Raw genomic sequence first — 57,671 nt, 5'->3', positions numbered from 1 at the left:
GCCGGCAAAGATCCAAATTGCGATAGCGATAACAGCAATCACACCAAAACCTAGTGCGCTACCGCCACCCATCGGCGACCCTTTACCACCTTTGCCACCAAACTTTCCACCCAGTTTCTGACTCAGTTTATTAAACACTTCGTCTAAGTCTGGCGGTCCTTGATCACGGCCACCCTTGTTACCACGATTATTACTGCCCCAAGGGTCATTATCGCGGCCATTGTTGCCGTTGTTATTACCAGGCTCATTCCACGCCATTAGAAAGCTCCATCATTTGATATGACGTTATACTGTAGCAGTCATTTAAGTAACTATAAAGTCACGTAAAACTGCCCCTTCTCTTTTTTCAAGTCTAGACCAATCTACCTGCTGCATTCGAACTTCGATCAACAGGTTACCGTCTTGGTCATATTCTTCACGTTGAATACATTTCATTTGGAAGAATGTACTACGAATCCGACCTTGATGTTGTGGCGGAATTCGCAATTGGTATTGAACCATCTGGCTAGCGAGACGCTCTGTCAGCGCATCAAACAGCAGGTCCATACCTAAACCTTCCATCGCAGACACCCAAACGCGTCGAGGTACACCTTCCTCATCGCGCTCAATACGTGGTGTTTGCCCTTCTAGGTTGTCAATTTTGTTCATTATGAGGAGATACGGCACCTCATGGGCATCGATCTCTTCAAGAACTTCATCAACAGCTCGGATATTCTCACGAAAACGCTCGTCACTGGCATCGACAACATGTAACAAAATGTCAGCTTCTTGCGTTTCTTGTAGCGTCGCTTTAAACGCAGCAACCAGATCATGGGGTAAGTGGCGTATAAAGCCCACTGTGTCCGCCAATATTGCCGGACCGACATCCGCTAACTCTATCTTACGTAGGGTCGGGTCCAAAGTAGCAAATAATTGATCCGCGGCGTAAACGCCGGCTTGAGTAATACGGTTAAACAGGGTAGATTTCCCTGCGTTGGTGTAACCAACCAAGGAGACGGTTGGGATCTCCGCTCGATGTCTAGCTCGGCGACCTTGTTCACGCTGCTTAGCGACTTTCTCTAGGCGGCGAAGTATGGCTTTAATTCGATCACGCAATAAACGTCGGTCAGTCTCTAACTGAGTTTCACCTGGACCACGTAAACCAATACCACCCTTTTGTCTTTCTAGGTGGGTCCAACCACGGATCAGTCGGGTAGAGATATGGCGTAGTTGAGCAAGCTCAACTTGCAGTTTACCTTCATGAGTGCGGGCTCGCTGAGCGAAAATATCGAGGATCAAACCAGTACGATCTAATACTCGGCACTGACACAGCTTTTCGAGGTTACGTTCTTGGGCAGGAGAGAGGGCGTGATTAAAAATCACAATATCGGCGTCCGTTAACTGCACCGCTTGGGCAATTTCTTGAGCCTTACCCTCTCCGACATAGTATTTGGGGTGTGGTGCTTGGCGGCTACCAGTTACAACCTGTAACGCAGTAACACCTGCTGAAGAGACCAGCATTTCAAACTCGCTGAGATCTTCCCACTCCCCTTCTTGCGTGAAGTTGATATGAACAAGTACGGCTCGCTCACCGGCTTCGTAACGGTCAAACAAGCAATCAACTCCTTAATATTTTTCTTGAGGTTTCAGACTGATTAATCTTCTGACTTCTCTTGCTGACGCTCACCTTGAGGACGATCACCACTGTGGTGGCTCACTGGACGAGCAGGTACCACTGTCGAGATTGCGTGCTTGTACACCATTTGGTTAACGGTGTTTTTCAGCAAGATAACAAACTGATCAAATGATTCGATCTGACCTTGCAGTTTAATTCCGTTTACAAGGTAGATAGACACAGGAATACGTTCACGACGTAATGCGTTTAAGAATGGGTCTTGTAGAGATTGCCCCTTAGCCATTTTATTTTCCTTATTTTGTAATTTTGTTTTAGTTATTTAGCTAGTGGTGCGCTGCACGAAAAAATGCGGCCTTTGCTCTGAGCTAAACGAATAAAATAACACCCTGTCGTTACCTGTTATGACGGTAAAGCACCGAAATATCAAGTAACAGATCCTTTACAGGATGGATTCACGCAAAAGCGATCACATTATACACAGCTAAAACCTTCCGATGCTATGGCATTTGAGACAGTTTCTAGTGCTTGTTCAATGTTTTCGCTATCTAACCAAGTTAAATTATCCCAGCTGCGTAACCAGGTAATTTGTCGCTTGGCCAATTGGCGGGTTGCACATATGCCTTTAAAAATCGCTTCATCTAGCGTGCAGTTCCCATCCAAATAGTCCCACATCTGCCTGTAGCCAACGCAACGAATCGATGGAAGATCGGGATGAAGATCTTTGCGTGCGTACAAGGTACGCATTTCTTGCTCAAATCCCGCTTCAATCATTTTTTCGTAACGCAGCTCAATACGACGATGGAGCTCTGCCCTTTCCTTGGGAGCTATTGCAAATTGTTTGACTCGAAACGGTAGGCTTTCGCCTTTCGTTTGAGTCAACTCAGTAAGAGTTTTACCCGAAATTCGATAAACTTCCAATGCCCGAGACAATCTTTGTGGATCATTAGGATGAATTCGCTCTGCTGAGACAGGATCAATCTGCTTGAGTTGATCGTGCAACTTATCCCATCCACTCGTCAATGCTTCTTGTTCAATTTGCTGACGAATTTCGGGGTTGGCCGCAGGAAGTGGCGATAAACCTTCAAGTAGGGCCTTGTAGTAAAGCATGGTCCCGCCGACAAGCAAGGGGATTTTTCCTTGAGCGACGATTTGCTCCATTTCACGCAGCGCATCACGTCGAAAATCGGCCGCAGAGTAGGCCTCACTCGGGTCTAAAATATCAATCAATCGATGCGGTGCTTGAGCTTGCTCATTGGCGTCAGGCTTAGCGGTACCAATATCCATCCCTTTGTAGATAAGTGCAGAGTCTACCGAGATGATCTCAACCGGAAATTTTTTACGCAGACGGATAGCTAACTCTGTCTTTCCCGATGCGGTGGGCCCCATCAAAAACAGCGCCAAGGGTAGTTGTTCGTTATTCATAACTCTAAAGCTGCAATGGTTGCAGAAAAATCAATCGGCCTAACAAGTTGAGTGTCGCTCAGAGGTAATTGGCCTTGCCACAAGTGCTCAATATCAGAAACGATTTGTATCGCTTCCGACATAGTGTAGTCGCTTTTCACTTGAGTAATACAATCACTTAGCCAGTTTGCTAGCTGTGCACGACTCAATGAAGACGCCGGCTCCGAGCGCGAAGCGACGTAAGATAACAGATCTGGCAACAGTTGTTGCAGGTTTTGTTGTCTGAGAGGCTGTGGGACCCCCATCACCATCAACGAGGCGCGGTTGCGTACTTTGAGTTCAATACCCAGTTGGTGCAATACCTGTGTCGCCTGCTCTGCCGCTTCGAGCTGCGCACTGTCTAGTTTCAGTGCTAAAGGCACAAGCAAAGGCTGACTGGTTAACGCCTCTTGGCTCAGCGACAACTGTCCGTTGACTCTCAACCATTCTGCACGTGCCAAACTGACCAAACGCACTCCGGTTTTGTCGCCCATCACTAGATAGCGCCCCTGCACTACAGCGATCGCTTTGCCCAGTACTTCGACCTGTTGATTGAGGTAAGACTCTGTGTGTATTTCTGGCTTAGGCGCATTCTCAGCGGTATCGATATCAGGTGTGGAAAGCAGGGCTTGATAGGCTAGCACCTCCTGCTTACGCGGCGCAGGTTCACCATAACCCTCACTCTGCTTACTGCGAGGCTCAGGACGTGATTGCTGCCATTCATGGCGTGGCTTGCTTTCTCGCACTTGCTCTTGGCTGGCTTGGTAGTCATTTCGCCCGGGGTAAGCAGGCACAGAGTCCATCGCGTCTTGTTCTTGAGCAAACTTAGACGGCTCAGGCTCTTTCGCCTCCTCGTGCTCAAGGTGAGCAGGCTTAGTTTCAGTATGGAACGCCGAAGCGGTTTGCTGAGTTTGGCTGATGTGCTCACTTTGCGCCAAGGCGTCGCTTAACGCCTGATAGATAAAATCATGCACCAAACGCGCTTGATGAAAGCGCACCTCGTGTTTGGCAGGATGGACATTCACATCAACCTGATGAGGATCAAGCTCAATGAACAGCACATAAGTAGCAAACTGGTCTGGGCGTAAACTGTTTTCGTAGCTCTGGCGAATCGCGTGGTTGATCAACTTATCGCGCATCATACGTCCGTTAACGTAGCAGTATTGCAAGTCGCTTTGCTGACGCGCGCCTTCTGGCGTCGTGATCCAGCCATGCAACTTCAAGCCTTGATGCTCTAACTCTATTTTGAGCATATGACGTACGAATGCACTACCACATACGGCTGCAATACGTTTTTCAGCCTGAGATTCGGTTTTTGCCGCTCGATACTGCTTAACCAGCTTTCCGTTGTGCTTTAAGTTGATCGTGACATCAAAACGGCTCAATGCGATGCGCTTTAACAGCTCATCGATATGGGTAAACTCGGTTTTCTCAGTTCGCAGAAACTTACGGCGCGCTGGGGTGTTGAAAAAAAGATCCAACACCTCGACTGTGGTACCAATTGGGTGGGCGGCAGGTTGAAGTTGAACCTGCATCTCTCGTCCTTCGCTGTATGCCGACCATGCTTGCTCTTGCGTCGCCGGGCGTGAGGTCATGGTAAGTCGAGATACGGAACTGATACTGGCTAACGCCTCGCCGCGAAAGCCTAAACTCATGATGGCTTCTAGATCATCTAAAGTGTGAATCTTCGACGTCGCATGTCGACTCAACGCTAGTCCGAGCTCGTCTTTGACAATCCCTTTGCCGTTATCACGCACTCGGATCAGCTTAGCGCCGCCTTTTTCAATATCGATATCAATACGAGTCGCGCCAGAGTCTAAGCTGTTTTCTACCAACTCCTTTACCACAGAAGCCGGCCGTTCGACCACTTCACCCGCTGCTATTTGGTTGGCAAGGCGGGCAGGAAGGATCTTGATCGTCATCGGGTTCACTCCAGAATTAGTTGTGTGGAATGATCAACACTTGGCCAACCGCCAGTTGATCCGAACGCAGTTTATTGGCTTTGCGAATGCCATCAACGCTGACCCCATACTTAGACGCAATTTTGCCAAGAAACTCACCGCGCTGTACTTTGTGCTTGCGCAGCGGCTGATCTTTCAAGCTCACGGTGATCTTAAGCTTTTGCCCCAATTTCAATGTATCGGACTTCAAATTGTTCTCGCGTTTGATCGCGGCCACCGACACTTTGTATTTGCTGGCAATCTTACCTAAGTACTCACCACGTTGAACGACATGGGTTAAGGTTTTCGTCTCTACAGGATTGCTGATTTCAGGTACCTTGATCGGATTGCTGGCACCTGGAATAGTCAAGATCTGTCCAATCGCCAAGCTGCTGCTTTTGAGCTTATTGGCCTGCATTAATGCTTGGGTACTTGTTCCGTACTTACTCGCGATCACAGACAGCGACTCACCGCGTGCGACCTTATGCTTTATGCTCTTACCACGATTAGCGAACAGAGTGCCTTCTGGTGGGTTGTCTTCGAAATATTGAACAATCGCCTTGGTCAACGAGCGTGCGAGCTTGTCTTGGTGACTACGCTGGAACAGCAGACGCTCTTCACTCGGATTAGAAATAAATCCGGTTTCGACCAAAACAGAAGGAATATCAGGTGACTTCAGTACCGCCAAACTGGCGTTTACTGGTTCTTTTTTATGGAGGTGGATACCAGCGCGCCCCATTTCACGCAAAATGTTAGTCGCGACTTTGTAGCCCTCTTTTTGTGAGTGGCTAAACTGCAAATCGAGTAAGGTTTGACTGATATTGCGATCGCTGTTGTTTTTCGCCAACACTTCACCCGCACCGCCAAGAAGCTGCGATTGCTCCTCGTGATTCTCTACCCAGCGGGCAATTTCAGAGTTAGCTCGCCGAGTGTTGAGCACAAACACAGACCCACCGCGGGGTTTGGGCGAATGAAACGCATCGGCATGCACAGAAACGAGCAAATGCGCTTTATTTTTACGAGCGATTTCCGAACGTTTGTTGAGATTGACATAATAATCGCCGCGCCTTGTCAGTACCGCTTTCATTCCCGGTACCGCATTGATTTGATCGGCAATTTTTTTCGATACAGCCAGAGTGGCATGCTTTTCGTATTTACGCGTCGGACCAATTGAGCCTGGGTCTTCACCGCCATGTCCTGCATCAATCGCCACTACGATATCGGCCGTGCCCAATAGCTGCGAAGCATCGCGGCTGACCGTAGCGGGTTTGGTACTGCTCGATGTCTCAGAGCTTGACTGACTCGCGTTATTATCGTGTGCTAAATCAATAACTAAGCGGTGACCATATTGGCCACCGGGAGTCGGGGCCAGTTTAAACAGTTGAGCATTGGACTTGCGCTTAAGCTCAAATACCAAGCGATAGGTACTTTTCTCTGGCGGAGAGCTTTTGCGAATTTTTTTCAGAACCGGGCTATCGGAAATATTCAGGGGTAAGCGGGTATTGAGCGAGGTCTGCTTTAAATCCACCACCAATCGCTCAGGACTAGAGAGCGAGAAATAGCTGTAGTTGGCCTCAGATTTGAGATCAATGACGACGCGAGTTTCATCAGGCGACGGCCAAACACGAATTCCCTCAAGGGCATTGGCCAACACCAAACTCGGAAACAAGCTTAGGGCGAGAAACAATGGAAAGAAAACAGCCCTTAGTACAGTAAGCTTCAACATAACTCCAACGGTTCCAATAACTGACATCCATATTGACTGTTTGCCTTGAGCTCAACAACACGTTCTTCACCTTGGTAACGAAGCTCAATATCAAGGTCTGCCTCTGGCAGCAACCCTTGGCCCTTTTCTGGCCACTCAACCAAACAGATAGCATCTGCGGTGAAGTAGTCACGGATACCCATAAATTCAAGCTCTTCTGGGTCTGCCAAGCGATAGAGATCGAAGTGATAAACTTGCCAGTCCGCCAGTTGATAGGGTTCGACTAAGGTATACGTAGGGCTTTTGACGTTGCCTGAATGACCCAACGCGCGAATAAAACCTCGGCTGAACGTGGTTTTTCCTGCCCCTAGATCGCCATGCAGATAGATGGTGGTCTGCTGCGAACACAATTGCGCTAAAGCGGTTCCGAGTTGAATCGTGGCTTGTTCATCTTTAAGGGCAAATTGTTTGGTGGTCATGAAGATCGATCTCTAGGCTGTGATTATATAAAAATCAAAAGAACTGGAATAGTAAACTGGGTTGGAATTGAGAGACAAGCGATCTTGTGTAAGTAAAAGGAAAAATGATCAATTTGAGGAGATTTTCCGGTTTTAACTGGCTAGATCCTAGGTATAAGATCCGTTAAGATCCCGCCCCCTTAATCAGGAGCATATCGCATGAACTACCAACAGCTTGCCGACAAGATCAAAATTTGGGGTCAAGAACTCGGCTTTCAGAAAGTAGGGATTTGCGATATCGACCTATCCGAACATGAAGCGCAGCTACAAAAATGGCTCGATGATGGTTTTCATGGCGAAATGGATTGGATGGCGCGTCATGGCATGATGCGCGCGCGCCCCGCTGAGTTGTTGCCCGGCACAGTGCGGGTGATCAGTGTGCGTATGGACTACCTGCCACCGCAAGCCCAATTTGCCTCGAATCTCGCCGATCCTACCCAAGCCTATATCAGTCGCTATGCCTTAGGGCGTGACTATCACAAGTTAGTGCGTAATCAGCTCAAAAAGTTAGGGCAAAAAATTGAACAAGAAGTGTCACAGCTTGGCTATCGCCCATTCGTAGACTCTGCGCCGATACTAGAGAGACCTTTGGCTGAAAAAGCGGGACTCGGCTGGTCTGGAAAGCATTCATTGATACTCGATAAAGACGCCGGATCATGGTTTTTCCTTGGTGAGCTATTGGTAGATATACCTCTTCCGGTCGATGAACCCAGCTCCAACGAGTGTGGAAAGTGCAAAGCCTGTATCACCTCCTGCCCCACCAATGCGATTGTTGCAGACGGCGTCGTAGACGCAAGACGATGCATCTCATACTTGACGATTGAATATGATGGCGTCATCCCTGAGGAATTTCGTCGAGCCATGGGCAATCGCATTTATGGCTGTGATGATTGTCAGTTAGTATGCCCTTGGAATCGTTTCGCTGCGGTTACTCAGCAACCAGACTTTCATCGTCGAGAGACATTAGGCAATGCTGATCTGGTCGAGCTGTTTGAGTGGGATGAAGCCACCTTCCTGCACAATATGCAGGGTTCAGCAATTCGTCGAATTGGCCACATTCAGTGGCTGAGAAACCTTGCTATTGCGATGGGGAATGCGCCTTACTCACCACGCATTGTTCAAGCGCTAACCGATCGTTTGGGGCTCAATGAGATGCTTGACCAGCATATTGTTTGGGCATTGGCAGAGCAACAGCAGCAGATACCTCATACCTCAACTCAAACTGAGCGACTGATCCGAATCGTGCAGAAAGGACTGCCAAGAGATGCATAATACTTGCCGAGTTTGCGTTAGCAGAACTTGATTTAGCTCCAAAAATCAGAATGTGGAAAAAAGTAGACCACTTGGGCAAATTGGTTGCAGAAGAAAAAGTTAACCACATCACTAATAAATGACTAGGATCAAAAAACAGCAACTTAATGATCGATGGCTTGACTTTTCCCCGACAAGGAAATCAAAGCAAAACCAATATAAAACAACAACTTAGGCAACAAACCTTACTCTCAGAAACTCAGCGATTACGTCAAAGATCGTTTTAGTCCCGTGTTATACAGAGAGAAATTTCAGCTTACCCACCAAGTTATCCACATACAGCATTCTGTGGATAAGTCTGTTGACGGTTGTGGCAGACCCTAGCTCGCGCCTTGCTTGCCATCATATAAGATTGAACACATCACGTGTTGAGAGACTGGGTTTAGACATAAAAATGCCCACCTAATTATTAGGAGGACTTTTTAATTTTTTGGTTGATGCTTCTCAGCATTACAAAAGAGCGGTGGTCATAGGACCGGTTCAGAGAGTCTATCGTCTGAAGGAGATTTGGAGCGACACACGAGGTTCGAACTCGTGACCTCAACCTTGGCAAGGTTGCGCTCTACCAACTGAGCTAGTGTCGCATATCAACAGCATTGCTATTGATTGAATTTGGTTGCGGGGCCGGACTTGAAACAACGACCTTCGCTAGGTTTAATGAATGGCTGAGCCCGACGAGCTAGCGAATCACAACACCTGTAAATTTGGTTGCGGGGGCCGGATTTGAACCGACGACCTTCGGGTTATGAGCCCGACGAGCTACCAAGCTGCTCCACCCCGCGTCCGTATTATGTCACCGTTAGGTACGATGAAGACCATCAAACTGGAGCGACACACGAGGTTCGAACTCGTGACCTCAACCTTGGCAAGGTTGCGCTCTACCAACTGAGCTAGTGTCGCATATCAACAGCATTGCTATTGATTGAATTTGCTTGCGGGGGCCGGATTTGAAACAACGACCTTCGCTAGGTTTTATGAATGGCTGAGCCCGACGAGCTAGCGAATCACAACACCTGTAAATTTGGTTGCGGGGGCCGGATTTGAACCGACGACCTTCGGGTTATGAGCCCGACGAGCTACCAAGCTGCTCCACCCCGCGTCCGTATTGTGTCATCGTTAGGTACGATGAAGACCATCAAACTGGAGCGACACACGAGGTTCCCTATTCATAAACAGAAAGGCGTGACCTCAACCTTGGCAAGGTTGTGCTCGATAAACTGAGCTAGTGCCGCATTCTTCACCGTTAGGTACGATGAAAACCATAAACTGGAGCGACACACGAGGTTCGAACTCGTGACCTCAACCTTGGCAAGGTTGCGCTCTACCAACTGAGCTAGTGTCGCATATTCCCTTGAAGAGAAATTTGGTTGCGGGGGCCGGATTTGAACCAACGACCTTCGCTAGGTTTTATGAATGGCTGAGCCCGACGAGCTAGCGAATCACAACACCTGTAAATTTGGTTGCGGGGGCCGGATTTGAACCGACGACCTTCGGGTTATGAGCCCGACGAGCTACCAAGCTGCTCCACCCCGCGTCCGTATTGTGTCACCGTTAGGTACGATGAAGACCGTCAAACTGGAGCGACACACGAGGTTCGAACTCGTGACCTCAACCTTGGCAAGGTTGCGCTCTACCAACTGAGCTAGTGTCGCAATGTCACCGTTAGGTACGATGAAGACCATCAAACTGGAGCGACACACGAGGTTCGAACTCGTGACCTCAACCTTGGCAAGGTTGCGCTCTACCAACTGAGCTAGTGTCGCATCAACAACGTTTACGTCGTTTAGGGCTGCGAATTATAAGAGCATTTTTTTGTGATGCAAGTCCTTCATGCAAAAAAAACCATTTTTTTTTGCGTTTGAGCAAAAAGCGCACAAACCTGCACGAAAGGGCTTGAAAATCAATCAAAACACCGTGTTAGCGAGCCTATCATTTGTCTAACAAGTGTAAAGTGGGAGATCGACCTGCCTTTTGCAAGCACTTCATCGCCGGGGGCAAAAAAAATCTATATAACAGGACAAAGAAGACTCTTTTCTCTGATTCAATTAAACGGACTTAATCTTGTATGCACCTTCGTCGTTGCCGTGCACCACTGATCGCATCGCTGATGCTGATATTCTTGTTGACTGGATGCGGTTCACTGCCCAAGCCGGTAAGAAACTTAGGTAAAAGCGACGTTGACTTCGTTATGGACGTACATGCCCGCCAACTCAAAGCTCAAATAGCCCAGCTAACGCGTAAGCTCTACGTCCGTAACCCGATTCAATTAAGCAAGAACCCTGATGCGACGATTGAGAGTCGCATTGAGCAAATATTGGGCTCTGAGGATGACGTCGAGCTTCCATCGCTGCTGTTTGATGAGCTCAATCAAATCACCGGTATCGATGCGATTTTACTGAGCTTCAAGCACGACTACCAGGGTGATCGCGTCTTCGCGGCAATGGTTGGCCTAACCGAAATGCTCAGACGCTCTTACAACCACAAGCAAGAGTTCTTTATGCTTGACTCACTCGATGAACAAGCGCTGTACAACAGTGCGAGAAACATTGAGATATTTGTTTGGCGCCTTTATCACCGCAAAGACAGCGCTGGAAACCCACTGATCTACACCAACGACACCAATGAATATGGTGGCGACATGAGCTTCGACCGAATCTTTACCAAGATGATCACCATTCAAGATATGATGGCGCTGATTGTCGCGGATAAAACCAATCGCAGTATCACCAAAGTCGCCCATGGCGTTGCTCAATTTGTGTTTATCCCCATCCCCTAACCCGAAAGCAAAAGAGCCGCACTTTCGGTGCGGCTCTTGGCTTAAATACTGAATATGGTTTGGCGATAATACTGCAACTCCGCAATGGACTCACGGATATCATCCAGTGCCAAGTGGCTGCCTTGCTTGCTAAAACCGTCTAGCACTTCTGGTTTCCATCGACGAGTGAGCTCTTTCAGCGTACTGACATCGATATAACGGTAATGGAAATACTGCTCTAGCTCTGGCATGTGCTTGTAGAGAAAACGGCGATCTTGGCCGATGCTGTTACCACAGATTGGCGATTTACCCTTTGGCACCCATTTTTGTAAGAACTCGATGGTTTGTCGAATCGCTTGCTCTTCGTCGATCTCACTCGCTCGGACGCGATCCACTAGACCACTACTTGTATGAGTCGTCGTACACCACTCATCCATTTTTAGCAGTTCCTGCTCTGGTTGATGAATGGCAAGTACAGGTCCTTCAGCTAAGATATTAAGTTCACTGTCCGTCACTATGGTGGCGATTTCGATAATTTTATGTGTTTCTGGGTCAAGCCCAGTCATCTCAAGATCAATCCAAATCAGATTTTGATCGCTAAAGGACATAAATCGTTGCCTATTGGTTTTGTGCTAAAAGAGGTACTATACCCAAATTCCGATCCCCAAGATAGTTTGAGATATCCTCCTTCTTGTTGGTATCAGTCAATACATTAATCAATTGAAGTAGAGAAACGTGGCTAAAAAGAAAAAGCTAACCAAAGGTCAGGTAAGACGGGTACGTCACAACCAAAAGCGCAAACTCAAGCAAGAGGAATCCGTGCAGTGGGATGAATCTATGTTGGGGGGCAGCAAATCCGGCCTGGTTATCACTCGTTTTGGACAACACGCCGACATCGAAGACTTAGAGACCGGCGAGATTCAACGCTGCAACCTTCGTCGAGGTATCGAAAGCCTTGTGTCTGGCGATAAAGTGATTTGGCGCCCGGGGCTTGAATCAATGGAAGGCATCTCAGGCGTGGTCGAAGCGGTTGAGCCTCGCCGCTCGGTACTGACTCGTCCGGACTATTACGACGGCCTTAAGCCGGTGGCTGCCAATGTCGACCAAATGGTGATTGTTTCTTCGGTGTTGCCTGAGTTGTCACTCAATATTATCGATCGCTACCTTGTCGCCTCTGAAACGCTCGAAATTGCGCCGCTACTGGTGTTGAACAAAATCGATTTGCTCGAGCCCGAGCAACTCACGGAGTATCAATCTTGGTTAAATGAATACCAGCGAATCGGCTATAAGGTGTTGTTTGTTAGTAAGCAAACCGGCGAAGGTATTAAAGAGCTAGAAGCAGAGCTGAAAGATCGGATTAATATTTTTGTCGGTCAGTCAGGTGTAGGGAAATCAAGCTTGGTCAACGCGTTAATGCCACAGTTTAACGTCGAAGAGGGCGAGATCTCTGAAAACTCCGGTCTTGGCCAGCACACCACGACAGCATCACGTTTGTACCATATTCCAAGTGGCGGTGATTTAATTGATTCTCCGGGGGTGCGCGAGTTTGGCTTATGGCACCTTGAGGCGGACGAAATCACCAAAGCTTTCATCGAATTCCGCCCTTATTTGGGTAGCTGCAAGTTCCGAGATTGTAAGCATAATGATGATCCTGACTGTGCGCTGCGCCAAGCGGTGGAAAGGAGTGAAATCAACCCAGTTCGCTTTGAAAACTATCATCGTATTTTGGAAAGCATGGCTGAAAACAAAGCGAACCGTCAGTATTCACGCAACAAAAAAGCAGACCTGTAACGGTAATTTTGTAAGCAAACACGCGCAATTGCTGACATCAAGACGCATTTTAAGTAACATCTCGCGCCCAGAAACTCGTCAATCGTAAAAATAACATTGGAATTGAACACAATGGATAAGATTAAAGTTGGACTGCAATACTGGATTCCACAGCACGGTTTAACTCGACTCATGGGTAAGCTAGCCTCAGCCCAAGCAGGCGGTCTAACAACAGCAGTCATTCGCTGGTTCATCAAGCAGTACAAAGTCAATATGGACGAAGCGCTGCATTCAGATCCTAAACACTTCAAAACGTTTAACGATTTTTTTGTTCGTGAGCTGAAACCAGGGATGCGCCCAATTGCCGAGGGGGACACGGTTGTCACTCACCCAGCAGACGCTTGTGTTAGCCAATTTGGACCGATTACGGACGGGAAGCTTATCCAAGCGAAAGGCCATGACTTTAGTGCGCAGGAGCTATTAGGCGGCGATGCAAACCTAGCGGCAGAGTTTGCCGACGGCGCTTTTGCCACCCTTTATCTCTCGCCGCGTGACTACCACCGCGTACATATGCCGTGTGATGGTACGTTGCGCCAGATGATTTATGTGCCAGGCGATCTATTCTCGGTCAACCCACTGACAGCAGAGAATGTACCAAACCTATTTGCGCGTAACGAACGCGTGGTGTGTATCTTCGACACCGAGTTTGGGCCTATGGCGCAAGTCTTAGTCGGTGCGACGATTGTTGGAAGCATCGAGCAAGTTTGGGCGGGAACCATCACCCCACCTCGCGGCAATACTGTTTACAAATGGGATTACCCTGCCGAAGGCGATAAAGCGGTGATTCTGAACAAAGGTGAAGAGATGGGTCGCTTCAAACTTGGCTCAACGGTCATCAACCTATTTGCCAAAGATGCCATCACCTTTGATGAGTCAATGCAAAATGGTCAGGCTACGGTTATGGGCACGCCTTACGCTCACGTCAACGCGCCTCAACCAGATTAATCGACAACAAACTATCCAGCCCTGCTCTGTTGCAGGGCTTTTTTGACCCAAAACAAAACTAACCATACAAATTCAACTGTTTATCAAAAGTCTAGACTCGGTCGAAGACGCTGCCCTGTTTGTAAATTAATCTATAGCCTGATTTTTGTTTGCCACAAGGTTGCTCTCACTATGCCCAAGATTGACTCTGGCGTTCTGATAAAACTATTGATCAGTTTCGGCCTGCCGATTGGTGTGCTGCTGATGCCCATTGATTGGATTCCAATCGATGACCTCACCCTCATTCAACATCGTTTGTTGGCGATATTTCTACTGGCGGCGCTGCTTTGGGTGCTCGAGCCAGTCCCGGTGTTTGCCACTTCGATTCTGATTATTGCCCTAGAGCTGGTGATGATCTCCAACAAAGGCTTGCATCTGTTTAGAACTCCGCCTGCGGGTCACGATTTGGGGGAGTTGATGAATTACACCGATATTTTCAGTGCGTTTTCATCTCCGATCATCATTCTGTTTATGGGGGGCTTTGCCCTCGCCATTGCCGCCTCCAAATACGAACTCGATAACAACCTCGCCCGAGTGTTACTTCGCCCCTTTGGCCATCAGCCCAAGTTTATAATGCTGGGCTTAATGCTGATCACTGCGGTGTTCTCGATGTTTATGTCGAATACGGCCACCACAGTTATGATGCTGGCACTGCTAGGACCGATTGTCGCATCAGCGCCGAAGGGAGATTTAGGCATAAAAGCCTTGGTGCTTTGTATTCCAATTGCGGCCAACACCGGGGGCATCGCTACCCCTATCGGCACGCCACCGAACGCGATTGCCTTGCAGTACCTAACCGGAGCAAACAGTATCGACTTTTTAACCTGGATGATGATGGGCCTGCCGTTTGTTATTGTTCAGCTCACTATCGCTTGGTTCTTACTGCAAAAACTTTTCCCTGCCTCACAACAAACCATGACCTTAAAACTGGATGGTCAGTTCCAGAAAAACTGGCGTGCCATCGTTGTTTACGTGACTTTTGCAGCCACGATTTTGTTGTGGATGACCACCAAAGTGCATGGGATGAACACCTACGTGGTCTCGATCATTCCACTCGCGGTGTTTACGCTCACTGGGATTATGGGCAAATCTGAACTCAAGCTAATCAACTGGGATGTGCTGTGGTTAGTGGCAGGCGGTATCGCGATAGGGATCGGGCTCGATAAAACCGGACTCGCGTCAGCGCTTGCCCACGCTATCGATTATGAGTCGCTATCACCCATTGCGGTGGTTCTGACTATGTCGTTGGTGTGTTGGGTGATGGCGAACTTTATGTCCAATACCGCCACGGCTAACTTGCTGATGCCGATTGCCGCTGCCATTGGCGCCTCAATGGAGAGCTTATCCAGCGTGGGTGGCTTGCAAGGTCTATTGGTGGTTGTAGCGTTCTCAGCCTCTCTAGGGATTATCTTACCCGTCTCGACGCCACCAAACTCTTTGGCTTACTCCACTGGCCTAATCGAAAGTAAAGATATGGCCAAAACCGGCATCATCATCGGCGTCATCGGCTTAACGCTCGTCTATGTTGGCGCGCTGATCCTGACTTAACTCACTGTGTGACCTCAAGTTTTGGACTTGAGGTCACAATTTGCTCAATAACTTGATGCTCCGCTCAAGACAAATTCCAATCCCCAACCTAGATCAAGCATTTCAAAAGCCCGAACATATAAAATTAGTTCAATAATAACAATAACATCCGATTCACTTTTCATGTGAACACCAACACTCAGCGGCCCGGATTATTTGTCTCTCCTCTTTGCAAGCAAAAGAGACAGACTCTCCTCGCGACCGCTTTCTCAATCTATTGTCTCGTAACTGAAGGAAAGGCAATGAGAAATACCATCAAACTCAAAATGCAGATTGCAATTGCGATCGTGATTGCCATCGTAAGTGGTGTCCAAGCTTGGATATCAGTAAGCCAACTCAAAAATGAAACCTCTGCTGCACTGAATAGCGAAATGGCGAATGTCAGCCATGCGACCGCCCGCTACATCAGCGACTGGTTAGCGATCCGCAGCGATATGATGCTGGCCAATGAAAAGGTCATCAGTGAGGCGAGTGACCCACAGCGTGAAATGCTGATCACCAAACGAGCGGGCGACTTTCTCTCTGTTTATGCAGGCTTTGAAGACGGATCCATCGCCTATGGTGACCCGAGCGAAGATTGGCCTGCCGATTACGATCCGAGAACGCGCCCTTGGTATCAAGATGCGATGAAAGCCTCAGGGCTTATCCTTACCGAACCCTACCAAGACTTTGATGGTAGTATTGTCGTCAGCTTTGCTAAGGCCTTTAGCGGACAAAAACCCGGCGTCCTGGCTGCCGATTTAACCGTCACCAACATTATTGATGAAGTGCTTAATGTCACGCTCGATAATGATGGTTTTACCTTCTTAGTCGATGGCAACAACAATATTGTCGCCTATCAAGATGAAAAGCTGAGTCAAAAACCGGTGACCGACCTTAACCCAGTGCTGACCGCGAACAAGATCCAAGCCTTAGTCACTGGTGCCACGATTTCAACCATCAGTTGGCCGAATCAAGGTGACAAACTGGTGTACATGATCAATGTCCCCTCAACCGATTGGTCACTTGGCATCGCGGTCGACAAGTCCCTCGCCTTTGCCTCAGTGACAGAGCAAATCCAGTTCACCGCATTGGCCTCAATCCTTCTCTACCTAGTGATTGCGACTGTTAGTACTTACACCATCACTAAGCTGTTAAAGCCACTTCAAGACCTCTCGCTGTCGTTGTCTCAACTGTCAAAAGGCGAAGGCGACTTAACCCAACGCATTGAGATTAAGCGTCGTGATGAGATTGGTGAAGTGGCCGAGCACGTCAATCAGTTCTTAGCGCAAATGCAGACCATGATCAGCGGGATCATTCAGCACAGCGACACTCTCGCAGCTCAAGCTGTGCAAGCGAACGCACTGTCGCAACAATCTTCCCAGCAAGTTGAAGCGCAGCAAAACGATGTCAACCAGATTGCCACCGCCATTCACGAAATGTCGGCGACCGCTGCAGAAGTGGCCAGTCACGCCGAGCTAACCGCGAATGCTTCGCAAACCTCATCATTGGCCTGCCAGGATGGCAAACAAGTGATCCAGAAAAACCGCCAAGCGATTGTTGAACTGGCCGATCAGGTGATGGCTGCGTCAGGCGTCATCTCGGAGCTTGAAAGCAACACCCAAAGCATCAACCAAATCTTGTCCACCATTCAAGAAATCGCTGAACAGACCAACTTGCTGGCTCTTAATGCCGCAATTGAAGCAGCGCGAGCAGGGGAACAAGGTCGCGGCTTTGCCGTGGTAGCCGATGAAGTTCGCGTGCTCAGTCAACGAACTCACGGTTCGACCGAAGAGATTCGCAATATGATTGAAACACTGCAGACCAACACCAAACAAGCCGTGAGCAGTATGCAGAGCAGCACATCACTGGCTGATACCAGTGTCGACTACGCGCAGCAAGCCGCAGAAAGCTTAGGCCGAATCACAGATGCCATCACTGAAATTAACGATATGGCGTTGCAGATTGCCAGCGCCGCTGAAGAGCAGCGTGCGGTGAGCGAAGACATCAGTCGTAACACCCAAGGAATCAAAGACGCCTCTGACGTCCTTGCAGCACAAGCACTTCAAAGCAGTCAAAGTGCTGACAATATGCGCGACTCGGCTCAGACCATGCGTAAGGAGGTCGGACGCTTCAAAGTTTAAGGTTTGTTTTAACTCCATTTTGATGCATATTGTCAGCCATTACTGTTGCATACTTACAAGGGAATCATGTCGATGGGTTATGAATGGCTGGCACTGGCCGCGGCTTTTCTTTGGGCGGTGGCCAGCTTGCTCTCGGTTGTCCCAGCGCAACATCTTGGTACTTTTGCCTATAGCCGCTGGCGTATGGGCTGTACCTCAGTCATTCTCGGCACCATGGCGCTGGTCACGGGTGGCTGGTCAAGTGTCGAACTCAGCGCCATTTCGGCGATGATGCTATCGGGAGTGATCGGCATTTTCATTGGCGACACGGCTCTCTTTGCCTGTCTCAATAGAATGGGGCCAAGACAAGCTGGGCTGCTGTTCTCGTGCCATGCGGTGTTTTCTGCGATTTTGGGCTATTTCCTGTTTAGCGAAACCATGAATCACTTAGAGCTGCTCGGCTCACTGTTGGTGTTTTCTGGGGTGTTAATCGCGATTTTCTTTGGTCGCAAGGGCCAAGCCGCCAATCAGCTTGATGCGATTAAAGGCAATGTCTGGGTTGGCGTCGGCCTTGGTCTGGTGGCGGCACTGTGTCAGGCGCTGGGTGGTATCATTGCCAAACCGGTCATGTTGACAGACATCGATCCAATCGCCGCATCCGCCATCCGTATGATGACCGCTTTTGCCGCGCACTGCCTTTTGTTTATCAGTGGCGCCAAACTTGCTCGTGCCACTCAACCTATGAGTATCAAGATATTCTCCATTACTGCCATCAACGGTTTTCTCGCCATGGCGGTCGGTATGACACTGATCCTCTACGCGCTAAAACAAGGCAATGTTGGCATGGTAGCACTGCTCTCTTCTACCACCCCCATTATGTTGTTGCCTATACTTTGGGTTTACTCGGGCAAACGCCCAAACCGTTTTGCTTGGATAGGTGCAGTTTTGGCGGTCAGCGGAACTGGCATCTTAGTTGGGTAATCGCTATCAAACTAATAGCCACAAACCTATTTATTTTTGCTTACTAAATGCCAAAATAGTGGTGTTCCAGTTACGCAATTAAGTGAAGCATGCATCAGCGCAATCGTAGGCATAGTGAAAGATAACAACGATATTTCGCACACAATATTTGATCTTAGCCTACAGTTTTGGTTACAAAGTGTAGTAAAATTACGCTAATTTTGTTTCTAAAGTTACTTTGAAATTTGACGAGGTCATCACTATGACAGCTAAGAAGCCAATGGCTCTAGTTATTCTTGACGGTTACGGTCACCGTGAAGAGACAGCAAGCAACGCAATCGCAAACGCGAACACACCCGTTTTGGATAGCCTGTTTGCTAACAAACCTAATACTCTCATCTCTGCTTCTGGTATGGATGTGGGCCTTCCTGACGGTCAGATGGGTAACTCGGAAGTGGGTCACACCAACATCGGCGCTGGTCGAGTGGTATATCAGGACCTAACCCGTATCACTAAGTCTATCGCTGACGGCGAATTCGAACACACGCCAGCATTGGTTGAAGCGGTCGATACTGCGGTTAAAGCAGGCAAAGCGGTACACATCATGGGCCTAATGTCTCCAGGTGGCGTACACTCACACGAAGATCACATCTACGCAGCAGTAGAAATGGCTGCGGCACGCGGTGCTGAAAAGATTTACCTACACTGCTTCCTAGACGGCCGTGACACTCCACCACGCAGTGCAGAAAATTCTCTACAACGCTTCCAAGACCTATTTGCTAAGCTTGGCAAAGGCCGTATCGCCTCTCTTGTTGGTCGTTACTACGCAATGGACCGTGACAACAACTGGGATCGAGTTCAAGTAGCATACGACCTACTGACTCAAGCAAACGCAGAGTTTACTTACGATTCAGCAGTCGCGGGTCTTGAAGCGGCTTATGCTCGTGATGAAAACGACGAGTTCGTAAAAGCAACGGCTATTAAAGCGGAAGGCCAAGAAGACGCAGTCATGCAAGATGGCGATGCGGTGATCTTCATGAACTACCGTGCTGACCGCGCACGTCAAATCACCCGTACTTTTGTCCCTGCATTTGACGGCTTTGAACGCGCAGTATTCCCTGCAATCAACTTCGTAATGCTCACTCAATATGCAGCGGATATCCCACTAGCTATCGCCTTCCCACCAGCGTCTCTTGAGAACACTTACGGTGAGTGGCTATCTAAGCAAGGCAAAACTCAGCTACGTATCTCTGAAACTGAAAAATACGCACACGTCACTTTCTTCTTTAACGGCGGTGTGGAAAATGAGTTCGAAGGCGAAGAGCGTCAACTTGTTGCGTCTCCAAAAGTAGCCACCTACGACCTACAGCCTGAAATGAGCTCTGAAGAGCTGACTGAGAAGATGGTTGCTGCGATTAAGTCAGGCAAATACGACGCGATTATCTGTAACTACCCTAACCCAGACATGGTTGGCCACACAGGTGTGTACGAAGCAGCAGAAAAAGCCATTGAAGCTGTGGATTCTTGTGTCGGTAAAGTGGTTGCAGCGATTGAAGAAGTGGGTGGACAACTACTGATCACCGCTGACCACGGCAACGCAGAAATGATGGTGGATCCAGAAACAGGTGGTACGCACACCGCGCACACCAACCTACCTGTGCCACTTATCTACGTCGGTGACAAACAAGTTGAGTTCAAACAAGGCGGTAAACTGTCTGACCTAGCACCAACTATGCTGTCTCTAACTGGCCTAGAGATCCCTGCCGAGATGACAGGCGAAGTTCTGGTTAAATAAACCTAATCAGCCTATCCCTAATTAAGATATTGAGCCCGAGCCTATGCTTGGGCTTTTTTATGCATAAGATCTCGCCAAAGCACAAGTTTTGACTTTCCCCTTTCTTCTCAATCAAAGGTTTGGGTATACTGATTCTCTCTCAAAATGTTAGGAAAGCCTTGTTCAATGGTGGTGATTGCAAACCGGATACTCTCAGCAAGCAAAACGCTTTTTGCCCTTGGACTGATACTCTCCGCCTGTTCATTTGCGCCTAGCTACGCCGCCAGTAACGACGAACTCAAAGGCGTCAGTGGTGAAATTTCACGTCAAAAACAGTCTTTATCAACCCAGAAAAAGAAACTAGACGACCTCCAGCAATCGCTAAAAAGCCAAGAAATCACCATCAATCGGCTAGAAAATGAAATTAAGCAGACCAAACGTTCTTTGGCCAGCACCAACAGCAATATCGCTAACCTCGAAAACAAAGTAAGCCAACTTGCGCAGCAAAAACAGCAACAAAGCGATAAGCTGGCTGAACTGATCCAAACTTATTACGTCACTCAACGCGCCAAGTCTTCCAGCAAGATCCTCAATCAAGGAGTTGAAGAGGACAGGATCAGCCAATACTTCCAACATTTGGCAAAACAGCGGGCCGACACCATCGCTGAGCTGGAACAAGTCGTGGCAGAGCTGGCCAACAGTCGAGAGCAACTTGAGTTAGAAAAGCAACAGATCACAGGCTTGCTCAAGCAACAAACCCAGAAGCGCGATCAATTAGCTAAAGCGCAGTCACAGCGCAAAGGGACAGTTTCCCAGATACGTAAAAGCATTTCCAATGACCAAGTCTACCTATCGGAGTTGCAACGCAACGAAACTCGCCTCAAAGCAGAAATCGCTAAGGCAGCCAAGCGTAATAACGTGCCGATGGATGGCTTAGCAAAACAAAAAGGGAAGTTGCCTTGGCCACTAAAAGGCAAGGTGCTCCACAACTACGGGTCGCGTCAAACGGGGCAAATCAATTGGAAAGGTATGGTCATCGATGCCAACTATGGTCAAGCGGTAAAGTCAGTTTACTCCGGCACCGTGGTCTTTGCTGATTACTTACGCGGCTACGGCTTAGTGGTGCTGCTCGATCACGGCCAGGGTGATATGACGCTGTACGGTTTTAATCAAAGCCTACTGAAAAAAGAGGGGGATAAAGTCTTCGCTGGTGAAACCATTGCTTTGGCCGGGGATACAGGAGGCCAACCTCAACCTTCTCTCTACTTTGAAATCCGTCGTAACAGTAAAACGCAAAACCCTAAGAGCTGGCTCACCCGCTAGCACTTGACCTTAACTGTTCAAGATAGCGCCCCTTCTTTAATCGCGGTAGTAGCGCTCGACTGCCTCGATAAAAGCGTTTAGCTGCTCTTTTGGCAATGCATTGATACCTGCCGCGGCGGCTCGCCCCCCTCCAGTAGGAAACAGCGCACAAATATCCCCGGCACCTTGCTTGTTGTTTAGCGGAGCGCGTAACGAGACTGTGTATTGACCATCACCGTTTTCGGTTAATACCGCATGGGCAGAGCTTGGGTTTTGATTCGCCAAATGATTGCCATACACACCACTGACCCTACGAGAGGAAGCCTGATTTGGCAGCTCGAAGAGTGCAACCTCGGCGCTGCGGTAAGTGGGTGATATCGACAGCGCCTCATCCATATCGGCCTGATAAGCCTTGCGTAAAACGTGAAATGGTGAGTGTTGATCAGCAATGACAGCGAAAGGATCATCATAGGCCAAAAGCGCTTGGAATAGCGCGGCGGGGTGGAAGTGTAAATCTTCAACTTCAGAGCCGTAGCCATTGTAATTGATTAAGGTTCCCAACTCTTTTAGCTGTGCTTTTTGCTCTAAGTTCAACTCCATCTCATCCGCCAATTGATCAGCCTTGGCGATCAGATTGTCACCATACGCGGCAGTCATCGCCCAAGTGCGAAAACGCCCCTCAAGCAACTGATCAATAATCAGCGCGGTGCAGATGTTGGCGTCGAGATCAATATGAGCAGCTAAGTTGGCGTTTTGAGGAATGTCGCCAGCCTGATGGTGATCAGCATAAAAAACCTCTGCGCCTGCAGCGAGTATCTTCTCGAGAGCAGCTTTATTCTTTTGCATCGAGATGTCTAGCGCAACCACACGATCACCGGCCACCGCCCCTACTCTATCGAGCAACTGAATATCGCGCTTCACCCCTGTCACTAAGGTTGAGTCTTTCGGTTCGGCCAAGCGAAGCTGGAGTAGTGCGATAATGCCATCGGCATCACCATTAAAAACGTCAAAATGCATATAAACAAAAACCCATTAGAGAATACTGAATACTCTAATGGGTTCCATCAGTGCTAACAATTTCAATTGGTTATAACTAGGAACAATTTGATCACGCGTGGATCGCTTTCACGCCTTCTTCGAGCAGTTGCAGCTGCTCCAGCCCTTGAGGCGTGGCTCTTGGCTTCATGACCGAAATCATTTGCAGCATGCCTTGGTGGATCACTTGTTCGGTGATCTGAGTTTTCGGTGACATAGCCGCTTGATATCCGAGCCAGCTCGAGGCAATCATATGCAGTGTTTTTACCAGCGACTTAAGTTCGCTGTCGTCCACCGCCACCAGCTCTAAATTGACAAACGCACGCATGATGTTGATCAGGTTGCCTTGCAACTTCTCTTGGACTTGAATGTACTCTTCGTGCAACTGCTCATCACGCTGAAGAATTTCCGGCAGGTTGGCGTAGAAAAAACGATACTTCCACATCAGGGTGAAAATCGAATCCAAGTAGCGCTTGAGCAGCACTAGGCTCTCCTGCTGCCCTTGAATCGGGGTAAAGCGCTCGAGGAGCTCATTCGAATAGAGAGCGAAGATCTCGCGCACTATCTCTTGTTTGTTGCGGAAATGGTAATACAGATTGCCCGGACTGATATCGATATGCGCCGCAATATGGTTAGTGGTGATATTGCGCTCACCATGCTGATTAAATAATTCCAGTGCAGCTAGCACTATCTTATCGCGAGTTTTCATGAATAATCCGTATTCCCTAATCTATCTAACGGCGGTCTAACCATGAGTATAACCGATAATAAAAAAGCGCCTGGTCATATCAGGCGCTTTTCATTGGTTACTCAGTTATTTGTGGTATGGCTTAGATAACTCATGCACAGCATCGACAAACACACCTGCGTTTTCTGGCGGCACATCAAGGTGAATACCATGACCTAAGTTGAAGACATGGCCCGTCCCCGCGTCACCGAACCCTTCAAGGATGGTTGCGACTTCTTCACGAATGCGCTCAGGCGAGGCATACAGCATCGATGGATCCATGTTACCTTGCAGTGCCACTTTATCACCCACACGCTTCACGGCGTCTTGAATGTTGATTGTCCAGTCTAGACCGACCGCATCACAGCCAGTCGCAGCGATCTGCTCTAGCCACATACCGCCGTTCTTAGTGAACAGCGTTACTGGTACACGACGACCCTCGTTTTCACGAATTAAACCATCAACGATTTTGTGCATGTATTGCAGTGAGAACAGGTTGTAGTCGCGAGGCGTCAATACACCGCCCCAAGTGTCAAACACCATCACTGATTGAGCACCCGCTTTGATCTGCGCATTCAGGTAGTCGATAACACTGTCGGCCAATTTGTCTAACAGTAGGTGCAGAGTTTGTGGCTCGGCGTACATCATCTTTTTGATCTTAGTGAAGGCTTTTGAGCTGCCCCCCTCAACCATGTAGGTCGCCAACGTCCATGGGCTACCAGAGAAACCAATAAGCGGAACATCGCCATTAAGATCTTTACGGATCTGACGCACGGCATTCATCACGTATTGCAATTCACCTTCTGGATCTGGGATGCCGATTTTTTCTACATCCGCTTTGCAAGTAATAGGTTTGTCAAACACTGGGCCTTCACCTGCGGCAAAGCGCAGTTCTAGTCCCATCGCGTCAGGGATAGTCAGGATGTCTGAAAACAAAATCGCAGCATCAAGAGGAAAACGGCGTAGCGGCTGAAGGGTTACTTCTGACGCGAGCTCTGCATTTTTGCACAGAGACATGAAGTCGCCAGCTTGTGCACGCGTCGCTTTGTATTCTGGTAGGTAGCGGCCTGCTTGGCGCATCATCCATACTGGGGTGTAGTCAACTGGCTCCTTTAGTAACGCGCGAAGGTAGCGGTCATTTTTTAATTCAGTCATTCCGTTTTTCCAATTATTAGGCTTACTTTTTGTGGCGGGTATTCTAACACTGTTTGGCTCGCAAAAGCGGTGTGCTTTGCAACCTAGATCATGTTATTAACTTTTAAATCAGTGCTTAATTTGCACCCACCCAGTAACAGTGTTAAAAATTTGTTTGCTAGCGAAAACTACAATTATAAACCGAGCACCTCGTGCTTGGCATCTCATAACGACATCTTACTTACCCCCTCCTTCTGGAGGGTTTTTTTTGTCTTTTTTCAGTGAGATAGCTTTATTTGCTCAATAGTGTACTCGATCAGTTGTCGGGCAATGGTCCCCTGTGGCGCTACGGGTGGAAGTGCATCTATGTTGAACCAGCGAGCATCACTTAGCTCACTATAATCAGGCTTTATCTGCCCTGATTGATAGTCAGCAACAAATCCCATCATCATGCTCGAAGGAAAGGCCCATGGCTGACTGCCAAAATAGCGAATGTTATTAACCTCAATCCCCGTCTCTTCTTTGACCTCACGGGCGACACATTGCTCTAGTGTTTCACCCACTTCAAGGAATCCGGCAATAACCGTATACATGCCATTTCGATGACGTGGGTGCTGAGCTAACAGTATCTGATTCTGCTTTCTCACAGCAACAATGATACATGGGAAGATTCGTGGATAATGCAGCGTTCGACACTCCCCACACTGCATCGCCAACTGGTTGTGGTTGAGATGATTGCGTCCACCACACTGAGGGCAAAATCGCAGTGTTTGACTCATATGGCCATACTGAACCGCTTTACTCATCAGCAAAAATAGCTGCGAGTCGAAACTTAGGCAATCGCGCAATGAGACCAGTTCAAGCTCGTGTTCGACTTCTGATTCATTCAACCACATCACTGGCTCATCTTGGTAGCGGCCAATCTCTATCGCGGAATGATAGGGCAGCCCTAAGCTATCTGAGCTGGCAAACGGTAGCTCCCCTTGCTGTAGCCAAATATCACTTCCCGACACCACACACCAATATGCAGCTCTCGTACGGTTTATGTCACCTTTCTTTAACATCAGCTCCCCTCATCGCTTGCAGTTGTTCTATTTTACTGGCAATCTAAATTCATACCAGAGTTTGTAGTGACGTAAGTTTACGACTATAAATTTTAGTAAGGACAAGAGGTTATATCTCTGTATGTGCTTTGATATTCAAAGCGTTACGATCACCGGAGTTGTGATCCGATCATGAGGATATGGTCATGCTAAATAAATTTAAAAAGACACAAGAACAATGGGGTGGCTCAAGTGAAGTCATCGACCACTGGCTTGAAACCAGACAGTCATTGATCATTGAGTATTGCAAACTCGCCGCGTTGAAACCCTGTTCATCCAAGCAAGCTCTCTCATCTCTTCCAACTCCTGCCGAGTTACAAAACTTCTGCCAACATTTAGTCGATTACATCTCAGAAGGTCACTTTAAGATCTACGACATGGTGATGGATAAATGGCGTGCAACCGGGTTCGAAGCCACTGATGATATCAACCACACCTACGGCCAAATTGTCCTTACTACCGAGCCGTTACTCGATTTTACCGACAAATACGCCGATGTCAGTGAAGATGATGATCTTGAGTCGTTCGACAGTGACCTGTCGCTTATCGGTGAGATCATTGAAGCACGCTTTGAAGTGGAAGATCACCTGATCCAATTGATTGCTGATAGCTTAGCAGTGCCGCCAGGGGCATAGGCGAGAAGCGAGAAGCGAGAAGCGAGAAGCGAGAAGCGAGAAGCGAGAAGCGAGAAGCGAGAAGCGAGAAGCGAGAAGCGAGAAGCGAGAAGCGAGAAGCGAGAAGCGAGAAGCGAGAAGCGAGAAGCGAGAAGCGAGAAGCGAGAAAATCTTGGAAGGTTGACGAGAAAGCGTCAACCTTTTTTACTTAGGAACGCTTCGCTACGGATTCGGGATACGAACCGACAACTCTCGAAGGACGAAGTCCGCTCTCGATTCTCGGAACGTAGTGTTCTCGGAGGGCGAAGCCCGTTCTAGTTTTCCATAAAACAAAAAAGGCACCCGAAGGTGCCTTTTATCATTTCTTATACAGCGATTACTCGTCTGAAGAGAAGCCTGCGTTTAGCAGTGCTGCAAGGTTGTCAGTCGCTTGTTCAGCTGAAGGACCTTCTTGCTCTTCTGCACGCTTAGCTTGACGATCTTGGTGGTAAGCGAAACCCGTACCTGCAGGGATTAGACGACCTACAATGACGTTTTCTTTCAGACCACGAAGCTCATCACGCTTACCAGAAACCGCAGCTTCTGTTAGTACGCGCGTTGTCTCCTGGAACGATGCCGCAGAGATGAACGATTCAGTTGCTAGCGATGCTTTAGTGATGCCTAGTAGTTCACGTTCGAAGCGTGCAGGCTCTTTACCTTCTGCTTCTAGTGCACGGTTAGCAATCTTAACGTTCGCGTATTCTACCTGCTCACCCGCTAGGAACTCAGAGTCACCAGCATGAGTGATAGTACACTTACGTAGCATCTGACGAACGATAGTTTCGATGTGCTTATCGTTAATCTTAACGCCTTGCAGACGGTATACTTCTTGAACTTCGTTCGCGATGTATTGCGTCACAGCGTGGATACCACGTAGACGTAGGATGTCATGTGGAGACTCAGGACCATCTGCGATCACGTCACCACGTTCCACTTTTTCGCCTTCGAATACGTTAAGCTGACGATGTTTAGGAATCATCTCTTCGTACGTCTCACCACCCTCACGAGTGATAATCAGACGACGTTTACCTTTGGTCTCTTTACCGAAGCTCACAGTACCTGTGTGCTCAGCTAGGATCGCAGGCTCTTTCGGCTTACGTGCTTCGAATAGGTCAGCAACGCGTGGTAGACCACCGGTGATATCTTTGTTACCGCCAGACTTCTGAGGAATACGTGCAAGCGTATCACCCACACCAACTTCTGCACCGTCTTCGATGTTCACAATCGCTTTACCAGGTAGGAAGTAATGCGCAGGCATATCGGTACCTGGGATGGTTACATCTTTACCTTGCTCATCAACAAGCTTGATAGCTGGACGCATATCTTTACCTGCTGCTGGGCGAGCGGCTGCTTCTGTCACTTCGCTTGACGATAGACCTGTTAGGTCATCAGTTTGACGAGAAACCGTCACACCGTCGATCATGTCTACAAACTGGATGCGACCTGCCACTTCAGTGATGATTGGCATGGTGTGCGCTTCCCAGTTCGCTACTGTTTCGCCAGCTTGAACCGCATCGTTGTCGCCTTTGGTCAGTAGAGAGCCGTATGGCAGTTTGTGTTTCTCTTTGGTACGACCAAACTCATCAATGATAGTCAGCTCAGATGCACGTGAAGTGATCACTAGCTTCTTATCTTTGTTGGTTACGAACTTAGCGTTGTGTAGCTTAACAGTACCTGTTGTCTTAGCTTGGATGCTGTTCTCAGCAGCGGCAGTCGATGCTGCACCACCGATGTGGAACGTACGCATGGTAAGCTGTGTACCCGGTTCACCGATAGACTGAGCAGCGATAACGCCGACTGCTTCACCTTGGTTCACTAGGTGACCACGTGCTAGGTCACGACCGTAACACTGTGCACAACAACCGAAGTCTGCATCACAGGTAACCACAGAGCGCACTTTCATGCGGTCTACTGAGTTCTCTTCCATGATCTGACACCACTTCTCATCGATCAGGGTGTTACGTGGAATAAGAACTTCGTCAGTACCTGGCTTAAGAACGTCTTCTGCAACAACACGACCTAGTGCAAGCTCAGAAAGTGCAACTTTAACGTCACCACCTTCGATGTGCGGCATCATGTCAACACCTTCGTGGGTGCCACAGTCATGTTCATGTACCACAACGTCTTGAGCAACGTCTACCAGACGACGAGTTAGGTAACCCGAGTTCGCTGTTTTCAGTGCCGTATCCGCTAGACCCTTACGAGCACCGTGCGTTGAGATAAAGTACTGAAGTACGTTTAGACCTTCTTTAAAGTTTGCGGTGATCGGCGTTTCGATGATTGAACCATCTGGACGCGCCATCAGACCACGCATACCGGCAAGCTGACGAATCTGAGCTGCAGAACCACGAGCGCCCGAGTCAGCCATCATGTAGATGCTGTTGAACGACTCTTGCTGCTCTTCTTCACCGTCGCGGTTAACCACAGTTTCAGAAGAGAGGTTATCCATCATCGCTTTCGCAACACGGTCGTTGGTCGAAGCCCAGATATCGATGACTTTGTTGTAGCGCTCACCCGCGGTAACAAGACCAGATTGGTACTGTTCTTGAATTTCGCGAACTTCTTCTTCAGCAGATTCGATCTCATCGTACTTCGCTTGAGGTACAACCATGTCGTCGATACCAACCGATACGCCAGAAAGTGCCGCGTAAGCAAAACCTGTGTACATGATTTGGTCAGCGAAGATAACGGTATCTTTCAAGCCAAGCTTACGGTAAGCCTCGTTAAGTAGGTGAGAGATCTGTTTCTTACCCAGCTTTTGGTTAACGATGCTGTACGGAAGACCAGCAGGAACGATTTGCCATAGCATTGCACGACCGATAGTGGTATCAACCAACTTAGTCTCTGTGGTGCTATTGCCATCTTCATCAACCACTGTCTCAGTGATGCGAACTTTAACGCGAGCATGCAGCTCAGCCGTCTTAGTGCGGTATGCCTTCTCAGCTTCTGCTGGGCTAGCAAGGTACATACCTTCGCCTTTCACGTTGATCTTGTCACGAGTCATGTAGTACAGACCCAATACCACGTCCTGAGAAGGTACGATGATAGGGTCGCCCGATGCTGGCGACAGAATGTTATTTGTCGACATCATCAGTGTACGTGCTTCAAGCTGTGCTTCTAGAGTTAGAGGCACGTGAACCGCCATTTGGTCACCATCGAAGTCCGCGTTGTACGCCGCACAAACAAGTGGGTGTAGCTGAATCGCTTTACCTTCGATCAGTACCGGTTCGAACGCCTGGATACCAAGACGGTGAAGTGTTGGTGCACGGTTCAATAGTACTGGGTGTTCGCGGATAACTTCGTCTAGGATATCCCAAACGACCGCTTCTTCACGCTCTACCATCTTCTTAGCGGCTTTGATTGTCGTCGCTAGGCCACGAGTCTCAAGCTTGCTGTAGATAAATGGTTTGAATAGCTCAAGTGCCATCTTCTTAGGAAGACCACACTGGTGCAGACGAAGGTATGGACCTACTGTGATTACAGAACGGCCAGAGTAGTCTACACGTTTACCTAGAAGGTTCTGACGGAAACGACCTTGTTTACCCTTGATCATATCAGCAAGAGATTTCAGAGGACGCTTGTTCGAACCTGTGATCGCACGACCGCGACGACCGTTATCTAGAAGTGCATCAACAGACTCTTGCAGCATACGTTTTTCGTTACGTACGATGATGTCCGGAGCCGCTAGCTCTAGTAGACGCTTCAAACGATTGTTACGGTTGATTACGCGACGGTATAGGTCGTTCAGATCAGACGTCGCAAAGCGACCGCCATCTAGTGGTACTAGAGGACGTAGATCTGGCGGAAGTACCGGAAGCACAGTTAGGATCATCCACTCTGGGTTGTTACCAGATTGAACAAACGCTTCAACTAGCTTCAGACGCTTAGTGATCTTCTTACGCTTAGTCTCTGAGTTAGTAGACTGAAGCTCTTCACGCATTTCTTCGATTTCAGCAGGCAGATCCATAGACGCTAGTAGGTCTTTGATCGCTTCTGCACCCATCTTAGCCGTGAATTCATCACCCCACTCTTCTAGACGATCCAGATACTCTTCTTCAGTCAGCATCTGAGATTTTTCTAGATCAGTCATACCTGGTTCAGTAACTACGTACATTTCGAAGTAAAGAACACGCTCGATATCACGTAGAGGGATATCCATCAGTAGACCGATACGAGATGGTAGCGATTTTAGGAACCAGATGTGAGCAACTGGTGAAGCTAGCTCGATGTGGCCCATGCGGTCACGACGAACTTTAGTTTGTGTAACTTCAACGCCACACTTCTCACAGATAACGCCACGGTGTTTTAGACGCTTGTATTTGCCACAAAGACATTCGTAGTCTTTTACTGGACCAAAGATACGCGCACAAAACAGACCATCACGCTCAGGCTTGAACGTACGATAGTTGATCGTTTCAGGTTTTTTAACTTCACCGAAAGACCATGAACGGATCATGTCTGGTGAAGATAGACCGATTTTGATTGCATCAAATTCTTCGGTCTTATGCTGCGCTTTTAGAAAGTTTAATAAGTCTTTCACAATCAGCTCCTGTAAGGAGTTAAAAGGAGCTCACCCGCAAAAGTGAGCGCCTTCTACCAAATAATCGGCTTTCTATCTAAGAAAGGGATTACTCTTCGTCTTCTAGCTCGATGTTGATACCTAGCGAGCGAATCTCTTTCAACAGTACGTTGAACGATTCTGGCATACCAGGTTCCATGCTGTGGTTACCGTCTACGATGTTCTTGTACATCTTAGTACGGCCGTTAACGTCATCCGACTTAACGGTTAGCATTTCTTGTAGCGTGTAAGCAGCACCGTATGCTTCCAGTGCCCATACTTCCATCTCACCGAAACGCTGACCACCGAACTGAGCTTTACCACCAAGTGGTTGCTGAGTTACTAGGCTGTACGAACCAGTCGAACGAGCGTGCATCTTGTCATCAACAAGGTGGTTCAGTTTCAGCATGTACATGTAACCAACCGTTACAGGACGCTCAAACGCATCACCTGTGCGACCATCAAACAGCGTTAGCTGACCAGACTCTGGTAGGTCACCTAGTTTTAGCAGCTCTTTGATTGATGCTTCGTTAGCACCATCAAACACTGGAGTCGCGATCGGTAGACCACCACGTAAGTTGCTGATCAGCGTGCGAACTTCGTCATCAGATAGAGACGCGATGTCTACTTTCTGACGAGTTTCACCAAGATCGTAAACCTTCTGTAGGAAGTCACGGAACTTAGCCAGCTCTTGCTGCTCTTTCACCATCTGGTTGATCTTGTCACCGATACCTTTCGCTGCCAGACCTAAGTGTACTTCTAGGATCTGACCGATGTTCATACGCGAAGGTACACCCAGTGGGTTAAGTACGATGTCTACCGGTTGACCTTTCTCATCGTAAGGCATGTCTTCAACAGGGTTGATCTTAGAGATTACACCCTTGTTACCGTGACGACCGGCCATCTTATCACCAGGCTGGATACGACGTTTAACCGCTAGGTAAACTTTAACGATCTTCAGCACGCCAGGTGCGAGATCATCACCTTGAGTGATCTTGCGACGCTTAGTTTCAAACTTCTTATCGAAGTCTGCACGTAGCTCGTCGTACTGCTCTGCTAGTTGCTCTAACTGAGTCTGTTGAGCATCGTCTTCAAGCGTGAGCTCTAGCCACTTCTTACGATCGATAGAATCGAGTTTCGCTTCAGTGTAACCACCGTCGATAAGTACAGCTTTAACGCGGTTTAGAAGGCCACCCTCAAGAATCTGGAATTCTTCAGTTAGGTCTTTCTTCGCTTCTTTCAGCTGCATCTGTTCAATTTCAAGTGCACGTTTGTCTTTTTCAACACCGTCACGAGTAAATACTTGAACGTCGATGATCGTACCTGAAACCGAGTTTGGTACGCGTAGAGACGTATCTTTAACGTCTGACGCTTTCTCACCGAAGATAGCACGTAGTAGCTTCTCTTCAGGCGTTAGCTGAGTTTCACCTTTAGGCGTTACTTTACCTACAAGGATGTCACCGCCTTTCACTTCCGCACCGATGTAAACGATACCTGACTCGTCTAGTTTAGACAGAGCAGACTCACCTACGTTTGGAATATCAGCTGTGATTTCTTCAGCACCAAGCTTAGTATCACGCGCCACACAAGAAAGTTCTTGAATGTGGATAGTAGTGAAACGGTCTTCTTGAACTACGCGCTCAGAGACTAAGATCGAGTCTTCGAAGTTGTAGCCGTTCCAAGGCATGAACGCGATACGCATGTTCTGACCAAGCGCTAGTTCACCAAGGTCTGTTGAAGGACCGTCAGCAAGAACGTCGCCACGCAGTACTTGTTCGCCAGGCATCACACATGGACGCTGGTTGATACACGTGTTTTGGTTAGAACGAGTGTATTTAGTTAGGTTGTAGATATCGATACCGGCTTCGCCAGGGATCAGCTCGTCTTCGTTGACTTTAACAACGATACGAGAAGCATCTACAGACTGGATTACACCACCACGTTTCGCTACCGCAGTTACACCTGAGTCAACAGCGATGTTACGCTCGATACCCGTACCAACTAGAGGCTTGTCAGCCTTAAGGGTTGGAACGGCCTGACGTTGCATGTTCGCACCCATCAATGCACGGTTCGCATCATCGTGTTCTAGGAACGGGATAAGCGATGCAGCGATAGATACAACCTGGTTAGTTGCAACGTCCATGTAATCAACATGTTCGCGTGGGTGTAGGCCAGATTCACCTTTCTGACGAGCGGTGATTAGCTCTTCAGCAAATGTGCCTTCTTCAGTCAGAACCGTGTTCGCCTGAGCGATAACGTACTGACCTTCCTGGATAGCAGATAGGTAATCGACTTCGTCTGTGACTACGCCATCTACTACGCGACGGTATGGAGTCTCTAGGAAACCGTACTCGTTACAACGCGCAAACGCAGATAGAGAGTTGATCAGACCGATGTTTGGACCTTCAGGCGTTTCGATAGGACATAGACGACCATAGTGAGTTACGTGTACGTCACGTACTTCGAAGCCAGCACGTTCACGAGTTAGACCGCCAGGACCCAATGCAGAGATACGACGCTTGTGCGTAACTTCTGATAACGGGTTGTTTTGGTCCATGAACTGAGACAGCTGTGAAGAGCCAAAGAATTCTTTAACCGCAGCAGAGATAGGCTTAGCGTTGATTAGGTCTTGAGGCATGATCGCATCAAGATCACCAAGGCTTAGGCGCTCTTTAACCGCACGTTCAACACGTACTAGACCTACGCGGAACTGGTTTTCTGCCATTTCGCCAACAGAACGGATACGACGGTTACCCAAGTGGTCGATATCGTCCACTTCACCGATGCCGTTACGGATAGCGATAAGCTTCTTCATCACTTCGATGATATCTGTTTCATCGAGCGTGCCTTGATCGATCGCGTCTTCACGTTCGATAGAGCTGTTAAACTTCATACGACCAACAGTCGATAGATCGTAACGCTCTTCAGAGAAGAATAGGCTTTCGAATAGTGCTTCAGCAGCTTCTTTCGTTGGTGGCTCGCCAGGGCGCATCATGCGGTAGATTTCTACCAGAGCAGAAATACGATCAACCGTGCTGTCGATGCGTAGTGTTTCTGACATGAATGGGCCGTGGTCTAGATCGTTAGTAAACAGAACTTCTAGTGCTTTATGGCCAGCTTGTGAAAGGTTCGCTAGAGCTTCAAGAGAGATCTCTTGGTTTGCCGCAACGATGATCTCGCCAGTTGCTTCATTGATGTAATCTTTCGATGCAACTTTACCTACGATGTACTCAACAGGTACTTCGATATGATCAACGCCATCTTTTTCTAGTTGGCGGATATGACGAGCCGTTACGCGACGACCAGTTTCAACGTAAACTTTACCGTTGGCTTCGATGTCGAATGACGCAGTTTCACCACGCAGACGATCAGGAACAAGCTCCATCAATAGAGTTTGATCTTTCACTTCGAAGTTAATCTTCTCGAAGAAGATATCTAGGATCTCTTCTGTCGTCTTACCTAGAGCGCGCAGAATGATCGATGCTGGAAGCTTACGGCGACGGTCGATACGAACGTACAGGTTATCCTTAGGATCAAACTCGAAATCAAGCCATGAACCACGGTAAGGAATAACACGTGCGTTATATAGAACTTTACCTGACGAGTGGGTCTTACCCTTATCGCTGTCGAAGAAAACGCCTGGGCTTCTGTGCAGCTGGGATACGATAACCCTCTCGGTACCGTTAATTACGAAGGTACCATTGTCTGTCATAAGCGGAATTTCGCCCATGTAGACTTCTTGTTCTTTAATGTCTTTTACAGTACCTGCTGGCGCGTCTTTATCAAAAATAACTAGACGTAGTTTTACGCGTAGTGGTTTTGAGTAAGTTACGCCGCGAATTTGACATTCTTTAACGTCAAAAACTGGCTCACCAAGACGGTAGCTAACGTATTGCAGCTCGGAATTGCCGTTGTAGCTCTGAATTGGAAATACAGAACGGAAAGCAGCTTCAAGACCGTATTGACCTTCAGGATCCTGTTCGATGAATTTTTCGAACGAATCGAGCTGGATCGATAGCAGGTATGGAATGTCCAACACTTGTGGACGAGTACCAAAGTCCTTACGGATGCGCTTTTTCTCGGTATAAGAGTAAACCATGGGGTTCCTCAGCTCGCTGATAAGTGACCCAAACTGTCTCCAGTCGTTATGAGACAGTGACTAAATATCTGTTTGATCGTAGTGACAATTCATTAAGAGCAAATGAACTGTTTTTTGCTAGAGGTGGAGTGCTCAAACAGCGGAAAAATCACCCGACCCCTACAGCGCAAAAAGGCCGGTGGTTATAAAACCACCAGCCATTAGCCGTTAGGCTAAGAAACTATGCAATAATTACTTAACAGTAACACTTGCACCAGCTTCTTCTAGCTGAGCTTTAAGAGCTTCAGCTTCGTCTTTCTCTACGCCTTCTTTAAGAGGTGCAGGAGCGCCGTCTACTAGAGCTTTAGCTTCTTTAAGACCTAGGCCAGTTGCGCCACGTACTGCTTTGATTACAGCAACTTTGTTACCGCCAGCAGATTCTAGGATTACGTCGAATTCAGTTTGCTCAGCAGCAGCTTCGCCTGCAGCAGGACCGCCAGCTACAACAGCAGCAGCAGCAGAAACACCGAATTTCTCTTCCATTGCTTCGATTAGTTCAACAACTTGCATTACAGACATTTCTGCAACTGCGTCTAGGATTTGCTCGTTAGTAATAGACATAACAATTCTCTTTTAAATCAACAATAAGTTTATTAAGCAACCAGAAAAAAGCAAGGCTTACGCCGCAGCTTCTTCTTTTTGATCGCGGATAGCAGCGAAGGTACGTACCAGCTTGCCTGCAGAAGCTTCTTTCATGCACATCATTAGGCGTGCGATTGCTTCGTCGTAAGTTGGTAGTGTCGCTAGTACTTCAGCGTCAGTTAGCGCGCCTTCAAATGCAGCAGCTTTGATCTCGAAGTCTTTGTTCTCTTTAGCGAAGTCTTTGAAAAGACGCGCTGCAGCACCTGGGTGCTCGTTAGAGAATGCGATTAGAGTAGGACCAGTGAAAGTGTCAGTTAGACACTCGTAATCTGTACCTTCAACCGCACGACGCATTAGAGTGTTACGAACAACTCGTACATAAACACCAGCTTCACGAGCTTGTTTACGTAGAGTAGTCATCGCGCCCACTTCAACGCCACGAGAGTCAGCTACAACTGCAGAAAGTGCACCACTGGCAGCTTCGTTGACTTCAGCAACAATTGCTTTTTTGTCTTGAAGGTTTAAAGCCATCTTGGATTTACTCCTGGTTGTCGTTACACCACTCACTATTATCACAACAGTGAGAGCTATTGAGGTGCTTCCCAGAAGAAAGGTAACTATTTACATAGAGCTTTCTGTCAGTTCGGGCACCATCTACGTAGGAAAATTAAGTCTTCCTTTGTTAAACAAATTCAGACACCTACGGTCTTGGACGGAGACTGGGTCATAATTCAGACTAAATTCTAAACGAATTTAATGAACCAAAGTTCAGCCCCAACCACAAATATTAGGCGCAAAATTATACACTAATTTTGCGCCTAAGCAAATAAATTATGCTTGAGTGTTCAGGCTACCCTGATCAACAGCAACACCAGCACCCATAGTAGTAGAGATGCTAACCTTCTGTAGGAATGTACCTTTAGCAGAAGATGGCTTAGCTTTCTTCAGAGCAACTAGAAGAGCTTCTAGGTTCTCTTTGATCTGCTCAGCAGAGAAGTTTGCTTTACCGATAGTAGTGTGGATGATGCCGTTTTTGTCGTTACGGTAACGAACCTGACCCGCTTTAGCGTTCTTAACTGCTTCAGCAACGTTAGGAGTTACAGTACCAACTTTAGGGTTAGGCATTAGACCGCGAGGACCTAGGATAGTACCTAGTTGACCTACAACGCGCATTGCATCTGGAGAAGCAACAACTACGTCGAAGTTCATTTCGCCTTTCTTAACTTGCTCAGCAAGATCTTCCATACCAACGATGTCTGCGCCAGCTTCTTTAGCTGCTTCAGCGTTTGCACCTTGAGTGAACACTGCAACGCGGATTTCGCGGCCAGTACCGTGAGGTAGTACAGTTGCACCACGTACGTTCTGGTCAGATTTACGAGCATCGATGCCTAGGTTAACTGCAACGTCTACAGACTCAATGAACTTAGCAGTTGCTAGTTCTTGAAGAAGAGCAACAGCTTCGTTGATTTCGTATTCTTTAGTTACGTCAACTTTTTCGCGGATTACGCGCATGCGCTTAGTTAGTTTAGCCATCTTATTAACCCTCTACCACTAGGCCCATTGAACGAGCAGTACCAGCGATTGAACGCTTCATTGCTTCGATGTCAGCACCAGTCATATCAGCAGCTTTAGTTTCTGCGATTTCTTGGATTTGAGCGTCAGTTACAGTACCCACTTTTTCAGTGTTTGGACGACCTGAACCAGACTTAACGCCAGCAGCTTTCTTAAGAAGAACTGCAGCAGGTGGAGTCTTAGTTACGAACGTGAAAGAACGATCGCTGTATACTGTAATAACAACTGGAGTCGGTAGACCTTTCTCGATAGACTCTGTTTTCGCGTTGAACGCTTTACAGAATTCCATGATGTTAACACCGTGTTGACCTAGTGCAGGACCAACCGGTGGACTTGGGTTTGCCATACCAGCAGCAACTTGCAGCTTGATGTAAGCTTCAACTTTCTTAGCCATGATAATTCCTAATTTTGGGTACTAGCGCTAATCCACTGATCAGCTCCCCGTTAAAACAAAAGCTTCTTACTTCCTAGAAGTAAAAAGGCGCGAAATTATAGTAATAATTCGCGCCTTATACAAGCCTAAAAAGGTGATTTTTTATACTCTTCAATGAAGAGTCTTAGTCGAGCTTTTCAACCTGACCAAATTCAAGCTCAACCGGTGTTGCACGACCAAAGATCGAGACAGACACCTTAACGCGGCTCTTATCGTAGTCTACCTCTTCAACCGTACCGTTGAAGTCAGCAAATGGACCGTCAGTCACGCGTACCACTTCACCCGCTTCGTACATAGTACGTGGGCGAGGCGCTTCACTTGCTTTCTCAAGACGGTTAAGAATCGCATCAGCTTCTTTATCAGTGATAGGAGCTGGACGATCAGAGGTACCACCAATGAAGCCCATGACACGCGGCACACTGCGAACTAGGTGCCATGATTCATCGTTCATAATCATCTGAACTAAAACGTAACCTGGGAAGAATTTACGCTCAGACTTACGACGCTGACCTGCACGCATTTCCACTACTTCTTCAGTAGGGACAAGAACTTCACCAAACAGCTCTTCCATGCCGTGCATTTTGATATGCTCACGAAGAGATTGGGCTACACGGCCTTCAAATCCAGAGAAGGCTTGAACCACATACCAGCGTTTTTTTGGAGCTTCACTCATGAATTAAAACCCTCTATACCCCAGTTGCTAGAGCAACAAGACGAACCATAATGCCGTCGATGCCCCAAAGCACTAGAGCCATTACAATACTTACAGCTAGAACGATAAACGTAGTTTGCATAGTTTCTTGGCGAGTAGGCCAAACCACTTTACGTACTTCCATACGCGATTCTTTTGCAAACTCAATCGCAGCTTTACCTTTCGTTGTTGTAGCAGCAACACCCAGTGCCGCAGCGATTAGTACAACAACACCTGCAGCGCGAATGACTACAGACATTTCACCGTACAGGTAATTACCCACAACAGCGGCAGCTAGCAGAGAAAAAGTGACAATCCACTTAAAAATATCTGCGCTATTTGAGCTATCAGGAGTTTCAGCATTATTTGCTTTCATAAAACCAACCTGTCTAAGTCTTAATATAGACGACAACAACCCCGCTGTTGCAGGGCAAATCCATGACACGACAATTTAAATCAATTGACGTACTCTTTTATTGATCGAGACGCAACACCACGATCAAAAAACCTGCTAAATGCCTGCGTGAAGAATAATTCAGCAGCCATTTTCTTTAGTGCAGAAAAAGGGCATCAAATGATGCCCTTTTTGCTACTGGTTCGTCAAATCTTATTCCAAGATTTTCCGAAGACTTGAGCTAATTCCTAAGAATTAGTCGAAGATCTTAGCAACAACACCAGCACCAACTGTACGGCCACCTTCGCGGATTGCGAAACGTAGACCTTCGTCCATCGCGATTGGTGCGATTAGCTCTACAGTCATCTTGATGTTGTCACCTGGCATTACCATTTCTACGCCTTCTGGTAGCTCGATGTTACCAGTTACGTCAGTTGTACGGAAGTAGAACTGTGGACGGTAGCCTTTGAAGAATGGAGTGTGACGACCACCTTCATCTTTAGACAGTACGTAGACTTCTGATTCAAACTTAGTGTGTGGGTTGATTGACTTAGGAGCCGCTAGTACTTGACCACGCTCTACTTCGTCACGCTTAGTACCACGTAGAAGTGCACCAACGTTCTCACCCGCACGACCTTCGTCTAGAAGCTTACGGAACATCTCAACACCAGTACAAGTAGTAGTTGTAGTCTCTTTGATACCTACGATTTCTACTTCGTCACCTACAGTTAGGATACCGCGCTCGATACGACCTGTTACTACTGTACCACGACCTTGGATTGAGAATACGTCTTCGATTGGCATTAGGAATGGCTGATCGATTGCACGCTCTGGCTCTGGGATGTAGTTGTCTAGCGCTTCTGCTAGTTCAACGATCTTGTCTTCCCACTCTTTCTCGCCGTTTAGGGCGCCAAGAGCTGAACCTTGGATTACTGGTAGGTCGTCGCCTGGGAAGTCGTACTCAGATAGAAGCTCACGTACTTCCATTTCTACTAGTTCTAGTAGCTCTTCATCGTCAACCATGTCACATTTGTTCATGAATACGATGATGTATGGGATACCAACCTGACGGCCTAGTAGGATGTGCTCACGAGTCTGAGGCATTGGGCCGTCAGTTGCAGCAACAACTAGGATACCACCGTCCATCTGTGCAGCACCTGTGATCATGTTTTTAACATAGTCAGCGTGTCCTGGACAGTCTACGTGTGCGTAGTGACGAGTTGGAGTGTCGTACTCAACGTGAGAAGTTGCGATTGTGATACCGCGCTCACGCTCTTCTGGAGCGTTATCGATAGATGCGAAGTCTTTCGCTTCACCGCCGTAAACTTTTGCAAGAGTAGTACAGATTGCAGCAGTTAGAGTTGTTTTACCGTGGTCAACGTGGCCGATAGTACCAACGTTTACGTGCGGTTTCGTACGTTCAAATTTTTCTTTAGACATGACTTGTCCCTCTAGGTACGGATTTAGGTGGCTTGAATGACCACGCAACCAAAAAAGTATTGGTGATAAACTTATTCTTAAACACTAAACGTAGTTTAGTTAATAGAAAGTATCAAAAGGAAACTATGCTTAGAGCTGGTGCTGATAGGCAGACTCGAACTGCCGACCTCATCCTTACCAAGGATGCGCTCTACCACCTGAGCTATATCAGCACTCAATTTTGAGTGGAGCGGGCAGCGGGAATCGAACCCGCATCATCAGCTTGGAAGGCTGAGGTAATAGCCATTATACGATGCCCGCAACACGTAACTCTGTGAGCTATTTCCTAAAGAATATGGTGGAGGGGGACGGATTCGAACCATCGAAGGCAGTGCCAGCAGATTTACAGTCTGATCCCTTTGGCCACTCGGGAACCCCTCCAAATTTTTCGCCATTCTCACTACTAAAGGAGAGAATGGTGCCGACTACCGGAATCGAACTGGTGACCTACTGATTACAAGTCAGTTGCTCTACCTACTGAGCTAAGTCGGCATAAGTGGTGCGCATTCTATTGAATGATTTTCTGCCTTGCAATAGTAAATCTAAAAAAAAATCTCTTTTTCGCCTGATTAGTGTTATTTGTTGAAAATTCGCCCAATTTGTCGCCGAAAAAACCACTTATGTCGACAATGTCATTTGCAATCTTGGGTGGTTGTTGTATTTTCGCTGCTCAACCGCGAAATCAAGTTAGGACGACTATGACCCCGTATCTCTCTTTTAACCGTCAGCAGTGGGCTGAACTGAGAAATTCAGTACCGATGACGTTATCCGAGGCCGATCTGGTTGAGCTACAAGGGGTTAATGAAAACCTAACCATGGATGAAGCGACCGAAATTTATCTGCCGCTGGCCCGCTTACTCAACCTGTATGTCGCCGCTAGACAGAGCCGCAACAACGTGCTCAACCGTTTTCTCGGTAATCAAGAATCGGCACCACCATTTATTATCGGCATTGCAGGAAGTGTGGCGGTCGGCAAAAGTACCACGGCGCGCTTGCTACGCGCACTATTGGCTCGTTGGGAGAATCATCCCAAAGTGGAGCTGGTGACCACCGACGGATTCCTTTTCCCTAAACGTGTACTCGACGAGCGCGGCATCATGCATCGCAAAGGCTTTCCCGAGTCTTACGATATCAAGCGTTTAGTTGAATTCGTTTCCGACGTCAAAGCTGGTAAGCCGAACTTGCAAGTCCCCGTCTATTCGCACATTACCTACGACATCACCGATGAAGTCAAAGTGGTCGACAGGCCAGACGTACTGATCATCGAGGGACTCAATGTGTTGCAAAGTGGTATGGACTACCCCCACGAACCTCATCGAGTCTTTGTCTCAGATTTCTTAGATTTTTCACTGTATGTCGATGCAGAGAGTGACGTCATTGAGCAGTGGTATGTCGAACGCTTTCTTAAATTTCGCCAAGGCGCTTTTACTAAGCCCGGCTCGTACTTTAGTCACTACACTCAACTCACCGAACAGCAAGCGATCGATAAAGCCCATGACATATGGCAATCCATCAATGGGCTAAATCTCGGCCACAACATACTTCCCACCAAAGGGCGAGCTCAGTTGATTTTGAAGAAAGGCCAAGATCATAAGGTGCAAGAGATTTTACTGCGGAAATAGCGAGAAGCGAGAAGCGAGAAGCGAGAAGCGAGAAGCGAGAAGCGAGAAGCGAGAAGCGAGAAGCGAGAAGCGAGAAGCGAGAAGCGAGAAGCGAGAAAATATTGGAAGGTTGACGTGAAAGCGTCAACCTTTCTGTCTTTTAGACACTAGCCCCTAACAAAAATTCCGTGTCAGAGACTAACTCAGCAGCTATAACGCGCACTTCTCGAAGGACGAAGTCCGATCTAGATTCTCGTAGGGCGAAGCCCGTTCCCGGAGCAAAGCGTTCTAAAATCTCGCAGGGCGAAGCCCGAACTCGATGCTCTAAGCCCAGCGTTCTATTTAGGCTCCGGGCCGTATTGGTTATCGCCAGAAGTGCCTTTTAGGAAACCACATTCAATCAGAATCCACAGACCGCAAACAATTGCAGCAAACGAGCTTATGGTTTGTATTGTTGATGGAGGTACGCTTTGCGCGGCCTCACCAACTGGCATTGTCATCCGACCGATCACCAGCGGAATATTCAGCAGCAGAAACCAGCTCGATTTATCTCTGTCATGCCAACGCTTAGCGGTAATCGCTAAATCGGGCACCAACACTAAAAGCAAAAACACCGGTAACAGCAAATGAGCCACCGACGCAAACAAGGTATTGGCTCCCAACGCAAAACCAACAATGATCACGTAATAAGCCACATTCCACATCCAGAACGTTTTGCGCCCAATTCTCCCCTGAAACGAGAACAACAACTCTTTAATCGACATCACTAAACCTTAAAAAAACAAAAATACTTCAATCAATAACGCTAGTTAATCACTTTCTGAAAGCATTCTCTATCCATATCGCGGATATTGATCGTTAAGCTACGTACATGCCCAGCCTGCTGCTGGAGCACTTCCATCAGCTGTCGCGATAACTCACGCTTTTGCTCTGCGCTGCGCCCATCCAACAACTCAAAACTAATATGAATAAAGTCTACACTATCTGCTTCATCGCCAATCAACCAGTCGTGGCATCGAAGTGCGCGTGACTTAATAGAGCCGATATCAAACAGTCCACACTGAATGGCAACTTGATGTAAGTCTTCCAGCAACCCTTGTACATTGACACGATCATCAACAGAGTTGGAGTATTCCATGACGAGATTGGGCATAGTATTCCTCAAATGTAAGAGAGTTTCACAACAACGAGAATGTGGACAACACTATTACCAATTTCTATGCTTAATTCCGAGCGGCTTACCACCAATCTGTTCCATGGATCACTGATATGCCATAGAAGCAAGCCATATATGAGGGATGACTGCTCCAACCAATCGATGATATCCAGATAAGACATGACGGTAATCATGATCTCACCTATTTTATCTGTTATATTCTTACGAAGATTTTTTACATTAATTGATTAAACACGGAGATATTCCTATGCGTCGTCCTGTAGTGATGGGTAACTGGAAACTTAACGGCAGCAAAGCAATGGTAAAAGAGCTGCTAACTGGTCTTAACGCTGAGCTTGAAGGCGTAGAAGGTGTGGATGTAGCGGTTGCTCCACCAGCACTTTACATCGACCTAGCAGAGCGTGTTATTGCAGAAGGCGGTAACAAGATCATCCTAGGTGCACAAAACACTGACCTAAACAACAGCGGTGCTTTCACTGGCGACATGTCTCCAGAAATGCTGAAAGACTTCGGTGCAACTCATATCATCATCGGTCACTCTGAGCGTCGTGAATACCACAACGAATCTGACGAGTTCATCGCTAAGAAATTCGCTTTCCTAAAAGAGAACGGTCTTAAGCCAGTTTTCTGTATAGGTGAGTCTGAAGCGCAAAACGAAGCAGGCGAAACTGAAGCAGTATGTGCACGTCAAATCAACGCAGTTATCGACGCTTACGGTGTTGAAGCACTCAACGACGCAATCATCGCTTACGAACCAATCTGGGCTATCGGTACTGGTAAAGCAGCAACAGCTGAAGATGCACAGCGCATCCACGCTTCTATCCGTGCACTAATCGCAGAGAAGAGCGCAGCAGTAGCTGAGCAAGTTATCATCCAATACGGCGGCAGCGTTAAACCAGAAAACGCAGAAGCTTACTTCTCACAGCCAGACATCGATGGTGCGCTAGTGGGCGGTGCTTCTCTAGATGCGAAGAGCTTTGCAGCTATTGCTAAGGCAGCAGCCGCAGCGAAAGCCTAATTTTTCTTCTAGAAAAATTGAACAGACAAAGGCCAGCGCATGCTGGCCTTTTTGTGTCTGGCACAGCAATGCAGTATCCTTAGCTTTTCCGCTATTAATATCAGTCGCACTTCATGCAGGATAAGCACGGCCTGTTAACCGGCCCCATTCCCTTAGTACTTCGTCAAATGACCGTGCCGATGACATTCGGTATGGTAGCTATTCTGCTGTTTAATTTGGTTGATACCTTCTTTATTTCCCTGCTTGGTACTCAAGCGCTGGCCGCGATCAGTTACACCTTTCCCGTCACCTTTGCGGTTAACTGCATTACTATGGGTATCGGCATGGGATTGTCGACCAACATTGGCCGTCTGCTGGGGCAAGGTCAAGCGAGCGATGCGGCACGTTTTTCGTCTCACGGCCTACTGTTAGCGGTACTGCTGGTGACACTCGCCTCTTCTCTGGGTTTAATCACCATTCAGCCTCTGTTTTTGGCGTTAGGTGCTGAACCCGCGCTACTGCCACTGATCGAGCAGTATATGGTTATTTGGTATTTCACCATCCCGTTGCTGGTCATCCCCATGGCGGGAAACAGTGCGATTCGAGCCACTGGAGACACCAAAACGCCCGCCAAAATTATGATGCTGGCAGGCGCGATCAACGGCATTCTCGACCCGCTATTGATCTTTGGTTATGGCCCTTTCCCTGAGCTTGGAATTCAAGGCGCCGCCATCGCTAGCGCCTTTAGCTGGCTGGGTGCTTTGTGCGGGTCTCTGTTTGTATTGGCCAAACGTGAAAAACTGCTGGCGTTGCCAAACCCTGTCCACCTGATTGCCGACTGGAAACAGATTTTAAAGATAGGCACCCCCGCCGCACTTTCTAACGCGCTGACGCCATTATCAGGAGCGATTTTGATGATGATGCTTTCTACCCACGGCACCGCCGCCGTCGCTGCCTATGGCGCAGCACAAAGGGTGGAGTCGGTGCTAATTTTGGTATTAATGGCGCTGACTTCAGCACTGACCCCATTTATTGCCCAGAACATGGGGGCCAAAAGCCCAGCCCGTAGCTTTGCCGGACTCTTTCTTAGCATGCGCTTTTCTCTGGTGTTTCAACTAGGCATCTTCGTGATGATGGTCCCTTTAAGCATCCCTTTGGCGGCGCTGTTTTCACAAGAGCAAGCAGTGAAAGACTTGCTTTGGCACTACCTGTTGGTGGTGCCTTTCAGTTACGGCTTTCAAGGGATCATGATGATGCTGGTGTCAGGGCTGAATGCTTTACATCAACCAATCAAAGCATTTCAGTGGAGCTTTATGCGTCTATTTCTCTTTACCCTGCCCTGCGCCTGGCTGGGTGCTCAATGGTACGAGATTGAAGGGCTGTTTGTCGGAATCGCACTGGGCAACATTTGTGGTGGTATCTGTAGCTACCTGTACGCACTTAAGCTCCGGCGGACCTACCTGGCAACTGCCCAATAAAAAACAGCGGCATGACAGCCGCTGTTTCTCGATACCTATCAGGTCATATCACTGTACTAATCAGCCACAACCAGTTCGTCTTCTTCTTCGATTTCTAGTGCCACGTCTAGTGGCTCTTGTGAAAGAATAACACCGGTGTTATCGGCATAGAGATAGTCTTCAGGCAGGAAAGTTACCCCGCCGAAATTGACCGGTACGTCAACTTCGCCAACGCCCTGACTGGTCGCCCCAACCGGTATTGAGGCCAATGCCTGAATGCCGATACTCATATCTTCCAGTTCATCGACTTCACGCACACACCCATACACCACAATACCTTCCCACTCGTTCTCTTCGGCGAGTGAAGCCAGCTCTGCATCAATCAGTGCCCGGCGCAGCGAGCCACCGCCATCGATAAGCAACACACGGCCCAAGCCATCTTGCTCAAGAATTTCACGGATCAAACCGTTATCTTCAAAACACTTCACCGTGGTGATTTGGCCAGCGAACGATGCACATCCCCCAAAGTTACTGAACATGGGCTCAACCACATCCACTTGTTCTAAGTAGATGTCGCATAGGGCAGAGGTATTGTATTCCATAGTCGTGTTTCCCGTAGCGTTCGTTATCTTAATCGAGTATATCGGGTGATTAAGTCATTGCAATGACATGCATCATTTAACTCACCAGAGTTTGAGCTATAACCACTCCGACAAACAATAAGTTAGTCACCATTGAGCATTTAACCACGACAGGCATCATCGGCGCGATCTGTGCCGGTTTCTCCGCCAGCCAAACCGCTCTGCCATGCTTGTAAGTCACCAATAGACTCAGTAAGAACGGCAGACTGACCCAAAGCGGACTCGGCTGCTCAATCAAATAAGCGCTAAAGGCCACCACAGCGCCAACTAAAAGGGCGAAATGGTACTGCTTGGCACGTTTTTGTCCCAAACGAACCGCGACGGTCTTTTTCCCGCACTGCTGATCATTCTCGATATCGCGCATATTGTTGATATTCAACACCGCCACCGCCAGAAGGCCACAGCCGACTGCCGGTAGTATCAAACTGACATCGACCATTCCGGTATGCAAAAAATAGGTCCCGGCAACGCCAAGCAGACCAAAGAACAGAAATACCGAGACATCACCTAAGCCAACGTAGCCATAGGGCTTATTGCCCACGGTATAGGCAATGGCAGCGACAATCGCCAATATGCCCAACCCGATAAAAGCCAACATGCTTTGCACACTATCCAAAGCGTATAAGACCAAAGTGAGGCCAGACAACACAGTTAACACCACATTGATGGCCATTGCTTTTTTCATCTCTTGTGGTGATACCGCTCCGGATTGAATCGCGCGCAGCGGCCCTAAGCGTTTATCGTTATCCGTTCCTTTCACCGCATCGCCGTAATCATTGGCCAAATTAGACAGGATCTGCAATAGGGTGGCGGTTAACAGCCCCAACGCCGCAACCAGCAAAGAGAAGCGGTGTGTCGAGTACGCCAATACACTACCCGTTAAGATCGAGACCAAGGCCAAAGGCAAGGTTTTCGGGCGCGCGGCATCAAGCCATATTCTAAAAGACTGTTTCATAACTACCAGTGTAGGGGCCTATGGAAGAAGTTAAATTGTGGCACATCAAGCCCTAAGCTGAAAAACAAAAAAGGCCACCGCAGTGACCTTTTTCTAAAACTTGACCTGAGCGAGGCTTATTTAACACGGCCTACGTATTCGCCAGTACGTGTGTCTACCTTGATCACTTCACCGATAGAGATGAATAGAGGAACACGAACGACCGCACCCGTTGAAAGCGTTGCAGGCTTGCCACCCGTACCTTGAGTATCACCTTTTAGGCCTGGATCGGTATCGGTGACTTCTAGCTCAACAAAGTTTGGTGGCGTTACCACGATTGGGTTGCCATTCCATAGTGTCAGCATACAAGTGTTGTTTTCTACCAACCATTTCGCATTGTCACCCACTGCTTTTACGTCTGCGGCGATTTGCTCGAATGTTTCATTATTCATAAAGTGGTAGAATTCGCCGTCGTTATAGAGATAATCTAGGTCGATATCCATAACGTCTGCAACTTCACAAGTTTCGCCAGACTTAAAGGTCTTCTCTAGCACTTTACCAGAAAGAAGTTTACGAATTTTAACGCGGTTGAACGCTTGGCCTTTGCCTGGTTTTACGTATTCATTTTCTAGAATCACACAAGGCTCGTTATCCAACATTAGTTTCAAACCGCCTTTAAATTCATTGGTGCTAACAGTAGCCATTTTGTCCTCTTAAAATATTAGAGCTATATTGAATGCCGCATATCATAACCCGAAAAGTTGATTCTGTTGAGCAAAACTGGCTTCAACAGCTAGCGAATGGGATCTCTGATCCTGAAGCATTGCTCAAACAGCTCGATATCGATCCTGCTCCATGGCGAGATGGATTCCAAGCACGCAAGCTGTTTGCTCAGCGCGTACCACAAAGTTTTGTTGAGCGTATGCAAAAAGGCAATCCTTTTGACCCACTGTTACGTCAAGTGCTGCCGCTCAGTGACGAGTTTGAGGTACACCCCGGCTACTCAAACGATCCGCTCGAAGAACAAAACAATGCGATACCGGGATTGCTGCACAAGTACCGTAATCGCGCTCTGATGATCGTTAAAAGTGGCTGTGCAATTAACTGCCGCTACTGCTTTCGTCGTCACTTTCCTTATCAAGAGAATAAAGGGTCAAAAGCGGTTTGGCAGCAGGCACTTGACTATGTTCGCCAACACAATGAAATTGATGAGGTCATTCTTTCCGGTGGCGATCCTCTGATGGCGAAAGACCAAGAGCTTGAATGGCTCATCGACCAGATAGCCAGCATTGACCACGTGCAGCGGCTGCGTATTCATTCGCGTCTACCGGTGGTGATTCCCGCACGTGTCACGCCATCATTATGCGCGATTCTGGCCCAGACACGGTTGCAAGTCATTATGGTGACTCATATCAATCACGCCAATGAAATTAACCAAGCGCTGAGCGACGGGTTAGAGCAACTCAAACGCCATGGCGTGACACTGCTCAATCAAGGGGTGATGCTGAAAGGCGTCAATGACAGTGTGGAGGCACAACTGGCACTGAGCTTGGCGCTGTTCGCTGCGGGAGTCATGCCCTACTACATGCATGTGCTGGATAAAGTACAAGGCGCGGCTCACTTTTTTATTTCCGATCAGCAAGCCAAAGCCATCATGACCGGTGTGCTTGAACAAACATCCGGCTACTTGGTGCCCAAACTGACCCGAGAAGTCGGTGGACGCGCCAGTAAAACACCGCTCGATCTGCATTTGGAATAGCGAGTACCAAACAGCAGAACTATCCGCGTTGCCTGGTCAAACCTCGATTACCAATCGTGACCATAAAGGCAAAAATTATTTGTTTTCGCCCAACAGGCTTTGTGTGCATACTCCGCGCTTTTGGAGGTCACTATGCAAGCACATTTTGCCCAATTTTTAGACTTAGGTCCTTTTAGTTGGCCAGCGCTTCTCTGCTGCGCCATCAACGGTATTTTGATCGGTGTAGAAAGACAGACTCGAGGTAAACCGGTCGGAATCCGCACCTCAATTTTGATCATTTCCGGCACCTACTTTTTTATGTCGATGGCGGTCTCGCTCTCACCGAATACGCTCGATCAAGCGCGAGTGCTTGGTCAGATCATTACCGGTGTTGGTTTTCTCGGCGCTGGGGTGATGATGACATTGGAAGGCAAGATCCACGGCGTCACCTCTGCCGCGATCATATGGGTGCTAGCCGCATTGGGAATGATGATTGCTTTGGGCTATTTGCAGCAATCGGTGGTGATTACCCTGTTGGCGCTATCGGTATTGCTCGGCGTCGACCGTGCAGAGAATCACATCAAGGCTCTGCGTCGTGGTGTGCATCAGAAATTCCAGAGCCGAAAGATATCGCGCCACCAACCAAGAGTTGACTAAAAGGTACGCTGTATCAATACCTTGGCGTAAATTTTGATTCTCGACAAAGAAAGCGCCGATAGTCAGCTTGACCGTTTAGATAAGCATATTACTTCACATTTCGACCTGCCTGTTTTGGAGTAGCATGATTGCAAATTCAAATAACAGGCAGGAACTGATTATGTTCTATATACACATGCTGCTGCTACTGGCGATTATCTTTGTCGGCATTCGTCACGGTGGTATTGCTTTCGGCTTACTCGGCGGCTTAGGGGTGTCGATTCTCGCTTTTGTATTCGGCATCGCCCCTGGCTCACCGCCAATCAGCGTGATGTTGATTATTCTTGCGGTGGTCGCGGCTTCAGCAACTCTCGAAGCCACAGGTGGTCTCAAGCTCTTGGTACGCTTTGCTGAACGCTTGCTGCGTAAACATCCGAACCAAATTGTGTTTCTCGGCCCTTTGTGTACTTACTCTCTGACTGTACTTGTCGGCACCGGCCACTCAGTGTATCCACTGCTACCAGTCATCTATGATGTCGCCTATAAAAAAGGGATTCGTCCAGAGCGGCCGATGGCCATGGCAACCGTCGCATCACAAATGGGCATTACCGCCAGCCCTATCGCGGCGGCGGCGGCGGTGGTGATGGCCACCGCAGCCGATAACCAACTTGATATCCATCTGGGTGATGTGCTGATGGTGACAATCCCGGCGACCCTCATCGGGGTGCTACTCGGATGTAGTTGGAGCCTCAAACGCGGTAAAGAGCTGGATCAAGATGCGGAATTTATTCAGCGCTGCCAAGACCCTGAGTTCAAAGCGCAGTTGGTCGACAGCAATCAAGACCAAGAATCCGAAAGTGAGATTGGCAGCCAAGCGAAAAAGGGCTTAACCATCTTCCTTGCTGGTATCGTTACCGTGATTTTTGTCGCTATGTTTGGCAAAGATCTCTCGTTACTGCCACAAGGGGTCAAAATGTCGGTCGCGATTCAATTCCTGATGCTTTCCGTCGGTGCCTTGATTCTTCTGACCACTAAAGTTGAGCCGAAAAAAATCGTCCATAGCAATGTCTTTATTGCCGGAATGACGGCGGTGGTGATCATCTTTGGTATCGCTTGGATGAGTGACACTATCATCAGCTTCCATAAGCCCTATCTCATTAGCTTGGTTAGCGATATCGTCGCCGCCCACCCTTGGACCTTTGCCATCGCGATGTTCGTGGTCTCCGTGTTTTTGAAGAGCCAAGCTGCGGTGCTAACCATCATGTTACCGCTCGGCTTTGCAATGGGGATTCCTGCGCCGGTACTGATTGGTGTACTGCCTGCGTGTTATGCCTACTTCTTCTTCCCGTTTTACCCAAGCGACTTAGCGGCCATAACCTTTGACCGCTCGGGCACAACGCAAATAGGTAAGTATGTGCTTAACCACAGCTTCTTGCTACCGGGCTTTATCGGCGTGATCAGCGCCACCACTGTCGGTTACTTACTGTCGACGATGATCGTTAACTGATCGTTGTGAAAAACAAAAAGCCAGTTGGGAGACCAACTGGCTTTTTTAATCACTTTAAAACAAAGGCACTTAGAACAACTCTTCTGCAACCTTGTATAGGTCTTCGCGTACTGGGCGCTTCATGTTTTCGATCGCATCAATGATGTCGTGGTGTACCAGTTGCTCTTTCTGGATACCCACACAACGACCGCCGTGACCTTCCATCAACAAGTGTACTGCGTAGTTGCCCATGCGTGATGCTAATACGCGGTCAAACGCAGTTGGACGACCACCACGCTGAATGTGGCCTAGCACTGTCGCGCGAGTCTCTCGGCCTGTTGCCGCTTCGATCTCTTTGGCCAATTCGTTGGCGTCCATCATCAGCTCAGTCAGGGCGATAATCGCGTGTTTTTTACCCTTAGCGATGCCGTCTTGGATGTTACCAATCAGCTTCTCTTTATCAAGGCCTGTTTCCGGAGTGATGATGTATTCACAACCACCGGCAATCGCTGACATCAGAGTCAAGTCACCACAGTGACGACCCATGATCTCAACGATCGAGATGCGCTGGTGAGACGAAGAGGTATCACGCAGACGGTCGATAGCGTCAATGACCGTGTTGAGTGCTGTCAGATAGCCGATAGTGTAATCAGTACCTGCGATGTCGTTGTCGATCGTGCCTGGCAGACCAATACATGGGTAACCCATTTCAGTCAGCTTCTTCGCACCCATGTAAGACCCGTCACCACCGATAACCACAAGCGCTTCAATGCCGTGCTTTTGTAGGTTTTCGATCGCTTTTTGACGAACTTCCACTTCTTTAAACTCAGGGAAACGCGCCGAACCTAGGAAAGTACCACCCTTATTGATCACATCAGAAACGCTTGAACGATCCAGTTGTTTGATACGGTCTTCGTATAGGCCTAAATAACCATCGAATACACCGAACACCTCTAGTCCTTCAGACAGTGCTGTACGCACTACACCGCGAACGGCCGCGTTCATACCTGGTGCGTCACCGCCACTTGTCAAGACACCGATCTTCTTAATCATGCTCACCCTCGATATTTGGGAATCTTATTTCAATTTTTACGTCAGCAGCTTTCACACAAGCGGCCAACAAAATTCCTTTAATTGGGCAATATGTTACCTTTCCCACTTAGGAATACTAGATAAATTTGCACCAAATTATGTAACTTTTCTACTTATGTAAGAGTATTACAGCTTTGCTCGTTTACTTAATTGATACATATCAGGAACCCGTTTAAAAATCCTGACGCTGAAAAGATAGTCAATAAGTCGCGGTTTGTCGCTTAAATAGGGTCTGTTGACCTTGCGTGGTTAAATTTTGTTCGAGATAGAATCGTCTTAGGCGCGGCAAGGAGTATGTCGCCTAGTTATTCTAAGCCAATACTTCTTAACAAAGCATAAGACGATTCTTGCGGGGGCGCCCAGCTCGAACCCTTCGGGCAGCCTTTGTGGTTCATTTCTACTGCGTTATCGGCTTTTTATGTAGGCCAACTACACGCCAAAGCCTCTGCCTTGTATAAATTTCCCACAAAGTGCTGCAAAAATCAGCTCGAAAGGTCAACAGGCCCTAAAGTTACCAATCTTGCGACTTTTGCTTCTTTTCAGCGCCTAGAACCACTGAGTAGGGATCTTGATGAATCAGTACATCTGAACCGGGAAACAGTTCAAGCAGTTTGTCTTCTACTGCATCAGAGATTCGATGCGCTTCAAGCAACGGGATTTTATCTTCCAACTCTAGGTGTAATTGAATAAAGCGAGTCGGGCCAGACATCCGGGTGCGTAGTTGATGCACACCTAACACGCCCTCAACTTGCAGGCAGGTTTCGCGAATATCTCGCAGCTCACTGTCTGGCAGTTTGCGATCAAGGAGTGTTTGTGTCGCCTCTTTGACCATTTTGAATGCGCTGAACAGAATAAAAATACCGATACCAACCGCAAAAATCGCATCCGCTTGAGTAATACCAAACCAACTCAAACCAAGCGCCACCATAATCGCGCCGTTCATCAGCAGATCAGATTGATAATGTAGCGAGTCTGCCGCAATAGCCTGACTGCCGGTTTTTTTCACTACGTGCTTTTGAAAGGTCACCAAAGCAAAAGTCACCACCAACGCAAACAGGCTGACGTACACGCCATACTCAGGCGACTGCAATTCATGGGGCTTAAAGAAACGCTCGATACCGTTGAGGATTAAAAACACCGCCGAGCCAGAAATAAACATCGCCTGCGCCAACGCGGCAAGCGACTCGGCCTTGCCATGACCAAAGGTGTGCTCTCGGTCAGCAGGCTGTAGGGCATAACGGACGACCACTAAATTGACCAAGGAGGCGGCAATATCGAGCATCGAATCAATCAAGGAGGCCAATAAGCTCACCGACCCCGTTGTCCACCACGCCCCCACTTTCACAACCAACAGTAGCGTGGCGACAATCGTCGCAGTCCACGCTGCCAAAGTGACTAAGCGCGCATATTCTTGTTTCATAGGGCTTTGAAAAGTAAACAAACGTGGCCTAAGTATAACCCGTCAGCCGTTGAATAAAAATGGCGACCCTAAGGTCGCCATTTTGCAAATAAAAACAATTAATTACGCGTCGTTGTCATTAAAACGCTGTTGCATTTTCTCTGCGCATTTACCCATTCGTTCTTGCTGCAGTTCAGTAAACTTCGCTTTCTGTTCTGGTGTTAGAATGCTGAGCATTTGGTGCTGCTTTTCCAGCATTTTCACTTTGCGTTCGGTCTGTTTCTCTACCATCTGTTTCGCTAGCTCATTCGCCGCGGCTTGATCGAAGTTATCGGCCAGTATCAGTTGCTGCATCTGCGCTTGGTGCGCTTCTCTTTGTGCTTGTCGAGTTTCGAAGTTCTGCTTGAACTCGTCCTTCATCGCCTGTTTGCCTTCGCTGCGCATCTGCTTCAACTGCTCTTGCTGCGCATCGGTCAAGTCGAGTTGGCGCATCATGCCACGGTCGAAACCACCGCCACATTGACCCGGACCGCCACGTTTGTGGTCTTTACCACCGAATGCGTATGCACTTGCGGTTCCCAAAGCCAAAGGAAGAACAGCGGCGGCCAATACTACTTTTTTTGCTAATTTCATAATCGTACCCTTCAATTTATCTGGTGGATGAGCTGTCTTCACAGCGCTTGAGTGTAGAATACGACCTGTTGCGTAAAGCAACGTATGTTGAGCGTAAAGAATCGTAAAGAGCGACAACAATGCTAAATCCACCGCTCATTTCGCAGTAAACTGTTCACTATCTGATAAGCGAGAGAGTCCGTTATGGCCCATATATTATTGATTGATGACGATACCGAGCTAACCGCGTTGCTCAATGAGGTCCTCACTTTTGAAGGGTTTGAGGTATCGGAGGCCAACGATGGTGAACAAGGGTTGGCAACACTCAATGAGACGATCGATCTGATCCTCCTCGATGTGATGATGCCTAAACTCAATGGCATGGAGACGCTCAAACGCCTGCGTGAGACTTGGCAAACGCCCGTTCTGATGCTGACCGCGAAAGGAGAGGAGATAGATCGGGTGATCGGTCTAGAACTTGGCGCCGACGACTACCTCCCCAAACCGTTCAGTGACCGAGAACTGCTCGCGCGCATCCGCGCTATATTACGACGCACCCAAACTGCGCCAGCCGCGAATACCAGCAAGCACGGCGATGCCATTGCTTATCAAGATATAAAAATCTTCCCTGGCAAACAGGAAGCGTACTGCCAAGAGCAACTGCTCGAACTGACCACAACCGAGTTTGCGCTGCTGAGTCATTTTGTCCAAAAACCTGGCCAGACGCTGACGAAAGAGGTACTCAGTCTCGATGTCCTTGGCAAAAGACTGTCTGCATTTGACCGTGCGATTGATATGCATGTGTCCAATTTACGCAAAAAATTACCAGAACGCGCCGATGGAAAGCCCCGCATTAAAACGCTACGCGGGCGCGGCTATCTTTTGGTCGAGGAAGATTAATGCGCCTACCTAAAATTACCAGTCTTTACGGTCGTATTTTTGCCATCTTTTGGCTCACCATGCTGTTGGTGTTGTTTGCCGTTTTGTCGCTGCCTCACCTAGATCCACGCAAAGCGCGAGATATTCCCAGCGACCACTTTCAGCGTCTAGAGGAAGTCAAAACCGGCATTGAGTCCCGCTATGCCAATGAAAATAATCTAGCGCGGATACTGGTTCAGTTAGAAAACCCAAGACGCTCAGGTCGAGATGACCGCCATAACCGCGAAGACCGACCAAGCTTTTTCATTACCGACCTAGAAGGCAATATTGTCACCGTCAACGAGCGCAAAGATTTCCGTTACCGTGCGCTACAAAACTTTATTACTAGCGTCGACTTACTCGGTCCACCGAAACAAAAGCTCTATGGGCACTATATGCTGGCTGGTCCGCTACCGATTAAATTAGCCGAACAAGATCTGTTGTTTTACGTTGGCGTCAAGTGGAACCAGCCTCCACCCTTTTTGCTCAGAATGTTTGATAAACCGTTTCAGTTGCTGTTTGCGGTGATGCTGGTCAGCACTCCACTACTGCTTTGGCTAGCTTGGGCACTCAGTCAACCAGCACGCAAGCTCGAGCGAGCCGCCCAACGAGTGGCGAAAGGTGAGTTTGTGGTCGATCCCGAACTGGAAAAAGGCACCAGCGAATTTCGTCAAGCCGGTGCCAGCTTCAACCAGATGGTCGAGGCGGTGAATCAGATGATTGGCGGCCAGCAGCGACTGCTGTCTGATATCTCTCATGAGCTGCGCTCGCCACTGACCAGACTCAGAATGGCCAACGCGCTCGCCACACGCAAACAGGGCGAGAGCCCGGAGTTAACCCGAATCGACACCGAAGCGCAGCGCTTAGAACAGATGATTGGAGAACTACTCGAACTGTCTCGTATGCAGCTGGATAGTCACCAAACTCGAGAGCAGCAACCGATGAGTAGTTTGTGGGAGGCCATTCTATCCGACGCGCAATTTGAAGCCGAACAGGTCAAGAAAACCCTGACTTACACGCCGATTCCAGAGCGCACCATTTCCGGCAACCCCAAACTGCTGATGAGCGCCCTGGACAATGTCGTACGCAATGCCATTTGCTACAGCAAAGACCGAGTGGACGTCGAGTTTATTGACGCTGAACAACACATCGTTATCCGTGTCGACGACAACGGGGAAGGCGTCGCGGACCACGAACTCGAAGCGATTTTCAGACCCTTTTATCGCGTTTCCACCGCGCGCGACCGACACAGTGGCGGCACAGGGCTTGGCCTGACCATCACCGAGAACGCGATTCGCCAACACTGCGGTCACATCTCTGCGAGTCGAAGTCCACTTGGCGGCCTGAGAGTCGAAATCAAGTTACCGCTCAATGCTCACAGCGAGAGTGATAGCAAACGGGATAAATAGGTATCCAGATATTTATCCCGTTTGGTATGAAAGCACTATAGAAGACTTGGCGGTGCCCGTGTACCGCCTTATACTTTGCCACCTTACTTTCTAGCAAAAAAAAGAAGCACATCATGTTTGATATTGCGCTGTATGAGCCCGAAATCGCACCCAACACCGGTAATATTATCCGCTTGTGTGCAAATTGTGGGGCTAACTTACACTTAATTGAACCGCTTGGGTTCGATTTAGAAGAGAAGAAAGTCCGCCGCGCAGGCCTTGATTATCACGACTTAGCGCGGGTGACTCGTCATAAAGATTATCAAGCCTTTCTTGATTACTTAGCCGCAGAGCGCGAAACGTTCCGTATTTTCGCTTGTACCACCAAAACCACCGGGCATCATGTCGATGCCAAGTTCCAAAAAGGCGATGTTCTGTTGTTTGGGCCTGAAACCCGAGGTCTGCCAGCAGAGGTGATTGAAAGCATGCCAATGCAGCAGCGCATTCGTATTCCGATGATGCCAGATGCGCGCAGCCTCAACTTATCCAATGCGGTCGCAATTATTGCCTTTGAAGCTTGGCGTCAAATGGGTTTTGCAGGGGCGCAGTAGCGAGAAGCGAGAAGCGAGAAGCGAGAAGCGAGAAGCGAGAAGCGAGAAGCGAGAAGCGAGAAGCGAGAAGCGAGAAGCGAGAAGCGAGAAGCGAGAAGCGAGAAGCGAGAAGCGAGAAGCGAGAAAATCTTGGAAGGTTGACGTGAAAGCGTCAACCTTTTTTGCTTAGGAACGCTTCGCTACGGATTCGGAATACGAACGGACAACTCTCGAAGGACGAAGTCGGCTCTCGATTCTCGGAACGTAGTGTTCTCGGAGGGCGAAGCCCAATCTCTAAGCGAAGCGCTCTGGCCCTATGGACGCGCAACAAAGCCTACCGCTTCATACGCTTTCTTCAGCGTTTCAGCAGCACGAGCCGACGCTTTTTCTGCGCCCTGCTTCATCACCTGATCCATATAAGCACGATCTTCACGAATACGATGGTATTCCGCTTGGATCGGCTCAAGCATGGCGACAACTGCCTCACCCACATCTTTCTTGAACGGGCCGTACATCTCAACGCCTTGGTATTTGGCCTCGATCTCAGCGAAGCTCATGCCCGTCGCTGCTGAGTACAAACCCATCAAGTTTGAGATGCCTGCTTTGGTGTCCCAATCGTGGGCGATACGTGGCGGAGTCTCGGTATCGGTTTGTGCTTTATTGATCTTCTTGATGATCGATTT

At 48.2% G+C, this 57,671-nt stretch carries 50 protein-coding genes and 13 tRNA genes (2 of these 63 only partly in view); 20 read left to right on the top strand and 43 right to left on the bottom strand.

Annotated features, from left to right (window positions below):
* From hflK to tsaE, 7 genes are all read right to left on the bottom strand, one after another.
* A protein-coding gene (gene hflK, locus MTO69_RS01390; RefSeq protein WP_248330463.1) for an FtsH protease activity modulator HflK crosses the window boundary here: on the bottom strand, positions 1-258 show its beginning. 930 nt of this gene lie to the left of the window's left edge; 258 of the gene's 1,188 nt are visible here — the first part of the coding sequence; it begins with the start codon at positions 256-258; its stop codon lies off the left edge, out of view.
* A gap of 45 nt (positions 259-303) precedes the next feature.
* Entirely contained in the window at positions 304-1,593 is a 1,290-nt protein-coding gene (gene hflX, locus MTO69_RS01385) for a ribosome rescue GTPase HflX (RefSeq protein WP_248330462.1), read from the bottom strand.
* Between the two features lie 41 nt (positions 1,594-1,634).
* Positions 1,635-1,898, bottom strand: a complete 264-nt coding sequence (hfq, locus tag MTO69_RS01380; RefSeq protein ID WP_038209787.1) for an RNA chaperone Hfq — start codon at positions 1,896-1,898, stop codon at positions 1,635-1,637.
* Positions 1,899-2,086: 188 nt separating this feature from the next.
* Entirely contained in the window at positions 2,087-3,037 is a 951-nt protein-coding gene (gene miaA / locus MTO69_RS01375) for a tRNA (adenosine(37)-N6)-dimethylallyltransferase MiaA (protein ID WP_248330460.1), read from the bottom strand.
* Entirely contained in the window at positions 3,034-4,977 is a 1,944-nt protein-coding gene (mutL, locus tag MTO69_RS01370; RefSeq protein ID WP_248330458.1) for a DNA mismatch repair endonuclease MutL, read from the bottom strand. The genes miaA and mutL overlap by 4 nt, the downstream gene beginning before the upstream one ends.
* Before the next feature lie 16 nt (positions 4,978-4,993).
* Positions 4,994-6,721: a LysM peptidoglycan-binding domain-containing protein gene (locus MTO69_RS01365; RefSeq protein ID WP_248330456.1), complete on the bottom strand. Its 1,728-nt coding sequence runs from the start codon at positions 6,719-6,721 to the stop codon at positions 4,994-4,996.
* Positions 6,715-7,179 (bottom strand): tRNA (adenosine(37)-N6)-threonylcarbamoyltransferase complex ATPase subunit type 1 TsaE, encoded by a 465-nt coding sequence (tsaE, locus tag MTO69_RS01360; protein WP_248330455.1) that lies wholly within the window; start codon positions 7,177-7,179, stop codon positions 6,715-6,717. Before tsaE ends, MTO69_RS01365 begins: the two co-directional genes overlap by 7 nt.
* A 198-nt stretch (positions 7,180-7,377) precedes the next feature.
* Here tsaE and queG point away from each other — a divergent pair, with 198 nt between their 5' ends.
* Complete coding sequence (queG, locus tag MTO69_RS01355; RefSeq protein WP_248330453.1) at positions 7,378-8,490, top strand: tRNA epoxyqueuosine(34) reductase QueG; 1,113 nt, start codon at positions 7,378-7,380, stop codon at positions 8,488-8,490.
* Between the two features lie 547 nt (positions 8,491-9,037).
* Here the strand turns inward: queG and MTO69_RS01350 are convergent.
* The 9 genes from MTO69_RS01350 to MTO69_RS01310 form a co-directional block, all read right to left on the bottom strand.
* Positions 9,038-9,113, bottom strand: a tRNA-Gly gene (locus tag MTO69_RS01350).
* Between the two features lie 121 nt (positions 9,114-9,234).
* Positions 9,235-9,311, bottom strand: a tRNA-Met gene (locus MTO69_RS01345).
* A gap of 42 nt (positions 9,312-9,353) precedes the next feature.
* A tRNA-Gly gene (locus tag MTO69_RS01340) sits at positions 9,354-9,429 on the bottom strand.
* Positions 9,430-9,551: 122 nt separating this feature from the next.
* Positions 9,552-9,628: transfer RNA gene (locus MTO69_RS01335), tRNA-Met, on the bottom strand.
* Between the two features lie 42 nt (positions 9,629-9,670).
* Positions 9,671-9,761 (bottom strand) — tRNA-Gly (locus MTO69_RS01330).
* A gap of 35 nt (positions 9,762-9,796) precedes the next feature.
* Positions 9,797-9,872 (bottom strand) — tRNA-Gly (locus MTO69_RS01325).
* A 114-nt stretch (positions 9,873-9,986) separates the two neighbouring features.
* Positions 9,987-10,063: transfer RNA gene (locus tag MTO69_RS01320), tRNA-Met, on the bottom strand.
* A gap of 42 nt (positions 10,064-10,105) precedes the next feature.
* A tRNA-Gly gene (locus MTO69_RS01315) sits at positions 10,106-10,181 on the bottom strand.
* Positions 10,182-10,216: 35 nt separating this feature from the next.
* Positions 10,217-10,292 (bottom strand) — tRNA-Gly (locus MTO69_RS01310).
* A 302-nt stretch (positions 10,293-10,594) separates the two neighbouring features.
* Between MTO69_RS01310 and MTO69_RS01305 the strand changes: the two genes are divergently transcribed.
* Complete coding sequence (locus MTO69_RS01305; RefSeq protein WP_248330451.1) at positions 10,595-11,305, top strand: hypothetical protein; 711 nt, start codon at positions 10,595-10,597, stop codon at positions 11,303-11,305.
* A gap of 41 nt (positions 11,306-11,346) precedes the next feature.
* Here the strand turns inward: MTO69_RS01305 and orn are convergent, their stop codons facing one another.
* A complete protein-coding gene (gene orn / locus MTO69_RS01300; protein WP_248330449.1) occupies positions 11,347-11,892 on the bottom strand; it encodes an oligoribonuclease in 546 nt (181 codons plus the stop codon).
* A 127-nt stretch (positions 11,893-12,019) separates the two neighbouring features.
* On the opposite strand from orn, the gene rsgA reads away from it, so the two are divergent.
* The 7 genes from rsgA (at position 12,020) to MTO69_RS01265 (ending at position 21,844) form a co-directional block, all read left to right on the top strand.
* Positions 12,020-13,075 carry a small ribosomal subunit biogenesis GTPase RsgA gene (gene rsgA, locus MTO69_RS01295; protein ID WP_248330447.1) on the top strand — a complete coding sequence of 352 codons (1,056 nt, stop codon included), beginning with the start codon at positions 12,020-12,022 and terminating at the stop codon, positions 13,073-13,075.
* A gap of 111 nt (positions 13,076-13,186) precedes the next feature.
* Positions 13,187-14,059, top strand: coding sequence for an archaetidylserine decarboxylase (asd, locus tag MTO69_RS01290; protein ID WP_248330445.1), 873 nt, complete (start codon positions 13,187-13,189; stop codon positions 14,057-14,059).
* 171 nt (positions 14,060-14,230) lie between these two features.
* Entirely contained in the window at positions 14,231-15,646 is a 1,416-nt protein-coding gene (locus MTO69_RS01285; protein ID WP_248330443.1) for an SLC13 family permease, read from the top strand.
* A gap of 281 nt (positions 15,647-15,927) precedes the next feature.
* Positions 15,928-17,808 carry a methyl-accepting chemotaxis protein gene (locus MTO69_RS01280; protein WP_248330441.1) on the top strand — a complete coding sequence of 627 codons (1,881 nt, stop codon included), beginning with the start codon at positions 15,928-15,930 and terminating at the stop codon, positions 17,806-17,808.
* Between the two features lie 72 nt (positions 17,809-17,880).
* Positions 17,881-18,768: a DMT family transporter gene (locus tag MTO69_RS01275; RefSeq protein WP_248330439.1), complete on the top strand. Its 888-nt coding sequence runs from the start codon at positions 17,881-17,883 to the stop codon at positions 18,766-18,768.
* Between the two features lie 241 nt (positions 18,769-19,009).
* Positions 19,010-20,542: a 2,3-bisphosphoglycerate-independent phosphoglycerate mutase gene (gpmM, locus tag MTO69_RS01270; RefSeq protein ID WP_248330437.1), complete on the top strand. Its 1,533-nt coding sequence runs from the start codon at positions 19,010-19,012 to the stop codon at positions 20,540-20,542.
* Positions 20,543-20,707: 165 nt separating this feature from the next.
* A complete protein-coding gene (locus tag MTO69_RS01265) occupies positions 20,708-21,844 on the top strand; it encodes a murein hydrolase activator EnvC family protein (RefSeq protein WP_248330435.1) in 1,137 nt (378 codons plus the stop codon).
* A 36-nt stretch (positions 21,845-21,880) separates the two neighbouring features.
* Here the strand turns inward: MTO69_RS01265 and MTO69_RS01260 are convergent, their stop codons facing one another.
* The 4 genes from MTO69_RS01260 to nudC form a co-directional block, all read right to left on the bottom strand.
* Entirely contained in the window at positions 21,881-22,840 is a 960-nt protein-coding gene (locus MTO69_RS01260) for a DHH family phosphoesterase (protein ID WP_248330433.1), read from the bottom strand.
* Positions 22,841-22,931: 91 nt separating this feature from the next.
* On the bottom strand, positions 22,932-23,567 hold the full coding sequence (locus MTO69_RS01255; protein ID WP_248330431.1) for a TetR/AcrR family transcriptional regulator: 636 nt from the start codon (positions 23,565-23,567) through the stop codon (positions 22,932-22,934).
* A 105-nt stretch (positions 23,568-23,672) separates the two neighbouring features.
* Positions 23,673-24,740 (bottom strand): uroporphyrinogen decarboxylase, encoded by a 1,068-nt coding sequence (hemE, locus tag MTO69_RS01250; RefSeq protein WP_248330429.1) that lies wholly within the window; start codon positions 24,738-24,740, stop codon positions 23,673-23,675.
* 257 nt (positions 24,741-24,997) lie between these two features.
* Complete coding sequence (nudC, locus tag MTO69_RS01245) at positions 24,998-25,783, bottom strand: NAD(+) diphosphatase (RefSeq protein ID WP_248330427.1); 786 nt, start codon at positions 25,781-25,783, stop codon at positions 24,998-25,000.
* A gap of 179 nt (positions 25,784-25,962) precedes the next feature.
* On the opposite strand from nudC, the gene rsd reads away from it, so the two are divergent.
* Positions 25,963-26,457, top strand: coding sequence for a sigma D regulator (rsd, locus tag MTO69_RS01240; RefSeq protein WP_176288817.1), 495 nt, complete (start codon positions 25,963-25,965; stop codon positions 26,455-26,457).
* A gap of 355 nt (positions 26,458-26,812) precedes the next feature.
* Here rsd and rpoC read toward each other — a convergent pair whose 3' ends face one another.
* The 13 genes from rpoC to MTO69_RS01175 form a co-directional block, all read right to left on the bottom strand.
* The gene (gene rpoC / locus MTO69_RS01235) at positions 26,813-31,015 is read right to left on the bottom strand and encodes a DNA-directed RNA polymerase subunit beta' (RefSeq protein WP_248330425.1); all 4,203 of its coding nucleotides are present in this window, start codon (positions 31,013-31,015) and stop codon (positions 26,813-26,815) included.
* A gap of 88 nt (positions 31,016-31,103) precedes the next feature.
* On the bottom strand, positions 31,104-35,132 hold the full coding sequence (rpoB, locus tag MTO69_RS01230) for a DNA-directed RNA polymerase subunit beta (protein ID WP_248330423.1): 4,029 nt from the start codon (positions 35,130-35,132) through the stop codon (positions 31,104-31,106).
* Positions 35,133-35,363: 231 nt separating this feature from the next.
* The gene (gene rplL, locus MTO69_RS01225; protein ID WP_248330421.1) at positions 35,364-35,732 is read right to left on the bottom strand and encodes a 50S ribosomal protein L7/L12; all 369 of its coding nucleotides are present in this window, start codon (positions 35,730-35,732) and stop codon (positions 35,364-35,366) included.
* Between the two features lie 57 nt (positions 35,733-35,789).
* Positions 35,790-36,284 (bottom strand): 50S ribosomal protein L10, encoded by a 495-nt coding sequence (gene rplJ / locus MTO69_RS01220; RefSeq protein WP_248330419.1) that lies wholly within the window; start codon positions 36,282-36,284, stop codon positions 35,790-35,792.
* 300 nt (positions 36,285-36,584) lie between these two features.
* Positions 36,585-37,286 carry a 50S ribosomal protein L1 gene (gene rplA / locus MTO69_RS01215; protein WP_248330417.1) on the bottom strand — a complete coding sequence of 234 codons (702 nt, stop codon included), beginning with the start codon at positions 37,284-37,286 and terminating at the stop codon, positions 36,585-36,587.
* A 4-nt stretch (positions 37,287-37,290) separates the two neighbouring features.
* The gene (gene rplK / locus MTO69_RS01210; RefSeq protein ID WP_005384682.1) at positions 37,291-37,719 is read right to left on the bottom strand and encodes a 50S ribosomal protein L11; all 429 of its coding nucleotides are present in this window, start codon (positions 37,717-37,719) and stop codon (positions 37,291-37,293) included.
* Positions 37,720-37,882: 163 nt separating this feature from the next.
* The gene (gene nusG, locus MTO69_RS01205) at positions 37,883-38,431 is read right to left on the bottom strand and encodes a transcription termination/antitermination protein NusG (protein WP_049842777.1); all 549 of its coding nucleotides are present in this window, start codon (positions 38,429-38,431) and stop codon (positions 37,883-37,885) included.
* A gap of 13 nt (positions 38,432-38,444) precedes the next feature.
* Positions 38,445-38,825 (bottom strand): preprotein translocase subunit SecE, encoded by a 381-nt coding sequence (gene secE, locus MTO69_RS01200; RefSeq protein WP_248330415.1) that lies wholly within the window; start codon positions 38,823-38,825, stop codon positions 38,445-38,447.
* Positions 38,826-39,098: 273 nt separating this feature from the next.
* The gene (tuf, locus tag MTO69_RS01195) at positions 39,099-40,283 is read right to left on the bottom strand and encodes an elongation factor Tu (RefSeq protein WP_248330413.1); all 1,185 of its coding nucleotides are present in this window, start codon (positions 40,281-40,283) and stop codon (positions 39,099-39,101) included.
* A gap of 136 nt (positions 40,284-40,419) precedes the next feature.
* Positions 40,420-40,495 (bottom strand) — tRNA-Thr (locus MTO69_RS01190).
* 13 nt (positions 40,496-40,508) lie between these two features.
* A tRNA-Gly gene (locus MTO69_RS01185) sits at positions 40,509-40,583 on the bottom strand.
* 35 nt (positions 40,584-40,618) lie between these two features.
* Positions 40,619-40,703 (bottom strand) — tRNA-Tyr (locus MTO69_RS01180).
* 35 nt (positions 40,704-40,738) lie between these two features.
* Positions 40,739-40,814: transfer RNA gene (locus MTO69_RS01175), tRNA-Thr, on the bottom strand.
* Between the two features lie 206 nt (positions 40,815-41,020).
* Here MTO69_RS01175 and coaA point away from each other — a divergent pair.
* On the top strand, positions 41,021-41,944 hold the full coding sequence (coaA, locus tag MTO69_RS01170; protein ID WP_248330411.1) for a type I pantothenate kinase: 924 nt from the start codon (positions 41,021-41,023) through the stop codon (positions 41,942-41,944).
* A gap of 317 nt (positions 41,945-42,261) precedes the next feature.
* Here the strand turns inward: coaA and MTO69_RS01165 are convergent, their stop codons facing one another.
* Positions 42,262-42,687: a DUF805 domain-containing protein gene (locus MTO69_RS01165; protein ID WP_248330410.1), complete on the bottom strand. Its 426-nt coding sequence runs from the start codon at positions 42,685-42,687 to the stop codon at positions 42,262-42,264.
* 41 nt (positions 42,688-42,728) lie between these two features.
* Positions 42,729-43,076 carry a 5-carboxymethyl-2-hydroxymuconate Delta-isomerase gene (locus MTO69_RS01160; protein WP_248330408.1) on the bottom strand — a complete coding sequence of 116 codons (348 nt, stop codon included), beginning with the start codon at positions 43,074-43,076 and terminating at the stop codon, positions 42,729-42,731.
* Positions 43,077-43,347: 271 nt separating this feature from the next.
* Between MTO69_RS01160 and tpiA the strand changes: the two genes are divergently transcribed.
* Positions 43,348-44,118: a triose-phosphate isomerase gene (gene tpiA / locus MTO69_RS01155; protein ID WP_248330406.1), complete on the top strand. Its 771-nt coding sequence runs from the start codon at positions 43,348-43,350 to the stop codon at positions 44,116-44,118.
* 113 nt (positions 44,119-44,231) lie between these two features.
* Positions 44,232-45,575 (top strand): MATE family efflux transporter, encoded by a 1,344-nt coding sequence (locus MTO69_RS01150; RefSeq protein WP_248330404.1) that lies wholly within the window; start codon positions 44,232-44,234, stop codon positions 45,573-45,575.
* 56 nt (positions 45,576-45,631) lie between these two features.
* Here the strand turns inward: MTO69_RS01150 and rraA are convergent, their stop codons facing one another.
* From rraA to efp, 3 genes are all read right to left on the bottom strand, one after another.
* The gene (gene rraA, locus MTO69_RS01145) at positions 45,632-46,156 is read right to left on the bottom strand and encodes a ribonuclease E activity regulator RraA (protein WP_248330402.1); all 525 of its coding nucleotides are present in this window, start codon (positions 46,154-46,156) and stop codon (positions 45,632-45,634) included.
* Positions 46,157-46,232: 76 nt separating this feature from the next.
* Entirely contained in the window at positions 46,233-47,150 is a 918-nt protein-coding gene (locus MTO69_RS01140; RefSeq protein ID WP_248330400.1) for a 1,4-dihydroxy-2-naphthoate polyprenyltransferase, read from the bottom strand.
* Between the two features lie 116 nt (positions 47,151-47,266).
* A complete protein-coding gene (gene efp, locus MTO69_RS01135) occupies positions 47,267-47,833 on the bottom strand; it encodes an elongation factor P (RefSeq protein WP_176286694.1) in 567 nt (188 codons plus the stop codon).
* 32 nt (positions 47,834-47,865) lie between these two features.
* Here efp and epmB point away from each other — a divergent pair, with 32 nt between their 5' ends.
* From epmB to MTO69_RS01120, 3 genes are all read left to right on the top strand, one after another.
* Positions 47,866-48,888 carry an EF-P beta-lysylation protein EpmB gene (gene epmB, locus MTO69_RS01130; RefSeq protein ID WP_248330398.1) on the top strand — a complete coding sequence of 341 codons (1,023 nt, stop codon included), beginning with the start codon at positions 47,866-47,868 and terminating at the stop codon, positions 48,886-48,888.
* A 132-nt stretch (positions 48,889-49,020) separates the two neighbouring features.
* Positions 49,021-49,524, top strand: a complete 504-nt coding sequence (locus MTO69_RS01125; protein ID WP_248330396.1) for an MgtC/SapB family protein — start codon at positions 49,021-49,023, stop codon at positions 49,522-49,524.
* Between the two features lie 160 nt (positions 49,525-49,684).
* The gene (locus MTO69_RS01120; protein ID WP_248330394.1) at positions 49,685-51,010 is read left to right on the top strand and encodes an anaerobic C4-dicarboxylate transporter; all 1,326 of its coding nucleotides are present in this window, start codon (positions 49,685-49,687) and stop codon (positions 51,008-51,010) included.
* A 69-nt stretch (positions 51,011-51,079) separates the two neighbouring features.
* On the opposite strand, the gene pfkA is transcribed toward MTO69_RS01120, so the two are convergent.
* The 3 genes from pfkA to MTO69_RS01105 form a co-directional block, all read right to left on the bottom strand.
* On the bottom strand, positions 51,080-52,042 hold the full coding sequence (gene pfkA / locus MTO69_RS01115; RefSeq protein WP_248330392.1) for a 6-phosphofructokinase: 963 nt from the start codon (positions 52,040-52,042) through the stop codon (positions 51,080-51,082).
* Positions 52,043-52,592: 550 nt separating this feature from the next.
* Positions 52,593-53,501 carry a CDF family cation-efflux transporter FieF gene (fieF, locus tag MTO69_RS01110; RefSeq protein WP_248330390.1) on the bottom strand — a complete coding sequence of 303 codons (909 nt, stop codon included), beginning with the start codon at positions 53,499-53,501 and terminating at the stop codon, positions 52,593-52,595.
* Between the two features lie 102 nt (positions 53,502-53,603).
* Positions 53,604-54,113, bottom strand: coding sequence for a CpxP family protein (locus MTO69_RS01105; RefSeq protein WP_248330388.1), 510 nt, complete (start codon positions 54,111-54,113; stop codon positions 53,604-53,606).
* A gap of 183 nt (positions 54,114-54,296) precedes the next feature.
* On the opposite strand from MTO69_RS01105, the gene MTO69_RS01100 reads away from it, so the two are divergent.
* From MTO69_RS01100 to MTO69_RS01085, 4 genes are all read left to right on the top strand, one after another.
* Complete coding sequence (locus MTO69_RS01100; protein ID WP_248330386.1) at positions 54,297-54,992, top strand: response regulator; 696 nt, start codon at positions 54,297-54,299, stop codon at positions 54,990-54,992.
* On the top strand, positions 54,992-56,419 hold the full coding sequence (gene cpxA, locus MTO69_RS01095) for an envelope stress sensor histidine kinase CpxA (RefSeq protein WP_248330384.1): 1,428 nt from the start codon (positions 54,992-54,994) through the stop codon (positions 56,417-56,419). The genes MTO69_RS01100 and cpxA overlap by 1 nt, the downstream gene beginning before the upstream one ends.
* A 113-nt stretch (positions 56,420-56,532) precedes the next feature.
* Positions 56,533-57,009 carry a tRNA (uridine(34)/cytosine(34)/5-carboxymethylaminomethyluridine(34)-2'-O)-methyltransferase TrmL gene (gene trmL, locus MTO69_RS01090; RefSeq protein ID WP_248330382.1) on the top strand — a complete coding sequence of 159 codons (477 nt, stop codon included), beginning with the start codon at positions 56,533-56,535 and terminating at the stop codon, positions 57,007-57,009.
* A complete protein-coding gene (locus MTO69_RS01085; protein WP_248330380.1) occupies positions 56,993-57,178 on the top strand; it encodes a hypothetical protein in 186 nt (61 codons plus the stop codon). The genes trmL and MTO69_RS01085 overlap by 17 nt, the downstream gene beginning before the upstream one ends.
* Positions 57,179-57,302: 124 nt before the next feature.
* Here MTO69_RS01085 and trpS read toward each other — a convergent pair whose 3' ends face one another.
* Positions 57,303-57,671: the end of a tryptophan--tRNA ligase gene (trpS, locus tag MTO69_RS01080; protein ID WP_248330378.1), read on the bottom strand. The gene runs 669 nt beyond the window's last position; 369 of the gene's 1,038 nt are visible here — the last part of the coding sequence; the start codon falls outside the window, past its right edge; its stop codon occupies positions 57,303-57,305.

It is taken from the genome of Vibrio sinaloensis (assembly GCF_023195835.1).
Taxonomy (GTDB): domain Bacteria; phylum Pseudomonadota; class Gammaproteobacteria; order Enterobacterales; family Vibrionaceae; genus Vibrio; species Vibrio sinaloensis_C.
The sequence above is the reverse complement of the archived record's forward strand: the minus strand, read 5'-3'. Positions and strand labels throughout refer to the sequence as shown.

Excerpts from the sequence above, each read along its gene's own strand:
- MTO69_RS01125 (WP_248330396.1), top strand. The coding sequence starts at position 49,021 with ATGCAAGCACATTTTGCCCAATTTTTAGACTTAGGTCCTTTTAGTTGG.
- MTO69_RS01365 (WP_248330456.1), bottom strand. The coding sequence starts at position 6,721 with ATGTTGAAGCTTACTGTACTAAGGGCTGTTTTCTTTCCATTGTTTCTC.
- rsd (WP_176288817.1), top strand. The coding sequence starts at position 25,963 with ATGGTCATGCTAAATAAATTTAAAAAGACACAAGAACAATGGGGTGGC.
- MTO69_RS01100 (WP_248330386.1), top strand. The coding sequence starts at position 54,297 with ATGGCCCATATATTATTGATTGATGACGATACCGAGCTAACCGCGTTG.
- coaA (WP_248330411.1), top strand. The coding sequence starts at position 41,021 with ATGACCCCGTATCTCTCTTTTAACCGTCAGCAGTGGGCTGAACTGAGA.
- nusG (WP_049842777.1), bottom strand. The coding sequence starts at position 38,431 with ATGAGTGAAGCTCCAAAAAAACGCTGGTATGTGGTTCAAGCCTTCTCT.
- tsaE (WP_248330455.1), bottom strand. The coding sequence starts at position 7,179 with ATGACCACCAAACAATTTGCCCTTAAAGATGAACAAGCCACGATTCAA.
- nudC (WP_248330427.1), bottom strand. The coding sequence starts at position 25,783 with ATGTTAAAGAAAGGTGACATAAACCGTACGAGAGCTGCATATTGGTGT.
- MTO69_RS01255 (WP_248330431.1), bottom strand. The coding sequence starts at position 23,567 with ATGAAAACTCGCGATAAGATAGTGCTAGCTGCACTGGAATTATTTAAT.
- hfq (WP_038209787.1), bottom strand. The coding sequence starts at position 1,898 with ATGGCTAAGGGGCAATCTCTACAAGACCCATTCTTAAACGCATTACGT.
- pfkA (WP_248330392.1), bottom strand. The coding sequence starts at position 52,042 with ATGATTAAGAAGATCGGTGTCTTGACAAGTGGCGGTGACGCACCAGGT.
- trmL (WP_248330382.1), top strand. The coding sequence starts at position 56,533 with ATGTTTGATATTGCGCTGTATGAGCCCGAAATCGCACCCAACACCGGT.
- MTO69_RS01150 (WP_248330404.1), top strand. The coding sequence starts at position 44,232 with ATGCAGGATAAGCACGGCCTGTTAACCGGCCCCATTCCCTTAGTACTT.
- efp (WP_176286694.1), bottom strand. The coding sequence starts at position 47,833 with ATGGCTACTGTTAGCACCAATGAATTTAAAGGCGGTTTGAAACTAATG.
- orn (WP_248330449.1), bottom strand. The coding sequence starts at position 11,892 with ATGTCCTTTAGCGATCAAAATCTGATTTGGATTGATCTTGAGATGACT.
- epmB (WP_248330398.1), top strand. The coding sequence starts at position 47,866 with ATGCCGCATATCATAACCCGAAAAGTTGATTCTGTTGAGCAAAACTGG.
- tpiA (WP_248330406.1), top strand. The coding sequence starts at position 43,348 with ATGCGTCGTCCTGTAGTGATGGGTAACTGGAAACTTAACGGCAGCAAA.
- MTO69_RS01105 (WP_248330388.1), bottom strand. The coding sequence starts at position 54,113 with ATGAAATTAGCAAAAAAAGTAGTATTGGCCGCCGCTGTTCTTCCTTTG.
- cpxA (WP_248330384.1), top strand. The coding sequence starts at position 54,992 with ATGCGCCTACCTAAAATTACCAGTCTTTACGGTCGTATTTTTGCCATC.
- rpoB (WP_248330423.1), bottom strand. The coding sequence starts at position 35,132 with ATGGTTTACTCTTATACCGAGAAAAAGCGCATCCGTAAGGACTTTGGT.
- queG (WP_248330453.1), top strand. The coding sequence starts at position 7,378 with ATGAACTACCAACAGCTTGCCGACAAGATCAAAATTTGGGGTCAAGAA.
- fieF (WP_248330390.1), bottom strand. The coding sequence starts at position 53,501 with ATGAAACAAGAATATGCGCGCTTAGTCACTTTGGCAGCGTGGACTGCG.
- rplL (WP_248330421.1), bottom strand. The coding sequence starts at position 35,732 with ATGTCTATTACTAACGAGCAAATCCTAGACGCAGTTGCAGAAATGTCT.
- rplJ (WP_248330419.1), bottom strand. The coding sequence starts at position 36,284 with ATGGCTTTAAACCTTCAAGACAAAAAAGCAATTGTTGCTGAAGTCAAC.
- hemE (WP_248330429.1), bottom strand. The coding sequence starts at position 24,740 with ATGACTGAATTAAAAAATGACCGCTACCTTCGCGCGTTACTAAAGGAG.
- MTO69_RS01280 (WP_248330441.1), top strand. The coding sequence starts at position 15,928 with ATGAGAAATACCATCAAACTCAAAATGCAGATTGCAATTGCGATCGTG.
- asd (WP_248330445.1), top strand. The coding sequence starts at position 13,187 with ATGGATAAGATTAAAGTTGGACTGCAATACTGGATTCCACAGCACGGT.
- MTO69_RS01275 (WP_248330439.1), top strand. The coding sequence starts at position 17,881 with ATGGGTTATGAATGGCTGGCACTGGCCGCGGCTTTTCTTTGGGCGGTG.
- tuf (WP_248330413.1), bottom strand. The coding sequence starts at position 40,283 with ATGTCTAAAGAAAAATTTGAACGTACGAAACCGCACGTAAACGTTGGT.
- secE (WP_248330415.1), bottom strand. The coding sequence starts at position 38,825 with ATGAAAGCAAATAATGCTGAAACTCCTGATAGCTCAAATAGCGCAGAT.
- MTO69_RS01305 (WP_248330451.1), top strand. The coding sequence starts at position 10,595 with ATGCACCTTCGTCGTTGCCGTGCACCACTGATCGCATCGCTGATGCTG.
- gpmM (WP_248330437.1), top strand. The coding sequence starts at position 19,010 with ATGACAGCTAAGAAGCCAATGGCTCTAGTTATTCTTGACGGTTACGGT.
- mutL (WP_248330458.1), bottom strand. The coding sequence starts at position 4,977 with ATGACGATCAAGATCCTTCCTGCCCGCCTTGCCAACCAAATAGCAGCG.
- MTO69_RS01165 (WP_248330410.1), bottom strand. The coding sequence starts at position 42,687 with ATGTCGATTAAAGAGTTGTTGTTCTCGTTTCAGGGGAGAATTGGGCGC.
- rplK (WP_005384682.1), bottom strand. The coding sequence starts at position 37,719 with ATGGCTAAGAAAGTTGAAGCTTACATCAAGCTGCAAGTTGCTGCTGGT.
- MTO69_RS01140 (WP_248330400.1), bottom strand. The coding sequence starts at position 47,150 with ATGAAACAGTCTTTTAGAATATGGCTTGATGCCGCGCGCCCGAAAACC.
- MTO69_RS01120 (WP_248330394.1), top strand. The coding sequence starts at position 49,685 with ATGTTCTATATACACATGCTGCTGCTACTGGCGATTATCTTTGTCGGC.
- MTO69_RS01265 (WP_248330435.1), top strand. The coding sequence starts at position 20,708 with ATGGTGGTGATTGCAAACCGGATACTCTCAGCAAGCAAAACGCTTTTT.
- miaA (WP_248330460.1), bottom strand. The coding sequence starts at position 3,037 with ATGAATAACGAACAACTACCCTTGGCGCTGTTTTTGATGGGGCCCACC.
- MTO69_RS01285 (WP_248330443.1), top strand. The coding sequence starts at position 14,231 with ATGCCCAAGATTGACTCTGGCGTTCTGATAAAACTATTGATCAGTTTC.
- rplA (WP_248330417.1), bottom strand. The coding sequence starts at position 37,286 with ATGGCTAAACTAACTAAGCGCATGCGCGTAATCCGCGAAAAAGTTGAC.
- MTO69_RS01160 (WP_248330408.1), bottom strand. The coding sequence starts at position 43,076 with ATGCCCAATCTCGTCATGGAATACTCCAACTCTGTTGATGATCGTGTC.
- MTO69_RS01260 (WP_248330433.1), bottom strand. The coding sequence starts at position 22,840 with ATGCATTTTGACGTTTTTAATGGTGATGCCGATGGCATTATCGCACTA.
- rraA (WP_248330402.1), bottom strand. The coding sequence starts at position 46,156 with ATGGAATACAATACCTCTGCCCTATGCGACATCTACTTAGAACAAGTG.